The following is a 57,671-nucleotide window of genomic DNA, read 5'->3' as shown; positions in this document are numbered from 1 at the left end:
GGCGACCGTCTTCTGGCTCCGTCGATGCTTCACATCATGGGAACGGATGATTACGGGAAGGACGTGTGGACGAGGCTGATATACGGGGCCAGAGTGTCCTTAAAGGTTTCATTTCTGTCCGTAATGCTGGCTCTTTCCATTGGAAGCACCATTGGTTTTGCCTGCGGTTACTTCAGGGGAAAAATGGATTTCTTTGTAGGCAGAATGATGGATATCATGATGGCATTCCCGTCCATGTTGCTTTCGATGATTATCGCCATCTGCTTCGGTTCGACGGAGACCAGAATGTGCCTGGCAATCGGAATTCCGGTTATTCCGGGCTTTTACCGTATTGCGCGGAGCGAGACGCTGTCCATCAGGGAGCGTACCTTCATCATGGCGTCGAAAACAATGGGCGCGGGGAGCGGCTACACGATTTTTAAACACATTATTCCCAATGCCCTGCCTCAGATTTTCATCACCTTATCGGGGACAATCGGCGGCTGTATCATGGCGGAATCCTCCCTTGGATTTCTGGGTCTTGGGATAGCGCCGCCGACGCCGTCCTGGGGAATGATTATCAACGAGGGCAAGGATGTGTTTATCGACGCCCCCTGGGTTGCCATATTCGGCGGTCTGATGATCACGCTGACGACGCTTGCGTTCAATCTTCTGGGAGACGGCCTGAGGGACGTGCTGGATCCGAGACTGAGAAGTAATTAACGGAGGCGGCGTAACGAAGCGAAAAGGAGAGCGGATATGGAGCATTTGCTTGAAATAAAGGATTTAAAAGTGGAATTCCCGTCGAAAGCGGGCAATATCCACGCGGTAAACGGCGTAAACATGTATGTGGATAAGGGAGAAATCCTGGGCGTCGTAGGGGAATCGGGCTGCGGAAAGAGCGTGACGCTGTCCAATATCCTGGGACTTGTGGAGGCGCCGCCCGCAATTATAAGCGGTGAAATTACATTTAACGGTGAAAACATTTTATATAAGAACGACAAGGAATTCCGGAAGATAAGAGGAAAAGAGATCGCCATGATTTTCCAGGATCCGATGAACTGTCTGGATCCGGTCATCCGTATCGGTAAGCAGATCATGGAAATGATTCTGGAACATGAGAAAATGGATAAAAAACAGGCTTATGAGGAGGCTGTAAGCCTTTTAAAGGTCGTAGGAATCCCGGATCCGGAAATTCGGATGAACAGTTATCCCCACCAGCTTTCCGGCGGCATGTGCCAAAGGGTGATGATAGCGATAGCGCTGGCCTGCAAACCGAAGCTTTTACTGGCCGACGAGCCGACAACGGCCCTGGATGTGACGATACAGGCCCAGATTCTGGGGCTTCTCAGGGATATCCGGGATCAGTTCGGAACGAGCATTATCATTGTAACACACGACCTGGGCGTCGTGGCGACGCTGGCACAGCGGATCGCCGTTTTCTACGGCGGCAAGGTTGTGGAGGAGGCGGATACGAGATCGATTTTCAGGAACCCGACCCATCCGTACACAAGAGGCCTGATTGCCTGCGTTCCCAGCCTGGCGGCCGGCGATGAGGATCTGAATGTAATTGAGGGCAATGTCCCCGACTTATCCAACATGCCCGCAGGCTGTCCCTTCCATCCAAGGTGCCAGTCTGCGACGGAGGAGTGTAAGAGCGGGGAAATGGAGCGTTTCAAAGTCTCGGAAGGTCACTATAGTTACTGCTTACTTTGTGCGCAGCAACACGCTTCACAATAGACGGCAGAGTCAGATTTGTGATTTTAAAGGAGAGGTGTTTAACTATGAAAAAGGTTGTTACGGTTACAGGGGAAATCAAGCCGGAAGAGCTCGGCTTTACCGATATGCATGAGCACATCCTGATGAAGGGGCGGGTGTTCCGGGAGCAGTTTGTGGAGGAACATCCGGGATTTAAGGAATCTGTAGGGGAAAACGAGAAGAATACGCTGGAAAATATCGGTATCATCCGCAGAAATAACATGTTTACCTGGGACACCCAGGATCTGGATGACCCGGTGGTCATGGAAAAGGAAGTTGCCGACTTTAAGGCAGCCGGAGGCCGGTCCCTGGTGGAGATGAGCGTCCCCGGAATCCGCAGCGATATCAGGGAAGTGAAAAAGATTGCGGAACATACGGGCGTCAATGTAATCGGTACGACGGGTATTTACATCTACGAATCATGGCCGGAGTGGTGCCACAATGCGGAGATAGAAGATTTCATGGACTTTATGAAGCGTGAGATCGAATATGGAATTGAGGATACCGGCATTAAACCGGGAATGATCAAGGTGGGAATTTCATCCGGCTTCCGTCCAGGGGAAGAACTCTTACTGCGCGCGGCTGCCAGAACAGCCAACGAAACCGGGCTTCCGCTGACGGTCCATCCCTGCTTTACGATGGGAGGAGGCCCTTTGGAAATCGCAAAGATCCTGAAGGAAGAAAACGTGGACATGGAGCGGACCGTGATTGCGCATATGGGTGCGTTTCTCGGAGAGGGCAGTTTAAAGACGCTGATTACCAACCAGAAGAGCTGGGGGATCAGCCTCGACTATCTGCACCGCGTCCTGGATACGGGAATCAACATCTGCATCGAAATCTGCAACACCTCGGACAGGGAGGCCACAGGCTCCACAAGCCTTCCTGGATGGATGCGCCTGGCGGCCGTCTACCAACTCATCCAGGAGGAATATGCAAAGCAGCTCGTCCTTGCGACGGACACGTGCGCGAAACATATGGCCAGATATTACGGCGGCGAGGGCTACGGCCGTCTGACGCGATACGCCATTCCGACGCTCCGCGATATCGTGGGCGTGTCACCCTTTGCCATCGACCAGATCATGGTGAAGAATCCGGCCAGAATCCTGGCGTATTGATGATCGGACGGAGCTTCAGCCCTAAAAAACAATGTTTTACGCCGTGTAATCGCGGTTTACAGGAAAGGCGGAAAAAAGATGCACAAGGCAGATACAATTTTAATCAATGGAGTCATTTGTACAGTCGACCCTGCATTCCGGTTTGTACAGGCTCTTGTGGTTGACGGCGGTAGAATCCTTTACTGCGGAAATACAAGCCAGGCCCTTAAATACCGGGGGGAAGAGACGAAAATCATCGATCTGGAGGGGAAACTGGTGCTTCCGGGAACCTTTGACGCCCATATCCATGCGGCTTTTGCCGGACTGAGCCTGTCACCCGACTTTGTCAAGGTGGAGCCGGAGGATGCATGCAACTTAAAGGAATTTAACGAAAGAATACGGGAAAAGGCGGAAAAACTGCCGGAAGATACATGGATCATCGGCTGGGGATTTAAGACATGGCAGGTGGAGGAGTGGGCAAAAGAAGACCGTCTTCCCACCTGGAAGGATATCGAGGAGGGCTCCATGGGGCATCCCGTCATTTTAAATGACGGCGGCCTCCACACGATGCTCGTGAGCAGACGTGCCCTGGAGCTTGCCGGAATCACGAAAGATACTGTGTTTAAGAAAGAGGAAGGCACCATGTTCCGGTTTGAGGACGGCAGCCCAACGGGGCTGTTCACCGATTTCGGAACCCAGGCGGCGGTAGGACGCGCGGCCCATCATCTTGTGGGAGATGAGATGGACGAGTGCCTGATGCGGATGCAGCGGCAGATGAACAGCTACGGCATTACCTCCCATAACGACATAGTCGGCATAGGCGGAAACGATATGTGTTTCGGAACCTACGGCGAGGAGGCCATCCACGGATACGAGAGGCTGAGAAGGTCGGGAAAACTGACGGCCCGCGTCTTCGTCAATATTCTGGCCGGAAAGGGTGGCGTCCAGAGCTACGATACCATATTTGAAGGAATCGGAGAAATGAGGCTGCCGGAATTCGGCGACAAGGAGTGGGTAAGAGCGGATGCCGTCAAGGTGTTCGGAGACGACGGATGGGAGAGGGATCTGCCTCCCGGACAGAACGGATACTGCATGTTCCCGGGCGAAACGCCGGAGGAACAGGGAAAAGAGCTTGCCAAAACACTCAAAGAACTTCACCACAGGGGCTGGCAGACGGCCACACACCTCACCGGAGGACGTGGAATCGACGTAGCGGTGGATGCCCTCTCGGAGGCGGAGGAGGAAGAGCCGGGACGCGATCTGCGCCACTTTATTCTTCATGCCAGCGGTTCCAGCAGGGAGAACATCAAAAAGTGCGTGAGACATGGGATTGGCTGCGGGGCCCAGGCCGTGGGAGGTTATGAGTTCGGCGGCGAGACGGACTACAAGGTCCTTCTGGACGGAGGAATGCTGGTGGCGGAAGGATCCGATGCCCCGGCGCTTCCGATGAACTGGATGAAGGGACTTCACTTTTTGGTGAGCAGAAAGGCGAAGGACGGGAAGGTTTACCACCCGGAGATGGCCATTGACATCCGTGAGGCCGTCCGGATGTACACGATTTATCCGGCCTGGCAGAACCATGCGGAAGATTTCTGCGGTTCTCTGGAAGTGGGGAAATGCGCCGATCTGCAGGTTCTGGAACGGAATATTTTTGAGATTCCTGCGGATGAGATTGAACACGTGAGGGTTCTGATGACGATGTGCGGGGGAAAAATAGTATATCGGGATTGCATAGATTTATAAAATCATTTATAATTTGATTAGTTATATAAGCTCATAATATGGTTGAGCGTTTCTACCAACTGCCGTAAATAGTTGATTATGACCCATGGTTATAGTCTTCTGTTTACGGCAGTTTTTATTGAGCGGCAATGAAAAGTCCGCGAAGCGTGCTTTTCGTCCTTAATTGCCGCAGGGAATGATAAAATAAAGGAGGATATTATATGAGTTACACGTTTCTGGATATGGATTCCTATAAAAGGAAAAACCATTTTGAGTATTTTAACGGTCTTGGGTTCCCTTACATGGGTACAACGGCCAATGTCGATGTTACACAGTTTGTTGGGGCGGTAAAGCAGAAAAAACTCCCCTTCTTTCTTTCATTCTGCTATTGCGTCGCGAAGGCGGCCAACAGCGTCCCCGAACTGAGACAGCGGATTCGCGGCAATCGGATTATCGAATTTGACAACTGCAAAACCTCCCACACGGTGGCCCAGGAGGACGGGACATACTGTTACTGCACACTCGACAGCAGCATGGCGTTTGAGGATTATCTTCCCTATGCCGTCCGGGCGCAGGAGACGGCCAGGATGCAGAACAGTATTGAGGAGGAGAAAGAAGATACGGATGAGCTTCTTTTTATTTCAACACTGCCGTGGTTTTCGTTTACTTCCCTCATCCAGCCGGTTCCCATGCCTGCCGACAGCAATCCCAGGATTACATGGGGAAAATACTTTGAGGACAATGGAAAATATCTGATGCCCGTATCGCTCCTGTGCCATCACGGATTGGTCGACGGCGCACACCTGGCTTCATTTTACCGGTCGCTGGAAGGCGGAATTCTGATTGACTTTTCCGAAGGCAGGGCATAAAATAAGAATGGAATATAAGTTAGCTGTCTAACAATAAGAGTGATACAGCCCAGGATGTCCCAATTACCGGAAATATGAGGAGAAGAATAAGATGAAAATGTCGTTTTATATGCTGCTCTACCGCGCCTTTCACGCCCAGCGCAAATGCTTAAGGCCCTTTATGGCGGAAATTGGCCTGGCCTCGGGGCAGCCGAAGGTGCTGCTTTATCTGGCGGAGCATGAAGGATGTATGCAGAAGGATGTGGCGGAGCACTGTGATATTGAACCGGCAACCACAAGCCGTGTGCTGGACACGCTGGAAAAAAACGGTTTTATTGTCAGGAAAACAATGGAAGGAAACCGCCGCGCAGGAAGTCTCCATATCACGGAAAAGGGCCTTGAGGCCTCGCATAAATGGGAGGAGCGCTGCCGTGAGGTCGAAGCATCGATGCTGACCGGTTTTACGGCGGAGGAGACGGCGCAGTTCACCAATTTCCTGAGCAGGGCCTATAAGAATATGAGCGGAAAAGAAGCAAGGTAAACAGTAAAAACAGTATAAAGATGAGGGATGAAGAGGATGTTCTGAAAGCAGGTTTCCGGTGGAAACAGACTTTTGGCGTCCTCTTCATTTGACAGGTTGACATTTTGGCAGAGCCGTCATAAAATAATTTAAGACAACAGTTAGTAGTCTAACTGTAAGACGGCTAAATGAATGCACGACAACAACTCAGTGGAGGCATTATTAATGAAAGACATCAGACGTATTTTACAATTTGCAAAGCCATGCAGGCCGGATTTCCTTCTGGCCATCTTTTTCGTTGTGATAGAAACCAGTTTTGAACTGATTATTCCGATGATTATGGCTGGGATTCTGGACGTGGGCGTAGCCGGGAGGGATTTGAACTACATATACTCCAAAGGGGGACTGATGGTGGTATGTTCGCTCATTTCACTGTGCACCGGCCTTTTATATGCCCGTTATTCCGCCAGGGCTGCGGGGGGATTCGGCGCGGGACTGCGGGAGGCGGAGTATGTAAAGCTGCAGGAATACTCCTTTGGAAACCTGGATCACTATGAAACCTCTTCCCTGATTACACGGCTCACCACCGATGTGACCGTAATGCAGAATGCAATCGTGGGGGGAATGAGGCCGATGATCCGCGGGCCTGTCATGATGGTGCTGGGCCTTCTGATGGCCTGTTATCTGAACGCGCGGCTGGCGCTGGTGTTTGCGGTGTGCATGCCGGTTCTGGCGGCTATCCTGATCGGAATCATCTTAAAAGTTGCCCCGATGTACGGCAGACTGCAGAAGGCGGTCGACCATGTGAACGCGGTGGTCCAGGAGAACCTGACGGCAATCCGTGCGGTAAAGGCCTTTGTCAGAGAGGAATACGAGGAAGAAAAATTTGCCGGGGTGAATGATAATCTGAAGAGAAACAGCGAGAGGACCTTTCATTTCGCCGTCCTCAATATGCCCTCATTTCTGCTCACAATGTACGCGGCCATTATCCTGATTCTGTGGTTCGGCGGGCAGATGATCCAGATGGGAGGAATGCAGGTCGGTGAACTGACGGGATTTTTAAGCTATGTCATGCAGATCATGAATTCCCTGATGATGATATCCAACGTATTCCTGATGCTGACCCGTTCCCTGGCCAGTGCACGGCGAATCGGGGAAGTATTCGACGAGCCCCTGGATCTGATGGACGGCAGTGAGAAGGAGGCGCGGATCGAACACGGCACAATCGATTTTGAACATGTATCCTTTAAATATAAGAAGGAAGCGAAACGCAGAGTTTTGACGGATATCAATATTCATATAGAAGAAGGACAGACGGTGGGTATTATCGGAGGAACGGGATCTGCGAAGAGCACCCTTGTATCGCTGATACCGCGTCTCTATGATGTCACGGAGGGCAGCGTGAAGGTGGACGGGAGAGACGTCCGTGAGTATTCTCTGATTCATCTGCGCGATGCTATCGGCATTGTGCTTCAGAAAAACGTGCTCTTTTCCGGTACAATACGTGAAAACCTGCTGTGGGGAAAACGTGACGCGGATGAGGAAGAGATTGAATGGGCCTGCCGTGCCGCCTGCGTCGATGAGTTCATCGGGCGTTTCCCGGACGGGTATGATACGGATCTGGGGCAGGGGGGCGTTAATGTGTCGGGCGGACAGAAGCAGAGGCTCTGTATTGCCAGGGTGCTTCTAAAGAGGCCCAAAGTGCTGATTTTTGATGATTCCACCAGCGCCGTGGATACGGCCACCGACGCGAAGATAAGAAAACAGCTCCGTGAGCTGACCGATACGACAAAGCTCATCATTGCGCAGAGAATTACATCGGTCATGGACGCCGACCAGATTATCATCCTGGAGGACGGAAAGATCCATGCCACGGGAACCCATGAGAGCCTTCTGGCGTCGGATCCCATTTACCAGGAGCTTTACAATTCCCAGCAGAAAGGAGCGGATGAAAATGGCAAGACAGCTTAGCGCAAAACGGCCCGAGAACCTGAAGGGGACGATAAAGAAGCTCCTGGGATATATGGGAAACCACAAGTTCCTGTTTCTGCTCGTCGCCATACTCACGACAATCAGCGCCCTTTCGGGCCTGTTCGGCACCTATATGCTGAAACCAATCGTCAATAACTATATTGTTCCGGGTAATATGAAAGGCCTTTTTTATGCGGTCCTGTTTATGGGCGCCGTCTATCTGGCCGGTGTTTTATCGTCGTTCGGCTATACGCAGCTCATGGTGAGGGCGGCCCAGAAGATTACGGCCGAGATCAGGGAGGATTTATTCCGGCATATCCAGAAGCTGCCGCTGAAATATTTTGACACGAGGACCCACGGCGATATTATGAGCCGGTTTACCAACGATGTCGACACGGTTTCGGATGCCTTAAACAACAGTTTTGCAATGGTCATCCAGAGCTTTATCCAAATCGTGGGGACGCTCACCCTGATTTTTATCCTCAACTGGCGCCTTTCGCTGATCGTGTTCGCCTGCTATATCCTGATGTTCGCCTACATCCGTTATAGCGGGAAGAAGAGCAAATACTATTTCAATTACCAGCAGAAATACCTGGGGGAACTGAACGGATATATTGAGGAGATGACGGCGGGCCAGAAAGTGGTAAAGGTATTTAACCACGAAGGGGAAAACATCGAACAGTTCCGGCAGAAAAACGGCAAGCTGAAGCGGGCGGCCATCAGCGCCCTGACTTACTCCGGCACCATGATACCGATGGTGGTCAGTATTTCCTATATCAATTATACGATTGTCACCATGATCGGGGCGTTTATGGCTCTGAGGGGGTGGACCGATATCGGAAGTCTTGCAAGCTACCTCGTTTTTGTAAGACAGACCGCAATGCCAATCAACCAGTTTACCATGCAGTCCAATTTCCTTCTGGCGGCTCTTGCCGGAGCGGAACGTGTCTTTGAGACGATGGAGGAGGAGCCGGAGACCGACAAGGGAAAGGTGACTCTTGTCTATGCGGAGGAGACGGAAGACGGCTCTTTAAGGGAATGCGGCCGAAAGACGGGAATCTGGGCCTGGAAAGCGGAGGACGGGGCGTTAACCCGGCTCCGGGGTGACGTACAGTTTAAGGATGTGGATTTTGGATATAACCGGGATCACCTGATCCTTAAGAAAATCAGCCTTTATGCAAAACCGGGGCAGAAGATTGCCTTTGTCGGTTCCACCGGCGCCGGGAAGACGACGATCACTAACCTGATTAACCGTTTTTACGACATTGACGGGGGAAGTCTTACCTATGACGGGATCGATGTGAGAAATATCAAAAAGGATGCTCTGCGCTCCTCCCTGGGAATGGTTCTTCAGGATACCCACCTGTTTACCGGCACAATCGCGGACAATATCCGCTATGGCAGGCTGGACGCCACGATGGAGGAGGTGGTGGAGGCCGCAAAGCTGGCCAATGCCGATTCCTTTATCAGCCGTCTGCCGAAGGGCTATGACACGATGGTGACGGCGGATGGAAGCAACCTGTCCCAGGGACAGCGGCAGCTTCTGGCCATCGCCAGGGCGGCCGTGGCCGACCCGCCCGTCCTCATCCTGGATGAGGCGACCAGCTCGATTGATACGAGAACGGAACGTCTGATCGAAAAGGGCATGGACCGCCTCATGGAGGGCAGGACCGTATTCGTGATTGCCCACCGCCTGTCCACGGTCCGCAATTCCAATGCAATTATGGTACTGGAACAGGGAAAGATTATCGAGAGAGGCGACCATGAGGACCTGATCGGGCAAAGAGGCATTTATTACCAGCTGTATAATGGAATGTTTGAGCTGGCATAAACGGGGGTGCGGTGAGAGGAGCCAATTTTAGCACTACAACAGTGCAATTTAACACGTATTGGTAAAATCCTTAAAGAGATTTGTATAGACTGACAGAAAAACCAGCCATTAATATTTTTGTGGTTGGTTTTTTTTTGTAAAATAGAAATTTGATGAACCAATAAGAATAACTGAAGGAGATGCAAAAATTTGCCGAGTCGGCCGGAGAGAGAAGTCTCTGCCGGAAAACTCTTTGTAAAATAAGAGATTAGAAGGATTTCCGTAAGGAAATTGTCAGGAACGTCTATTGAAAGAAGGCGGCTCCTGTATTATAATATCAATATACGATATCGACTATCGATATTGAGCGGCGATATTGGATTTGACAGATTTGACAGATTCACGGATGAGAGAAATTCAGCCGGATTTAAATGTTTCGTGGATTGGCCGGTTTAGTGGATTTGCAGGAAAAGAAGGTGCATGCATTATGGCGAAGAAAACGCTTGAAATATTGACGGAATCCATGTTTTACGTACTGATGTCTTTTATCGGAAAAGAGATGTGCGGTATAGAGATAGCCGAATTTGTGGAGAAGAAGACGGGAGGCCGGTTAAAAATCGGACCGGGAACTCTTTACACAATCCTGGGCAAGTTTGAGGAAGAGAAGTTCATTGAAGAGATTCAGGTGGAGGGCAGAAAGAGAACCTACCGGATCACGGAGAAGGGGCTGCAGGCCTACCGGGAAGAAGTGCTGCGGCTGAGACAGTGTATTGCCGATGCGGAAAGCGAGGGATATCTATGAAAAAGGAGATTATGAAGCGGCTTCCATTTACAGAGATCAATATACCGGGGATTGAAACCTGGCTGGATCAGATGGCGCTGGAGGGATATTTCTTAATCGATACGGCCGGGACGTCATGGTATTTTGTAGAGGGGGAACCGAAAAATATCCGTTACAGGCTGGATGCCGTCACGGAGAAGGGGGCAATGCCGTCCCCCGAAAAGAGGGAGGACTATCAGGCAATGGGATGGAACTATGTGCTTACCCATCGGAGGATGTACCATATCTTTCGGGCGGATGACCCCGAGGCTGCGGAACTTCACTCGGACGGCCTCGTCGAGAGCCTGTCCCTGAAACAGCTTGAGAAATCCTTACTCGTGGATTTGATTATCGTTGCGCTTGCCGCGTCTTTCTGGTTTCTCCTCTATGTGAGATTGGGTCATGATCTTTTCAACTACCCGGTGCTCACCTTGATGACGCCCGATTTACGGTTTATTTTCATGATGTTCTGGACGGCCGGATGTATCTGGAACGGATATGCCTCCTATCAGGGAGTAAAGAAGATGCGGGTCTGCATTGCAGAGGGAAGAACCGGGGAACTGCAGACAAAACCCCTTGCGGCCTATCCAAACGAGAAGTTCAGGCGGTTTTATATGCCGGTCTGCTTTCTGGTATATATTGCGCTCAGTTTCCTGTTCCGTCCGTACAGAGTCGGGCTCGATGAAGTCCTCCTGACGGAAAAACTACCCGTCCTTGAAACGCTTGAGACAGGGGAAGTAAGGAAAATGGAGTTCTGGTTTTCAGAAGGTGACGTGAATTACTACAGAAAACGCAGAAATCTGCTGATGGACGACAATTATGAGCTGCATGAGACACGGGAGGTACTGGAAACAGGAGGCGGGGAAGGGAAAGAAACTTCCCTGTCCGGTTACTATTTTGAACCAAGGTTTGCTTTCTTTACAGAGGCCATGTACCGCGATGCGGTGAAAAAATATGCGGGCATCTACGGGGAGGAGCTGGAAAATCATCTGATAGCCGATACGGGCTTCGATTCCTGCGCTTTTACAGAGAGAGACGGAAAGCAGGTGCTGGCGGTTCTGGACGGAAAGAAAATACTGGTTCTCGAATATGAGGGACAGAGCGATCTCAGGGAAAAGACAGAGGTAATAAAGGACGTCCTGGAAAGCGGGGAATGAGGTGCGGACAATGAAGACGGAACGTTATAAATATCCTCCCGTCAGTACGTTTGATATCAAAGAGATAGAAAACTGGCTGGAAGAAATGGCTGCAGAGGGATGGTTCCTGAAAGAAGCGGGGCCCTATGCCTGGCTCTTTGAAGCCGGGGAGCCGGAGAATGTCCGCTACCGCATCGATCCGGCAACGGAGAAAAAGGGAAAGCTGGACGAAGAAAAAAGGTTGGATTATGAGGCAATGGGCTGGCGCTATGCGGCAACCCATCGGGATTTCTACCATATATTTATGTCCGATGATCCGGAGGCGGAAGAACTGCATACCGATGAGATGGTGGAGAGCTTTTCCGCCAGGATGCTGGAAAAGAGGCTCAGAAATGAGCTGGTGGGAGGAGTACTGGTAGTGGCGCTGATGGCGCTCAACGGTTTCTCCGTGCTGAAGGCTCTGGTTCAATATCCGGTGCTGACTTTAATTGAAATGAGGCCGGCTATGGTATTTTATCAGATATTCTATATTATCTGGTTTGTGGGCTGGATCAGTGTTTGTGTAAAAATATACAGACGGAGAAAATGCCTGGCAGCAGGTATCATGCCGGATGGCGAAACCATACATACAAAACGGGAGAGCAAAAGGAAAAGACTCTGGCACTCCGCGGAGAGGCTCAGTGTAATTCTGCTGATTGCCGGGCTGATCCTGTCCCAGTTTCCGGATAAGAGCGGACAGGCGGTTTCCATGGAGGAACACGTCAGGACCGTGCTGACCCTGGAAAAGCTGGAGGGAGACAAAGACGAAATTCAAAAGGGCGGCCGGGAAGAAGAACAAGACATCGATGGGGAAGGCGGTAATATCATGTGGAGGCGGTTCAGCCTGTTCGCCGGGAACAACTATGAAATTTACGATCAGGGAGACGATGCTGCCGTGGAAAGCGGGAAGGAGGGCGGTAATTCCTCTTCCCTCCACGTGATGTACTACCGTCCCTGTTTCAGGATTATGGCGCCTCAATTATACTCGGAGCTGCAGAAAAAGTATCTGGCCGGCTGTGTCACGGAGACACAAAAGCTGCGGGGCGTGGCGGGAGAGTTTTACATTGTGACAGGGACCTGCGAAGACGGGACCCAGGTTGCGGCAGCGATGCTGGATGGGCGGCTGCTTCTGGCAGAGTATTCCGGAAGCATTAAATTAAAGGATAAGATATCGCTGATAGAAGAAGTTCTGGTTTCGGAGAGGAGGCGGGGATTTTAAACGTAAAACATTCAAATGGGCAGCATCTGGAAAAACTGCCGGTCAACGAATTGGATTTAAGAGCGGTCGAAGACTGGCTCGGACAGATGGCCGGGAAGGGATACTTCCTGGATGAGACCGCCTGGTCATGGTGGTATTTTAACATCGGTGAGCCGGCCAATGTCCGTTATCGCATCGAACCGGTCGATGAAAAGAACGGGAAACTGGATCCTCAGAAAAAAGAGGATTATGAGATGATGGGATGGAAGTATGTGACAAGCCACAAGGGCATGTATCACATATTTTTAGCAGAATCGGAGGAAACCGAAGAATTCCACACGGATCCCCTTGTCAGGAATCTTGCGCTGAAGGGATACGAAAAGAAACTCCGGAGCCTGGGGATTTCAAGCATTGTCGCTTTTTGCTGTTTCTTTGTCACCTGTTACAATACGATATCCAGGGAAGCAAGAGGAATCGGACTTGTCCTTGCAAATCCATTTTTTCTGTACTATGTACTCGGTATCCTGCTGCTTATTATTCTGGGTTATCAGAATATATCGGCATTCAGAAAGATAAAAAAGTGGCGTGAGAAACTGGGCTCAGGCGAAGATGAGGAACTGCCCGTGGAGATGGGGACGAAGAAATGCTACAGCTCCCTGGCCAACCATATTGTTACCATATTAATTGTGGCGGTTTTCGCTTCGCTGTTTCTGACGATAGGGACAGGCGGACCGATCCATCAGGAGATACAGGGCAGACCCCTCCCGGTGCTCCAGGTTCTGGAAACGGGAACCGTGGAAGAGAATGCGGATAAGGACAGTAATGTGATCTATTACTTCAGCCTGCTGCTGAATGAGAGATACGAAATCAGACAGCAGGCCTCCGTAAGAGAGAGGGGAGCCGGGGAAAGCCGTCTTTCCTCCCTGAAAGTTGATCTGTACGGCGCGCGCTTTAACTGGCTGGCCGAGCTTCTGTACAGTAACCTGGAACGGGAGCACCTCTCTAAGTACGGAGAAGCATACAGCCGTCTTTCCAAAGAGGGGTATGAACACTTTTCTCTCCTGGAAGACGGAGAAAACCAGATTCTCGTGGCAAAGACGGGAAAGAAGGTTCTGGTTATTTATTATCAGGGTAAGGAAAGGCTTGAGGAAAAAGCCGGGATTTTGGAGCGCGTCGTTACTGATGGGACGAAAATGGAAACCCGGTTGTAAAATTTGACGATTTTTGGAAAGAGACAATTTAAGAAAATGAAAAAATAAGAGAAGAGACTGCCACAGAATGCAGGCTTCCAACAGGATAACGTCCGGAATACACCGTACGGCGTCAAATTCCTGCCGGAAAACGCATTGTGCGGCCGTCTTTTTTTAATCTTAGGAAGGTGACAGGGCAGAGACATAAAAAGTGCACAGTATTATGCATGAAATTGAATGGTTTATTACATTTATGCATAATAAAAAGAAATATACACAATATATACAATATATTTTAATAAAAATTCAAAAAAAGTATTGCATAATTATTCTAGTGGAGGTATAATTATGCCAATTTCACAGCGGGACTGTCGAAGGGACCGTAGCTATTTTATAGAATAGCAGAAAAGAAAAATAAAACAGTAAAGCAAATGGAGGAAAATAATTATGGAAAAGAAATACAACAAAATCGTACTGGCATATTCAGGAGGCCTTGACACATCTGTCTTAATTCCGTGGTTAAAAGAAAATTACGGCTGTGAAGTCATCGCAGTTTCAGCCGATGTGGGCCAGGGTGCAGAGCTGGACGGACTGGAGGAGAAAGCGTTAAAGACGGGAGCCTCCAAATTATACATAGAAGATTTGAAAAAAGAATTTGTAGACGAATACATTATCCCGACGATGAAAGCGGGAGCCGCCTATGAGCATTACCTGCTGGGAACTTCCTTCGCACGTCCAATCATCGCAAAACGGATCGTGGAGATTGCCAAAAAAGAAGGAGCCGACGCCATCTGTCACGGATGTACGGGAAAAGGCAACGACCAGGTACGTTTTGAGCTGGCAATCAAGGCATTTGCGCCTCAGATGGATGTGATCGCGCCATGGCGTTTCTGGGAACTGAATTCCCGTGAAAAAGAGATTGAATATGCAGAGCAGCACAACATCCCGCTGAAGATTACAAAAGAAACAAATTATTCCAAAGACAAAAATCTGTGGCATCTTTCCCACGAGGGACTGGATCTGGAAGACCCGGCCAATGAGGCTCCCATCAGCAAACCGGGATTCTTAGAGCTCGGCGTTTCACCGGAGCAGGCGCCGGATACCCCAACCTATGTGGAAATCCATTTTGAAAAAGGTATTCCGACTTCTGTAAACGGCGAGGAGATGGACTGTGAGAAGGTCATCGAAGTCCTGAACAAGCTGGGCGGAGAGAACGGCTGCGGCATTCTCGATCTGGTGGAGAACCGTCTGGTAGGAATGAAGAGCCGCGGCGTCTATGAGACACCGGGCGGAACGATTCTTTATAAGGCGCATGAGAAGCTGGAGGAGATCACATTAGATAAAGAAACACAGCACTACAAACAGCAGCTGGCCCTGAAATTTGCAGACCTGGTATACAACGGCCAGTGGTACACACCGCTCCGCAAGGCCATGAGCGCTTTTGTGGATTCCACACAGGAGACGGTGACGGGAGATGTGAAGTTAAAGCTCTATAAAGGAAATATTATTCCGGCTTCCGTAACCTCACCTTATACACTCTATTCCGCTGATATGGCGACCTTTGATGAGGATGACTGCTACAACCAGGCAGATTCCGCCGGATTTATCAACCTCTTCGGACTTCCCATCAAGGTGCGGGCGCTGAACGATCAGGCTCTGGCCGCAAAGACAGGAAAACATTTTCCGGATGTAGAGTAAAAAGATACAGAGTAAAAAATCATTGGCTGCCGTCTGAGGCGCAGCAGTTTCCGCTGAAGCTTAAGACGGCATCAATTCGATGAAGGGAGTCCAATATACAATGGCAAAGTTATGGGCAGGGCGTTTCGGGAAAGAGACGGATCTGGAAGTAAATGATTTTAATTCCTCCATTTCCTTTGACTGCCGTCTTTATAAAGAAGACATCACCGGCTCCATGGCCCATGCGGCCATGCTGGGAAAGCAGGGAATTATTGAAAAAGAGGAATCCGACAAAATAATAGAAGGTTTAAAAGGAATTTTAAAAGATATCGAGGCGGGAAAAATTCAGTTCACGGCCGAATATGAAGATATCCATATGGCGATGGAACAGATTTTAACGGAGCGGATCGGGGATGCGGGAAAACGTCTCCACACCGCCCGTTCCCGGAACGATCAGGTGGCGCTCGACATGCGTCTCTACGTAAAAAAAGAGATCGGCGAGATAAAGAAGCTGATTCTGAATTTTATGGAAGCGCTCTGCGACAGTTCCAAAAAGAACCTGGACACGGTAATGCCGGGATACACCCATCTCCAAAGGGCGCAGCCGGTGACATTCGGCCACTATATGATGGCTTACGCCAATATGATGAAGCGCGATATCATCCGCCTGGAAAACTGCCTGGAAGGAATGGACGACATGCCCCTTGGTTCCGGGGCGCTGGCCTCCACAACCTACCCTATCGACCGAGATTTTGTGCGGGAACAGCTGGGATTTGCCGGAGTGACGGATAACTCCCTGGACGGCGTGTCCGACCGCGATTACTGTGTGGAGCTTTGTTCTGCACTTTCTATACTCATGATGCATCTGTCCCGGTTTTCGGAGGAGATTATCGCATGGTGCTCCTGGGAATTCAAATTTGTGGAGCTGGATGATGCGTTCTCCACAGGCTCCTCGATTATGCCGCAAAAGAAGAATCCCGATGTCTGCGAACTGGTAAGGGGCAAGACAGGCCGCGTTTACGGTTCCCTTATGACACTCCTTACGGTGTTAAAGGGAATTCCCTTGGCATACAACAAAGACATGCAGGAAGACAAGGAGGCCGTGTTTGACGCCATCGACACCGTGAAACAGTGCCTGCGAGTCCTGACCCCGATGTTTGCGACGATGGAACTCTGTAAAGATAATATGAAGAAAGCGGCCCTCCGGGGATTTATCAATGCCACGGACTGCGCCGATTACCTGACGAAGAAGGGAATGCCGTTTCGGGATGCCTACAAGACGGTCGGCTGCCTGGTGGCGGAATGCGTGAAACAGGAGAAGTCACTGATGGATTTGACCCTGGAGGAATACAGGGAGCATTCGGAACTGTTTGATGAAGATATCTATACGGCCATCGATCTGAAAACGTGCGTGAAAGGCAGAAATGTGACGGGAGGGCCTTCACCGGAGGAAGTGTCGCGCCAGATTGCGGTGATTGAGCGTTTTATCACAGAGCGGGAAAACTGACGGGCTCTTTAAGGCCCGCAGGCATAAAAGCCCGCGAAAAGCCCGCGTTCCGCATGAACCCGGAAAACAGAGTACTGGTGTGAGGAAGGAAAAAGGATTTATGTGTAAGCCAAAAGTATATATAGACGGAAAAGAAGGAACGACAGGCCTTCAGATTTATGACCGCCTGGCGGATCGCGATGATATTGAACTTCTTCTGATAGATGAGGAGAAGAGGAAAGATACGGAAGAGAGAAAAAAGCTGATTAACCGGGCCGACATCGTTTTCCTGTGTCTGCCGGATGCGGCTGCGGTGCAGGCGGTGGAACTGGCCGACAGTCCGGATACCCGTATTATCGACGCTTCCACTGCCCACAGGACGGCGGACGGATGGGCCTACGGCCTGCCGGAACTTTCACCGGGGCATCGGAAACTGGTGGAAGCTTCAAAACGGGTTGCCAACCCCGGCTGCCATGCGACGGGTTTTATTACGGCGGTCTACCCTCTGACGGCCATGGGAATCATCCCGGCCGGTTATCCTCTGACCGCGTTTTCCCTGACCGGATACTCCGGCGGCGGAAAGAAGATGATAGCGGAGTATGAGTCACCCGGGAAACCGGAGCTTTACAAAACCCCAAGAGTATACGGCCTGAACCTGAAACATAAACATCTGCCGGAGATGCAGAAACTATGTGGACTTGACAGTCCCCCGGTATTCTGTCCCGTCGTTGATGATTACTATAAGGGAATGGCTGTGACCGTGATGCTTCAGAATGGGATGTTGAACGGGAAGGTGACGGCGGAGGAGATCCATGCGGCGCTTTCCACCCACTATGCAGGGCAGAAGATGATAAAAGTGCATCCCTTCGGATACGACGGCATGATTGCAGCCGGAACGATGGCGGGGTTTGACAGCCTGGAACTGATTGTGAACGGCCACGACGGCCAGACGATCATCACGGCCCTGTTCGACAACCTGGGAAAGGGAGCCTCGGGAGCGGCCGTGCAGAACATGAACCTGATGCTTGGATTCGAAGAGACAAGAGGGCTGAACCTGAAACAGCCGGATTGATTAACTTTTTTTAGTGTTATGAGGAGGAGCTTAGAATATGAAAATCATAGATGGCGGCGTTTGCGCGGCAAAGGGATTTAAAGCGGGGGCAATGCGCTGCGGAATCAGAAAATCCCAGACCAAGAAGGACCTGGCGATGATTCTTTCCGACTGCGAATGCAGCGCCGCGGCGGTATATACGACAAACCGTGTCAAAGCGGCCCCGATTCTTCTGACAATGGAGCATCTTAAAAACGGAAAAGCCAGGGCGGTGATTGTCAATTCCGGCAATGCCAACGCCTGTGCACCGTTCGGAATCGAGAATGCCAGAAGAGAGGCAATGGCCGCGGCTAGAGCGCTCAATGTTCCGTTAGAGGACGTCATTGTGGCATCCACCGGTGTAATCGGCCAGACGTTGAATGTGGAATGCATTGAAGAAAATGCCGGAAATATGGAAATGAAATACGACAATTCCCTGGCCGCCGCAGAGGCGATCATGACGACGGACACCAAGGTGAAAACCGCCTCGGTGGAATTTGAGATAGAGGGGACGGTCTGCCGTATCGGCGGAATCTGCAAGGGTTCCGGCATGATCCATCCGAATATGGGGACCATGCTGTCCTTCATCACAACCGACTGCGCCATTTCACCGGAGATGATACAGAAAGCGCTGAAGGCGGATGTGAAGAAGACATTTAACCGCGTCACGGTTGACGGAGATACCTCCACCAACGATATGTGCACCGTTCTGGCAAACGGAATGGCGGGCAATGAAACAATCACACAGGAGGGCAAAAACTTCGATGCATTCTGTGAGGCCCTCCATGCGGTTACGGAAGACCTGGCCCGCAAGATTGCGGGGGACGGAGAGGGCGCCAGCAAACTGATGACCTGTACCGTTGCCGGGGCTTTAGATGAAGAAACGGCGGAACTGCTCAGCAAAGCCATCTGTTCTTCCTCACTGGTGAAGGCCGCAATGTTCGGTTCCGACGCCAACTGGGGCCGTGTGCTCTGCGCCATGGGCTACTCGGGCGCACCGTTTAACACCGAAGAGGTGACGGTGGAATTTGCCTCCAAAGCGGGCAGCATTGCGGTCTGTGAAAAAGGCAGAGGGCTTGATTTCAGCGAAGAGACGGCGAAGAAGATACTGAGTGAAGAGGAAGTGGAAATTAATGTGACGCTGAAGGAAGGCGACGGCAAGGTAACATGCTGGGGCTGCGACCTGACTTATGACTATGTGAAAATAAACGGAGATTATCGGACATGATGAATTTAACCCCTGAAACAAGAGCCGGAATCCTGGTGGAAGCGCTGCCGTATATCCAGGAATATGCCGGTCAGATCATTGTGGTAAAATACGGCGGCAATGCGATGATCAATGAAGAGCTGAAGGAAGCGGTGATCCAGGATATCGTCCTTTTAAATCTGGTGGGAATCAAGGTGGTTCTCGTCCACGGCGGAGGCCCGGAGATATCCGATATGCTGAAGAAAATCGGCAAAGAGTCTAAATTCGTCAAAGGACTCCGTTATACGGACGGGGAGACGATGGATATCGTCCAGATGATCCTCTGCGGCAAGGTCAATAAAAACCTTGTATCCCTGCTTGAAAAAGCGGGCGGCAAAGGCGTCGGTCTCGGAGGAATGGACGGCGGCCTGTTTAAGGCGGTGCGTCTGCAGGATCCCGACGGCACGGAATACGGATATGTCGGCGAGATAACCGAGGTGAATGAGAAACTGGTTCTCGACATGCTGTCGGAAGGATATATCCCCGTTGTCTCATCGGTGGCGGCCGGAGTCGACGAGGAAACCAATTACAATATTAACGCGGATACGGCGGCGGAGAAGCTGGCCGTGGCGCTGAAAGCGAAAAAACTGATTCTGCTGACCGATGTGAGGGGACTGATGAGGGAGCCGGGGGATGACACCACGTTAATTCCCAAACTCAAGGTATCGGAGGTACCGGCACTTGTTAAATCGGGCATTATATCGGGAGGCATGATCCCCAAGGTGGATTGCTGCGTCGAGGCGGTGCGTCAGGGAGTTGAGAGAGCCAATATCCAGGACGGACGTGTCCCGCATTCGATTCTCATCGAGCTGCTCAGCAAAGACGGCGTTGGAACCATGTTCTCATAGGACGGGGAAGGCAGGAAAAGGCAGGAGGAAGAACAGATTATGACATATCAGGAACTAAAAGACGAGGAACAGCTCTATTTAATGCATACATACGGACGTTTTCCGGTTGCACTTGACCATGGAAAAGGAGCCACTCTCTGGGATACCGAAGGAAAAAAATACATCGACATGACATCCGGAATCGGTGTCAACAGCCTGGGCCATGACAACGCGGCGCTGGTGGATGCATTGACCGTCCAGGCGCATAAGCTGATGCACGCCTCCAACCTTTATCTGACGGAACCGATGGTACAGGTGGCGAAAGAACTTGTTACCTCCTGTGAAATGGGAAAAATATTCTTTTCCAACTCCGGGGCGGAGGCCAACGAAGGAATGATCAAACTTGCCAGGAAATATTCCTTTGATAAATACGGGGAGGGAAGAAACAAGATTATCACACTCAAACAGTCCTTCCACGGGCGTACCGTGACAACGCTCAAGGCAACCGGCCAGGAAAAATTCCATCAGTATTTCTTCCCTTTTACCGAAGGGTTTGATTACGCCGCGGCCAACGACATAGAGGATTTAAAGTCAAAAATCGATGATTCCGTCTGTGCCGTTATGATGGAAATGATTCAGGGAGAGGGTGGAGTCCTGCCCCTGGATCGGGAATATGTGCAGCAGGCGGCAGCTATCTGTAAGGAAAAAGACATTCTCTTCTTAATCGATGAGGTCCAGACCGGTATCGGCCGTACCGGCAGCCTGTTCTGTTATGAGCAGTACGGGATCAAACCGGATGCGGTGAGTATGGCAAAGGGACTCGGCGGCGGCGTGCCGGTCGGCGCGGTTATGGCGTCGGAGAAATGTGCGGATGTACTGGGCGCAGGCACCCACGGAACGACATTCGGAGGCAACCCGTTCTGCTGTACAGCGGCACAGACGGTGCTTTCCATCGTAAATAAACCGGAATTTTTGAAAGAGGTACGGGAAAAAGGCGAATATCTGAAAAATTCCATCCAGTCACTCGGCTCTTCAAAGGTAAAGACGGTCAGAGGCATGGGGCTGATGCTCGGAATCGTTGTGGATAAAGAAATACGCGCTTCTCTGGTCAACCAGCTGCTTGAAAAGGGCGTGCTGGCGCTCACGGCCGGCGAGGAGGCAATCCGCCTTCTTCCGCCTCTCGTTATCAGCTATGAGGAGATGGACAGCGCAGTTGCAGTTATGAAGGAGGTATTCGGAGCATGAACCATTTATTAAAACTGCTGGACTTACAGCCGGAGGAGATTACTTCCATTCTCGATCTGGCGGATCAGCTTAAATATGAAAGAAAACACAATATCACCCACCGTCTTCTGGAGGGAAAATCAATCGGCCTGATTTTTCAGAAATCCTCCACAAGAACCAGGGTTTCCTTTGAAACGGGAATCTTCCAGCTGGGCGGCCAGGCGTTGTTTTTATCTTCCAGAGATCTGCAGATTGGCCGCGGCGAACCGGTCCAGGACACGGCCCGCGTCCTGTCGAGATACCTGGACGGAATCATGATCCGCACCTATGAACAGAAAGAGGTGGAGGATCTTGCAAGATATGGTTCCATCCCGATTATCAACGGCCTGACCGATTTCTGCCATCCCTGCCAGGTACTGGCCGATCTGATGACCATCCGCGAAAAGTACGGTGTGCTGGAAGGTTTGAAACTCTGTTATATCGGTGACGGTAACAATATGGCAAACTCCCTGATCGTGGGAGGGCTAAAGATGAAGATGAACGTCTCCATCGCAACGCCGGAAGGCTACAGACCGGATCAGCAGGTTCTGGAATTTGCAAACGGCTGCGGCGATGCATTTACATTGACCGATGATCCGGTGAAGGCCGTGGAAAATGCCGATATTGTGATTACGGACACCTGGGCCTCCATGGGACAGGAGGAAGAGAAGGAAGTGCGCATGAAGGCCTTCCAGGGATATCAGCTGAATGATAAACTGATGGCCGCCGCAAAACCGGGAGCCATGGTACAGCACTGCCTGCCCGCTTACCGCGGCCAGGAGATAACGGATCAGATATTTGAGGAACATGCGGATGAAATCTTTGAGGAGGCCGAGAACCGGCTCCATGCGCAGAAGGCGGTTATGGTTACGCTGATGAGATAAGGAATATTGTTTAATAGAAAGAGGGCAGTCCGGCCGATATGGCCTGATCTGCTCTCTTCATTCGGGGAAAAATTACGATTCAAAATAAAATAACTCTTCAAATTTCTTATCTAATGCAATACAAAGCAGGGGGGCAAGCTTTGCAGTGAGATTAAACTGGCCGGTTTCAATATAGCTGATTGCCTGCCTGGAAACACCGACCTGAGCTGCCAGTTCTCCCTGAGAAATTCCTGTTTCACTTCGTGCTTCTTTCAGCCTGCTTTTTAATATAAGTTCATTATCCATATTCTGTCTTCTGAACAAGCTGTTCCATTTCATCCGGCTTATTCCTTTCTGAACTTGTGCTTTTCGCAAACACAATTCTGTCGGCAGGAAGGATACGGCAGAGTTCTCTAAAGTTTCTGAAGGCGTTAGAGACAAGCTGTGATGGCATCTGACATAAATTTCCACACAATTTGTATAAAATACACAGAACATGCGATTGAAAATCAAAAAAAGTGTGGAAAATAGATAAAAAACACTTGATTGCGAGTTAAAAAAGTGATAGAATTAATTTATTAGAAGACAGGCAACTAAATATTCTGCAAATGAGAGATGAGCAATGCAGCTTCGGGACAGTCTACACAGAGGTAGGGACTGTTATGAAGGAGCTGCATTTTATTATGCAAAAAAGGAGGCGAAACCGATGGCTTAAAGTATCCCTGTCTTTGAAAAACGGAGTTTCAGGGTTCCCTGAATTTAATCAAATATCTCAAGGAGGTTGTTATGAAAAAAGCAATTGCGATACTTCTCGCATCTACAATGGCGCTTTCGCTGAGCGCATGCGGCGGCAGTGGAAAACAGGCGGCCAGTACACCAACTACAGGAGGAGCGGAGGCTGAGGCTGAGACCCCAAAAGCGGAAGTTTCGGATGAAGAAGCCGATGATTATCAGATTACAATTAAGTTTTCAAACGTGTTCCAGCCGGCAGAGTGGAACTACAAGGCCAGCGAGTACCTCGCCGAGATAGTAAAGGAGCGGACAGAAGGCCACATTGTCCTTGAATATTACGGACAGAACCAGCTCGACTGCTATGGAGAATCCGTAGAGCAGGCACATAACGGAGCAATCTGGATGGGCCTTGAGGAACCGTCATACTTTGCCGATTACATAGGTGACTTTAATGTACTTGTAGGACCGATGCTTTACACATCCAACAAAGAGTATAATGCTGTTATGGAAACAGATATTGTAAAAGATTTAAATGACCGTCTTGCCAAAGAGTTCAACATCCACGTGCTGGATACCCATTACTCCTTTGGTTTCAGAAGTGTTTGTACGAACAAGGTTGTTGAAAAACCGGCAGATTTGAATGGCCTGATTCTTCGATCCACCGAGTCCCCTCTGTTTATCCAGACGATTACCGCTCTGGGAGCAACACCTTCCCCTATGAGCTTTACCGAGTGTATCTCCGCTATGTCCAGCGGCGTTGTTAACGGCTTTGAGGGTTCCATTTCTACTCTGAAAGATACGGGCGCATATGAGTACACAAAGAATGTAGCCAATACAAACCACTTTATCGCTACACGCTGGCTGTTTATGGCAGAAGATGTTTATCAGTCCATTCCTAAAAAATGGAGAGATATTCTGGATGAGTGCTGCGTAGAGGCCGGTATCTGGGAGCAGGAGCATGCAGAGGAAGATGAAGCCGATATGATTACGTTCCTGGAGCAGCAGGGCGTTAAATGGAATGATGTTGACATAGACGCTTTTACAGAAGCATGTACGCCTGTTTACGATTGGATCGTAGAAGAGTATAAGGCAGATCCGGAACTGCACGGAAAGCTTGTTGAGTTCCTTACCGACTATCGTTCAAAGAATAAGTAAGTGTACTGGTGATTGTACGGAATTGTATAATTACCGCTCAAGCAGACTGCCCGATTCTTCGGGCAGTCTCTGTTAAACGGCAGGGCCGGAATACACAGGGAACATTTTGTTTTCCTGATACAGAATAAAGTGGAGGTAGGTATGGAAGAAAAATCGAAAAAGTATTCTTTTAAATCAATAATGAAGAATCTTGATGCGATTGTTACCGGCACGAGCCTGGTTATGTGTACTCTATTGGTTAACATCAACGTTCTTATGCGTTATATCATGAGAAGTCCGCTGTTTTGGTGTGAGGAGGTCGTGACGGGGCTTTTTGTCTGGACTGTTTTTATCGGTAGTGCGTATGCTTACCGTACGCACGCTCATCTGGGCGTAGATATTTTAGTCAATATGATGCCGGCAAAAATGAGAAAAGTTGTAACCGTAATTGTTCAGATTCTGGAGCTGGGCGTCCTGATTATGCTGACCAATATCAGCGTGCAGTACGTTGTCAATACATGGGGCAAACTGACCAACACACTTCGTGTGCCGAGCTGGTACATTTCAATCGCCGTACCCGTTGGTTTTGGATTATCTCTGATTTACTGCATTTACTTTATAGTTAAAGATTTAATGAAATTTGCAATGGCAGGGAAAGGAGGAAAAACTGCATGATTAGCATAGTTCAATTGATCCCTGTTTTCCTTGTATTTATTTTCTACTTTTTAGGTATGCCCATTGTTTACGCCTTATTCGGCGCTACATTTTTCTACTTTACGTTTATTGATACGACCTCACAGAGCTGGCTGATTCTGCAGACGGTTATGAAGTCTACACAGTCCTTCTCCATGCTGGCTATCCCATTCTTTATCATGTCCGGTTCCGTCATGAACTATGGTGGAATCAGTGAGAAGATGATGGACTTTGCCGAGATGGTGACCGGCCATATGAAAGGCGGGCTTGCCCAGGTTAACGTACTGCTCAGTATGCTGATGGGCGGCTGTTCCGGTTCAGCCAATGCGGACTGCGCGATGCAGAGTAAGATGCTGGTTCCCGAGATGGAACGGCGCGGCTATTCCAAAGCCTTCTCGGCTGCGATCACGGCGGCCTCTTCAGCTGCCACCCCTGTAATTCCTCCGGGAGTCAACCTGATTGTATTTACGTTGATTGCCCAGATTTCACTGGGGCGGACCTTTGCGGCCGGATATGTTCCCGGTATTCTCATGGCTGTTTCCATGATGATCACCGTGGCTATTATTGCAAAAAAGAGAAATTACCCGAAAACCCGTGACAAACGTCCGGCTGCAAAAGAGATCCTGAAGCAGGCGTTCATTTCCTTCTGGGGACTTTTCTTCCCATTTGGAATCATCATCGGTATGCGTCTTGGTATGTTTACTCCGTCCGAGGGCGGCGCCGTTGCCGTGCTTTACTGCTTCATTATCGGCGGGCTGGTATATAAACGGCTCTCCCTGAGAAAGCATCTGATTCCTATTGTGCTTGATACGATTGCGGGTACCTCCAGCGTTGTCCTGATCATGGTGGCGGCGAAGGTATTCGGTTACTATATGACATGGATTAATCTGCCGAAAATCGTGGCAGGGGGAATGCTGGGACTGACCGATAATAAATATGTTTTTCTCCTGCTCTGTAACCTGATTCTTCTGGTTATGGGTATGTTCCTGGAAGGCGGAGCGGCGCTGATGATTATCACTCCGTTACTGCTGCCCGTATCGAGACAGCTTGGAATCAACGATTATCATTTCGGACTGGTTGCAATTGTAAATATCATGATTGGCGGGATTACGCCTCCGTTTGGTTCCATGATGTTCACCACCTGCGGTATAACGAAGTGTCCAATCGGAGATTTCCTAAAGGAGGTATGGCCGTTTATCCTATGCCTCTTCATTGTTTTACTGCTGCTTACCTTTTGTCCGTTCCTTATCACCTGTGTACCGGATCTGCTTTACGGCACGGCGCCGGGCTGATATGGCTCTGGGGAGGAGTGGCGGCTGATTCCAGTTTGAAACGGAGAAATTTATGGCTTCTTTTTACGAGATTGAAATGCAGCATTCGGAGGAGAGCTTCAAGGCTCTCGCCCATATGCAGTATGATATGTTCTGCAAAAGCAACCGCATGTGGCGGACCGCTTTCAGTCTGATGCTGATGATGACCGGCGTGGTCTGCTTCTCTGAATGGTGGGGGATCCTGCTGGTGGCATATGGCGGTTATCTGGCCACCAGCACCTATGTCTCCAGCAACCGGACCGCGCATAAACTGTCGGAACAGCTCAGGAAAGCGGGCAGGCCGTTCCCTTCATCACGCTATGTATTCCGTGAAAAGGAAATGGATATTTACTGCCTGCCGGAGGGCAATAAAGACGGTTCCGAGTTATATTCCGATGTGCGCGGGATAGCGGAGGATGGAAGCTATTTCTATATTTTTCGCGATGAATACGGTGGATATATGATACCCAAGGCAGCTTTAGGTGATAGTACAGATGCCTTTCGAGATTTTCTGGAAGAAAGGACCCAACAGACAATCCGACGAAGCAGCATTCCTATTGTGCGTTTTATCAACTGGCTTTGGAGAAGAAAAAAATGAGTATGAAAACGAGGGATTTACTGGAACGCTCTCCTGTGATAGCGGCTGTTAAAGAGGAGGGTACCCTGGAAGAGGCTCTGGAGACGGATTGCGCGATTATTTTCATCCTGTACGGAACGGTCTGCAATATTGCGAAAATCGTAGAACGGATCAAGCGGAGAAATAAACTGGCCATCGTCCATCTCGATTTGGTAGTGGGGTTAAGCTCCAGGGAAGTTTCTGTGGATTTTGTGAAAAAGAACACGGAGGCCGACGGGATTATCAGCACCAGGCCCGTCCTGGTCAAGCATGCAATGGACAACGGCCTTTACGGTGTTTTCAGGACTTTTATGATTGATTCCATTGCGCTCAGCAACATGAAAAAGCAGCTGGAAACATTCCGGCCGGATTTCGTGGAAGTAATGCCCGGGATTATGCCCCGCGTAATGAAGGAAATACGCAGTTATACCGATATGCCGATTATTGCGGGCGGCCTTTTGAGAAGTAAGGGGGATATTTTAGAGGCCATTAACGCCGGAGCGGATGCAATCTCAACGACGAATTCGGAACTGTGGAAACTTTGATGCGGTTGGTATCGTGTTGAGAAGATGCGGCGGGTGTGGCGCCATTGATTGCCAGTTAATCGTTTTTCTTGAAAAGAGAGTATCAGACCTGATATGAATCTGTTTGGATTTCATGTTATAGTCGGATACTCTCTTTCGGTTTTATTGGGTGGCAATGAAAAGTTTGCGAAGCGTGCTTTTCGTTGGTTCATTTGAAAATTGAAATCCCATTGCGGCATTTACATGGAACGGAATGGAGTGGGTAGCCTTGTTCCGGGGCGATAAGCGGCAAAGACATCTTTTATAAACTTGAATTTATTGAATTGAAAACGATTGACCTTCACGGAACGTCATAGATTATAGTTGAGTTATCAAAGACAGGAGGTCAAAAGAATATGATGACAGTAAAGGAAATTGCAGAAATCACAAATATCAGTGCGCGCACGCTTCACTACTATGACGAAATTGGGTTATTGAAGCCCACAGCAAAAAGTGAGGCCGGATATCGGCTTTATGACGATAAAGCTTTGGAAACATTACAACAGATACTGTTTTTTCGTGAATTTGATATTCCTTTAAAAGAAATTAAATCTATCATAGCTTCTCCTACTTTTGACAGAAACAAGATTTTGCAGATGCAGAGAAAAATGCTCGCAGCAAACAAAGAACGTATAGAGCGCCTGATTGCCAGCATTGATGATACTCTGGAAGGAGAAAATAAAATGGATTTTTCAGTTTTTAGTAAGAAGGAAATGGAAGAAATGTTTCATGTTATGTTTGAACATATGCCCGAAAACATAAAAGAACTTTCAATTAAAGAATTTGGAAGTGCAGAGGAATGGAAGCAACATTATTTAGACATTGTATCCTCAAAAGAAATGCAGGAACGATACGCAAAAGTAGTTGAATGGTATGGTAGTAAAGAGGCATTTTTATCTTTTACAAATAATCCAATAAGCGAAGAGGTAGCAGAAAGTTTTAACAAACGAATCGATTTGATTTTAAGAAAGTTGCTTGAAAGAAAGGAACTTCCGATGGATTCTTTTGAATTCAAAGAGGTAATAGCTGAATATGGGTTTGTTATGAAGATGCTCTATCAGATAAAAGATGAAAAACAACTTATGTTATCTGTTGCAGAATCATACAGAAATGAACTTGTGCGGAATAAAACCGATGAAACATATGGCGCCGGGGCATCGGATTTTTTTGCAATGGCTATTGAGTCGTTTTACGAGTAAAGATGTTTATAACGCTGAACATGCCGAATCTTATGTTCCGGGGACAAATTGTGAAATAGGTGAAAAAACGTTGGCCTTAGCTCAGTTTGATTGGAATTCCCAAACCCGCAGAATGCTGCGCCATCGTTGACAAGCCTGTTTATCTCTGTGTGTATAACGGTTAATTAAGTGCACTGAATAACATATAATATGATATAATTATCAGTAGATTGCTTATGAAAATATTGCAGGCCCAAAGGAGGAGAATAATGAAAACCAAAAAGACAATTGCCGCATTGCTGATCTATGCAGGATTTCTGTTTCTTTCCATAAATGTGGCTCTGGGACATGACATCTGGGATCGTCTGAATAAATGGCGGGAACGATAAGAAGTGAGGTGGGAAAGTGTTAGGAAAACAAGCGGCGATCGGCTGTTTGAGAAGCCGCAGCAATGCTACGGATGATAGAGGGGATAGGATAAGGAGGCAGAAGAATAAAAATGATCAGAGAAATACGTTTATTGGGGGATCCTGATCTATATTCGGTAAGCACACAGGTTCAGATGGAGGAGCTTTCGGAGCTTGACGGCTTACAGCAGGATTTACACGACACGATGATGGAGTTTCGCCGGGTATACCACGCAGGAAGAGCGATTGCGGCCCCTCAGATTGGGGTGGCAAAAAGAGTGATTTACATGAATACGGGAGAACCGGTTCTGTTCATCAATCCGATCCTCGAATTTCCGGATGACAGCAAAATGGATGTAATGGACGACTGTATGTCGTTTCCCGGCCTGTATGTGATGGTGGAGCGCTATAAGAGATGTACGGTCCATTACAGGAATATCCGGTGGGAAGAGTGCAGAATGGAGCTGGAGGGAGACTTGTCGGAATTAATCCAGCATGAATATGACCATCTGGATGGAATATTGGCTACGATGAGAGCGAAAGATAATAAGTCGTTTTTTATGAGGAAATAGAGGATTTGTATATTTATAAATGCCGGTGCGAATTGGAAGCTGACATGAAATTACAAGAGGATTCGCACCGGGGATTGGTGAAGTTATTGTTAGGTTGGAGGGGAGAATTGTATTATTAATGGGAGATGGGTGTGAAGAGTGGGTGAGGGTGATAAGGATTTATTAAGATAGGGTGAATATTGTTTAGACTTTTTTGCAGCCACAGCCTGCGGGACTTAAAACGGATTCTCATCCAAAATCATTTACGCTATCACTGTCATCGCCTCATAGAGGTACATTCAAAATTAATCACAATCCTTTGTCCCCATCAAAACGTTCCACCATTTCAGGCATAAACAAATCATAAATGCAAATGCTAAAAAGAAAACCCATTTCCTATCAAATACCAGCATGTGCAAAATATAATGATTCAGCCCTGAAGGAGCCAAAACTATGAAAAAAAGCCAAGATCACATCCCCAATGAAACAGAAGCAATCAACATCCCCAATTCCCCCCAATCCGGTGAGGCCGTCATCTCAAATTCACCGGGAACAATCAATCCGGCCTGTCCATGCAAGAGAAAATGTGTCCGCCATGGAAACTGTATTGAGTGCCGGGCCACCCATGAGGCGGAGGGGAAGTATCCGACCTGCTGCCAGCGAATCGAGAATAGAAAACGAAAGAAGAAAGGGAGTGTATAGAGTGGATTTTGGTCAAGTTGCAGAATTTGTGGAGGCGCTGAAAACGAAAGATGAGACAAGAGCCTACCAGAGTTTTAAGACACTGGAAAAAGAATCTGCGGATACGGACAATGTCTATCCATTTTTAGACTTTTTCGCAGAAATGATGGATCATGATAACTCCTACATCAGGACAAGAGGCCTGCTTTTGATAGCGGCCAACGCCAGGTGGGATACGGAAAATAAGATAGACGGGCTGATTGACCGCTACCTTAAGCATATTGAGGACGAAAAGCCCATTACATCCAGACAATGCATCAAAGCCCTGCCGTCCATAGCTAAATGGAAACCGGAGCTGCGGGAAGATATCTGCGAAGCCCTTAGAAAAGCGAACCCGGGAATTTATAAAGAAAGCATGAGTCCGCTTGTTGCCCGGGATATTAAAGAGGCGCTGGAAACGATACAGGGGTGAGAGGCTTGTACATGATGCCGGGTCCGGAATGTACTGAAAACTTCCTTAGGAACCGGGCGAAACAGCAATCCGTTTCACACTGTACAAAAAGTAGACAGAATAAGGAGACATGAATATGATATTAGAGACCGACCGGCTGGTTCTGCGCAAGATGAATCAGGGGGATTTTGATGCGCTGTGCAGGATACTGCAGGATGAAGAGGCCATGTACGCATATGAAGGCGCTTTCAGCGACGGGGAAGTGCAGGAATGGCTGGACAGACAGATAGGACGATATGAAAATGACGGTTTCGGTCTGTGGGCCGTGCTTTTGAAGGAAAATGGCCGTATCATTGGGCAGTGCGGTCTTACAATGCAGGATTGCGGCGATAGGCGCGTACTCGAAGTGGGATATCTTTTTGAAAGGGCGTACTGGCATCAGGGCTACGCATTGGAAGCCGCCGCTGCATGCCGCGATTACGCTTTCAGGGAATTGGGCGCGGAGGAAGTCTTTTCGATTATCAGAGATAACAATATCCCGTCCCAAAAGGTTGCGAGAAGAAATGGTATGGAGTACAGGGAAACGATTATCAAACATTATAGAGGTGTCGTAATGCCGCATCTTGTCTTTTCGGTCAAGAGGATAAAAGATCCGGTCAGCCCGTGCGGTGTAGTCTGTCCGGAGTGCGGGTATTACGGAACGGAAGACGGCTGCGGCGGCTGCCGTGAAATCCAGGGAAAACCATTCTGGCTTACCTTTACTGGTGGGAATAGCTGTGAAATTTATGATTGCTGTACATACACAAAACAATTTCATCACTGCGGAAAATGCAGTGAACTGCCCTGTCCCTTATATGACAGCACGGATCCTACCAGATCGGAAGCCGAGAACCGGGCAACATTGGAAAAACAGATGGAGCAGTTAAAGAGGATGCCGTAGAGCGGCGGATAAGCATAAAACAGCAGTTTATAAAATAGTACCAGCCTGTAAAAAGTTGTAAAAGCACTTAAGGCTCTCAAAGCGCATAAGATAGATTAACGTAGCTTTGAGGTGGCTTTCTTTGAAAACATTTCCAAAACCATTGACGGCCAGTGAAGAACGTGAGTATCTAAAACGCTGCAAAGAGGGAGACGAAGAAGCCAAGGCCGTCCTGATTGAACGCAACTTAAGGCTGGTGGCCCATGTCATAAAAAAGTACCAGTATACCGATTATGAAATGGAAGATCTTCTGTCGGTTGGGACAATCGGACTGATCAAAGCCGTAAATACGTTCAAGATGGACCGCGGTTCCCGCCTGGCTACCTATGCAGCGAAATGTGTGGAAAACGAGATTCTGATGCTGTTTCGCGCCGGTAAAAAGCATTCCAAAGATGTCTCCTTATATGACCCGATTGGTGTTGATAAGGACGGAGAGACCGTTAACCTGATCGATGTGATCGAGGCGGAGGATAAGGCCGCCCTGGAGACAATCATATTGGAGCAGGATGTCTCAGAGCTTTATGAGGCTTACAAGAAATGCCTTAAAAATACGGAGCAGGAAGTACTGAGCATGCGGTACGGGCTTTTTGGGGAACAGGAACGCACCCAGCGGGAAATAGCAGGGAAGATGGGAATCTCACGTTCTTATGTCAGCCGGATTGAGAAGAAGGCCCTGGAAAAACTAAGGCTGGAGTTTGAGAAAAACGGATGAGCCGGGAACGGGTTTATCCCGGGTGTATGGCTGCCTGGAAAAACAGTGTCGGAGACGGGGCAGTATTCTCTGTCAGCATACCGGTTTCTGCTAACCATGCAGAAGGCCGGATGCCGATCCGGCAGCCAAGCTGAGAAAATAGCATAAATTCGATAATTTATCGCAATATTTCTGATTGTATTATAAATGTCCTGCGTTTATAATTAAGGCTGAACATGCAGTTTTGATTAGAAGGAGGATGTTTATTATGGCAATTTTAGTTACAGGCGGTGCAGGATACATAGGAAGCCATACGTGCGTGGAGCTTCTGAACGCGGGATATGAGGTTGTGGTAGTGGATAATCTCATTAATTCCAGCGAGGAGTCCTTAAGGCGTGTGGAAAAAATCACAGGCAGGCAGGTGACATTTTACAAGGCCGATTTATTGGATAAGCCTGCTATTGACGCAGTTTTTGAGAAAGAAAAGATTGATTCCGTTATCCATTTTGCCGGGCTTAAGGCAGTGGGAGAATCTGTTGCAAAGCCTTTGGAATATTATCATAATAACATTACCGGAACTCTGCTTCTCTGCGATGTGATGAGGAATCACTGTGTTAAGAATATTATTTTCAGCTCATCGGCGACTGTCTACGGCGATCCGGCATTTGTGCCGATTACGGAGGAATGCCCGAAGGGCAAGATTACGAACCCATACGGACAGACAAAGAGTATGCTGGAGCAGATTCTGACCGACCTCCATGTGGCGGATCCGGAGTGGAATGTGGTTCTTCTCCGCTACTTTAACCCGATTGGCGCACACAAGAGCGGCCTGATTGGCGAAGACCCGAAGGGAATCCCCAATAATCTGATTCCGTATATTGCGCAGGTGGCGGTAGGCAAGCTTGAATGCCTCGGCGTTTTCGGCGACGACTATCCGACCCATGACGGTACGGGAGTCCGTGACTACATCCATGTGGTAGACCTGGCTGTGGGACATGTAAAGGCACTGAAAAAGATAGAAGAGAAAGCGGGTGTTACCATCTATAACCTGGGTACAGGCAACGGCTACAGCGTACTCGATGTGGTAAAAGCTTATGCAAAGGCAAGCGGCAAAGAGATCAAATATGAGATCAAGCCAAGACGTGCAGGTGATATTGCAACATGCTACGCCGATGCGTCCAAAGCAAAAGCAGAGCTCGGCTGGGAGGCGGAGCGCGGCATCGAAGAAATGTGCGAGGATTCCTGGAGATGGCAGTCTTCAAATCCGGACGGCTATAGAAGCTAAGGCGAGTATCTGAAATGCAGAATTTAAGTACCGCAGTATGGGGCTTATAATATAAACATAGTAATATAAGTACAGTAATACAAGTACAGCAATACAAGTACTATACACGAGTACTTCAATTATAAACGCAGCAACTGAAAGATTTCAGGTTGTAACATACAGGCAAGCCGGTGGTGATTCGGTTTGCCTGTATTAATTTGCTATAAATATACATATTTTGACACGGTTGTTACTATTATTTAGTCAATTTGCTGTTGTAATTAGTCCTTAAACTTGCTATAATTGTTGGCTGGACTATCAAATGTCCAGAAAAGGATAGGGAGGTTTTTTGTTGTGAAAAAGTTATTAGCTTTTTTAGGAAGCCTGGGCCTGATGCTTGTTTGCAATCCGGTTACAGCCTTGGCTGCGGAGCAGACGGCCGGTGGTGAGAGTGTGTCAGTTCCAATCTGGCTGTGTATTCCTTTTGCGGGACTTCTTCTATGCATTGCGGTTCTGCCGTTAATTAAAGCAGAGTGGTGGGAGGGACACCAGCCCCATGCGGTGATTTTCTGGTCGCTGCTCTTTATTATTCCGTTTGCTCTTACTTTCAGTGCAGGCACGGCGTTTGAGACGGTGCTGGAATGCATTGTGAATGATTATCTGACATTTATTATCCTGCTGTTCGGACTGTTCTGTGTTTCGGGTAACATTACGATGTCCGGGGATCTGGCAGGTTCTCCGAGAATCAATGTAGGGCTTTTGGCGCTTGGAACCTTGCTTTCTAGCTGGATTGGCACGACCGGCGCCAGCATGCTGATGGTCCGTCCGGTCATTAAGATGAATTCATGGAGAAAAAGAAAACGCCATATTATTGTGTTTTTTATTTTCCTGGTTTCCAATATTGGCGGCTGTCTTACTCCTATCGGGGATCCGCCTCTGTTGATGGGATTTATGAGAGGAATTCCTTTCTTCTGGAGCCTGAAGCTGTTGCCGCTTCTTCTCGTCAATATGGCGGTCCTTCTCTTCCTGTTTTACTGGATCGACAGGCGCGCCTACCGAAAAGATATTGCACTGGGCCTCAAACCGGATATCAGCAAGCCGGGTACGGAGGTTAAAATCAGGGGAATCCACAATCTCATTTTCCTGGTCATGATAGTGGGGGCCGTTATTTTAAGCGGAACGCTGCCGGGACACTCTGCATTCCAGGATGCAGCGGGAAATGTACGCGGAATCCATATTTTTGGAGAAGTGCAGCTTGGGTATCCGGCTTTAATTGAGATTGTAATCATTCTTATTGCGGCGTTTCTCTCTTTCAAGACGACTAATGTGGAAATCAGAAGAGAGAACCATTTTACCTGGAGTGCAATCCGTGAGGTTGCGGTACTGTTTATCGGTATTTTCATTACCATGCAGCCGGCTCTTATGCTTTTGAAGGCCAATGGAGGAAAGCTGGGAATCACAGAGCCGTTCCAGATGTTCTGGTCCACGGGAATGTTATCCAGTTTCCTGGACAACACGCCGACTTACCTGGTTTTCCTGACCACGGCAGGGGCGCTCGGATTCAAGGAGGGGATGGCTACCACGCTAGGAACGGTGCCGATACAGATGCTGATGGCTATCTCAGCCGGCGCAGTATTTATGGGAGCCAATACATATATCGGAAACGCCCCCAACTTTATGGTTAAGTCAATAGCGGACGAGAACGGTGTGCGCATGCCGTCTTTCTTCGGCTATCTTCTCTGGTCACTGGCAATCCTGGTTCCGGTCTTTGTGCTGGATATGTTACTGTTCTTTTTATAGGGAGGAGGGGACAAGATGTTAAACAACGAAGAAAAAATCCGTGAAGAACGAATCCGTGAACTGGCAGAACGGATTTATGATCTGGATGCAGAAGTTTATGCACAGCTAGGTTCCTCCCTGGGCCGCGTATTTAACAGAGACCGGGAACGGTGTGTAGATGAGCTGGTGAATACGATGCTGACCCGTCCTCAGGGGCACCTGATGCGGAGCGAACTGGCACTGATTGCCAATATGGCCCGCACCATCAAGGATAAGGCGGAGCGGAAGCTCGTAATGACCGAGTACAACCTGATTCTTCAGGAGGTGATGAGCCTGCCCACCAGTTTTGTCAGCGGGGATATTATTGATCCGGAGATGGCGAAACTGAACACCTTTAATCTTCAGAACCGTTTCTCAAACGAGGATCACCTGATTATCTGCATCAGCTGGACTTATGGATGCGGTGGAATTGATGTCGGTTTTAAACTGGCCGACAAATTAAAGATTAATTACTATGATGCTGAGATATTTGAGGCCGTGCTTAAGAGGCTGGAGGCGGAGAGGGATTCGGTACGTGATTCCATCGGCTATTCCGACGATCCGGATGCCAAACAAAACCTGGCCAGCGCGTTTGAAGAGGCAAAACGGCTGACGATCCGCCAGCATATGAGGGAATTCAGCCGGTACCATGGCCTTTCCAAACGGGATGCCGTATTTTTTAACCAGAGTGATCTGCTTTGTGATATGGCAAAAAAGGAAGATTTCATTATTATGGGACGTTGTGGCGATGCAATTATGACCAACAACGGCATTCCTCATATCAGTATCTACATTACCGCGCCGTTTGAACAGCGTGTGCACCATACGATGGAGATACACAACGGGATGAGTGAGAAGAAGGCGAGACGTTTCCTGAAGCGCATCGACCGTCAGCATGCTCATTACTATAACTTTTACACCAGCCGCAGGTGGGGAAATGCAAATAATTACGATCTCTGCATCAACAGCGCCAGCTATGGTATAGACGGAACTGTGGATTTCATCCTCAGGATGATTGACCGCGGCACGAAGGACCGGAAAGCGGTGAAATCCGCTGAGGCGGCGGAGGCCGTCAGCGGTAATTCACAAAATTAAATTAAGGAAGATTAGAAAGAGGGTTATCCCCTCAAATTCCTGATACAGGGAAAATATAGTTTGTATACAGTCGGACCGGAAGAAGGAAATACCTTCTTCCGGTTTTTTACGTTAAAGATAAATTTACGTTAGGACAGCCATGTTAAAATACGAAGAACACTCAGGCGAAGTCCGTCCGCGTGACGCGGTATTATTAATAAGAAGAAATAAGATAAACGGGGGCGTCCTGTTTCTTTTTATATTTTAAAATTGCGCAGGAGAATGTAAAACTGATAAAGATAAGAGCTAATTCCCTGATTTGGATACGACTTATGAAACCGTTATTCTGTACTATAAAACCGTTATTCTGGATTAAAAGGGAAAATCTGGAATAGAACAAATGTTCGAAAAAAACTCTTGAAAAAGATGGTATCTTATGATAGAATCAAGATAGAACATTTGTTCTGGTTATGCATTTCAGATAAGGAACATGAAAATTGGTGTGAAAAACAGCGTGAATAGCTGAACATACAAAGAAGCAGAACTTATTTCAGAAGCAGGATATAATTCGCTATGTGTCCGATTTTATTCTATTTTGTAACAGACTCGTGGGAATGGAGAAGCAATATGCTGATACAGGAGAATCTATCGATTGAAGAAAAACTCAAAATTTTAACAGACGCCGCCAAATACGATGTGGCCTGTACTTCCAGCGGCGTTGAGAGGAAGGGAAAGGACGGCTGCATCGGAAGTGCAAGTGAGGCGGGACTCTGTCACAGCTTTGCGGCAGACGGAAGATGCATTTCTCTTTTAAAAATTCTGTTTACGAATCAGTGTATCTATGACTGCCGCTATTGTGTGAACAGAAGAACCAACGATACGATCCGTACAGCGTTCACGCCGGAGGAAGTATGCAGGCTGACGATGGAATTCTATCGGAGGAATTATATAGAGGGGCTGTTTCTCAGCTCTGGGATTCTGGATACTCCCGACCACACGATGGAGCAGATATACCGGACTCTGTATCTGCTGCGCAATGAACATCAGTTTAACGGTTATATTCATGTGAAAGCGATACCGGGAGCCGATCCGGCTTTGATAGAGATGACCGGTTTTCTGGCAGACAGGATGAGTGTGAATCTGGAGCTGCCCACGGCGGACGGCCTGAGAAAGCTGGCGCCCGGTAAGACAAGGGATAAGATCCTGAAACCGATGCGTCAGATCCAGAGGGGGATTGTACAGCAGATGGCCCGGGAGGGACTTCTGGAAAAGAAGGGAATCATACTCCCCCCGGGATTCCTTACGGACGGGACCCGGGCTTTGCCATCCGAAGAAGGAGAGAAGTCAGCGCTCTCCCAGGCCCTTCCGGCCGCTCAATCGGACAGAGCGAAGCAGACTGCCGTTATGACCGGTGGAGGAGTATCCGCGTCCGGTACCATACCGTCCCCTCCGCCGGTTTCTCCGCCCGGGAACAGCGCGGAGCCCGAACGGCCGCGGGTGATCCCGGGAAAGTCTGTCTATGGCAATTACGGCGTGGGACGCGTATCCAATAAGAAGCCGTACTTTGTGCCTGCCGGGCAGAGCACGCAGATGATTGTGGGGGCGACGCCGGAGAGCGACTTTCAGCTGATGGCTGTGACCGAGGCTCTCTATCAGAATTTTGGTCTAAAGAGAGTATTCTATTCGGCTTTCGTGCCGGTCAATCACGACAGCATGCTTCCATCCCTGCCTGGAGGCCCTCCCCTTTTAAGGGAACACAGGCTTTATCAGGCAGACTGGCTGCTTCGGTACTACGGTTTCCACGCTTCGGAGCTTTTGTCGGAATCAAAGCCCAACTTTAATGTTTTTCTGGATCCCAAGTGCGACTGGGCGCTGAGAAATCTGGGGAATTTTCCGGTGGAGGTGAACCGGGCGCCGTATGCCTCTCTGCTCCGGGTGCCCGGGATTGGAACGAAGTCGGCTATGCGCATCGTGGCCGCAAGAAAGCAGGCGGTACTGAGATTCGAGGATTTGAAAAAAATGGGGGTTGTACTTAAAAGAGCGGTATATTTTATTACCTGTTCCGGTAAAATGATGTATCCGGTAAAACTGTCGGAGGACGCCATAGCCGGCCAGATAATAGGAGAAGAGAAGAGACGCCACTGGGAACTGGAACAAAGGGGACTGTACCGGCAGATGTCGCTCTTCGACGACTTTCATATGGAGGTAAAGCCGCCTGCCGAGGAAGCCCGCTCCGTCATGACAGGGGAGATGTGACATGGTTATATTTTTGTGCAGGGATGATTTTGATTCCATCCTATGCGGTGTTTACGACGCCTGGATGAGCCGTCTGGGACATGACAACGTCAAGCTGCAGCTTTATGGCGCCTATAATATGGAACTGTTTGCGGAATACCGCGATGTGGAAGTGAGTGGGGAAAAGATCGTCAAGGTGATAAATTCCATTGTAAGTAAGATATCCAGGGAAGCTTACAGCTGGGTTTATAACGCATCTTTAAGCTTTGAGGAGGAGAAGGCGGATCGAATTTACCGTTTTCTGATTTACGGTTTTCATATCGGCAGGCAGATTACCGATAACCTCCAGATACCGGCTGTCCATGAGATTTTCAGAATGAACCGCAATTTACTGAACGAAGCGCACAATATGAAGCAGTTCCTGCGGTTTTCAGAGCTTAGGAACCGGGTTATGTTTTCAAAGATCGGGCCTAAGAACGATGTCCTTCCGATGCTGGCCCTGCATTTTTCCGATCGGCTGAGGCCGGAACGGTTTATAATCTATGACGAGCACAGGGAGAGGGCGGTAATCTATGCACCGGATACCGGCTGGTATATTCTGGCAGGAGATTCTGCAAAAAGACTGGGGGAGCTCTCGGAAAAAACCGATCAGAAAGAGTATGAAACACTTTGGAAAATCTTTTTTGACAGCATTGCAATCAAAGAAAGAGAGAATTATGTCTGTCAGAGAGGTCATCTGGCTCTGAGATACCGTCCGTACATGACAGAATTTCAATAAAATAATTAAGAATTTGGAAGGCGGAAACACTGATAGACTCAGTGTGTTAAGAAAATATTCTTACGAATTCTTTCTTTTTTATAAAAAATAAGGAGATAATTTTATGATTCATTAATAAAATGGTCACAATTTTGACACAATTTCTCTTTATCATTACTGGCGTACCACGAATTAAGGTAATTGATTCAAAAAAAGAGGAGATGTTTATTATGAAAAAAAATTTTGTAAAACCAGCAGCAGTAATGATGATGAGTGCAATGTTAGCAGCTTCAGTTCTGACAGCATGTGGCGGAAGCGGAGCAAGCAGCACAACAGCAGCAGCCGTAACAGAGGCTGAAACAACAGAAGCTCCTGAAACAGAAGCAGCAGACGAGACAACAGAAGCTGTTGATGAGACAATGGAAGAGAACACAGAAGCAGCTGATGCAGCTGAGACTGTAGCAGAAGCAGAGGATACAGAGGCAGCAGACGGCGAAGCAGCTAACGACGATGCAGCTCTGGTTGAGGAATCTACAGCAAACTAATTAAAGTTTTGCAAATGCCTCCGATACATAGCTTTATCATGTTAAGAAAAAAGTAAGGAGCGGCCGCTTGACAGTGAGCGGCTCCTTTTGTATACTGAGTGTATTAAAAGAATTAATACACTTAATTCAAATGACACAGGAAAGGAGGAGCGTATGATTCTGATTGACTATAAAGATCGGCGTCCCATCTATGAGCAGGTTGTCGAAAAAATGTCTGAGCTGATGGTGCGCGGGATCCTGGAGCAGAACAGCCAGCTTCCGTCCGTCCGGAGCCTTGCGACGGAGCTGTCCATCAATCCGAATACAATCCAGAGAGCTTATGCGGAACTCGAGCGCCAGGGATATATTTATTCGGTAAAGGGCAGAGGCAGTTTTGTGGCTGAAAACCATCAGATCCGTGAGCAAAAGAAGAGAGAAATTTTTATAAGGCTCGGAAAACTGGTGGAGGAAGCAAAGGGGGCGGAGATCACGATGCTGCAGTTTCAGGAGCAGGTGATTCAGCTTTATGGCAATAATGACCGGAAACCGCGCGTATTTGCGGCGGCATCGGCCGCAGAAAAATCGGCGGAAACGGCAGGGCCGGACGGCCGTACACTGGCCGTGAAAGAGGCTGTAACGGCCCTAAGGGAGGAAAAAGGAGGAGAAACGGATGATTGAAGCAATCAACCTGACAAAACGATTTGACGATATCACGGCCGTTGATCATATTGATGCAGAAATCAGGGATGGAAGTGTGTTCGGGCTGATCGGCACCAACGGAGCCGGAAAAAGTACATTCCTCAGAATGGCAGCCGGAATTCTGAAACCGGATGAGGGCAGAGTTACGATCGACGGAGAAGATATTTTTGAGAATGACAGAGTAAAGTCAAGGTTTTTCTATATTTCAGATGACCAGTATTTTTTAAACAACGCAACGCCCGAAGAGATGATGAAGTTTTACAGAAACGTATACAAGAATTTCGATGAGAAGCGGTTTTACGGCCTCCTGCAGAACTTCGATTTGAGCGCGAAACGGAAGGTAAATACCTTTTCCAAGGGCATGAAAAAGCAGCTTTCCGTACTATTGGGAATCTGCGCCAACACTGATTACATCTTTTGCGATGAGACCTTCGACGGTCTGGATCCGGTGATGCGCCAGACGGTAAAAAGCCTCTTTGCCAACGATATGGAGGAGCGCAACCTGACTCCAATCATTGCCTCCCATAACCTGAGGGAGCTGGAGGATATCTGTGATCATGTAGGTCTGCTCCATAAAGGAGGAATTCTGCTGTCCAAGGATTTGGACGATATGAAGCTGAATATCCACAAGGTTCAGTGTGTCTTGCTGCCGGGGACGGAACCGGAGGAGTTGAACGGAGTTGACATCATCAGGACAGAGCGCAGAGGAAGTCTCCTGACTCTGACGGTGAGAGGGAAGAAGGAAGAGATTGAGGCGGTCATGCAGACATTCCATCCTGTATTTTTCGAAATGATTCCTCTCTCCCTGGAAGAAATATTTATCAGTGAAACGGAGGTGGCTGGTTATGACATCAAAAAACTTATTTTTTAATCTGATGAAAGAAAATACGAAACAGCGCCTTTGGACGGTTGCGCTGATATCGCTCATCCTCTTTTTTGCCTTTCCGGTCCAGACAGCTCTGCTGATCAGCAGCTATCTCTCACAGGAACGCATCGATATGGTGTGGGAGAGGGAAGCACAGGGCGTGGATATAATCAAACAGCAGCTCCAGGAGAGATTCCTGGGATGGACGTCCGTCAATAATGGGATGATGGTATTCCTGATCCTTGTGTTTGCCGTTGTCTGCGGCATATCGGGATTTTCCTACCTGCACTCCAGAAAGAAAACAGATTTCTTTCACAGCGTGCCGGTAAAACGTGAGAAACTGTTTGCCATTGTATATTTAAATGGTTTTCTTTATACTGCAGTACCGTATTTTATTTTCCTGCTCATATCAAGCATTATGATTCAGGTAAAAGCGGGGCAGGTATTCCCGTGGTTCGATGTGATAAAGGCTTATTGCATCCAGATGTCATTTTACCTTTTAATCTATTCGGTAGTGGTTGCTGCGGTTATGATGACCGGCAACACGATTGTAAGTATTCTGGGAACCGCAGTATTCTTCTTCTGGGGACCGGGAAGCACCCTGCTGCTTACAGGCTATTACAGCAGCTATTACATAACGTTCTATGAGAATACGGATACATTTGTAAAATTAGCGCAGCGTTCTTCACCAGTGGCCTGGTACATCAGCGCGGCCTCAATGCCGGAAAAGACGGCTGGGATGGCTTTAGGGGCCTTAGCAGCGGCGGCCCTGATTACCGCACTCTGTGTTTTCCTTTATAAAAAGAGGCCGTCCGAGGCGGCGGGACGCGCCATGGCATTCAAGAAGAGCCAGCCGGTTATCAAACTCCTCCTTGTAGTTCCGATAGGGCTGCTTGGAAGCCTGCTTTTTAAGGAAATGATGGGGAGCGATGGATGGAGTGTCTTCGGGCTTATCTGTGGCCTTGTTATCAGCTACTGTACGATTGAAATTATTTATAATTTTGATTTCAGAAGGCTTTTTGCCCATAAAAGACAGTTTGCACTTTGTGCGGTCTGCGCCACAGCGATTCTCGCATTCTTCCGGTTTGATTTGTCCGGCTATGATTCCTATGTCCCATCGGAGGCGAAGATGGAGTCGGCCGGTATTTACTGCCGGAGAATGGATGCGGATTTCCTCTCTGATTACATGGTGGAGCCGGAGATGGGAGAAAATGCGGGGGGAAGCTATCAGTATGTGAAATGGAACTACGTATCCCCATCGGAACTGCTTAATAAGATGAGGCTGACCGATGTGGCGGCCGCAGCCGAGATAGGGCGAAGCGGTGTAAACGACGCAGCGGAGGCGAAGCGGAAGAACCGTGGAAACAGGTCACAGAGCCGATATTCATACTGGTCGTCGGAAGACGGCAACATGATCGACGAGGTGATTGTCGCTTATCATCTGAAAGGTGGAAAGACGGTTCTGCGCAGCTATTATATGAATTTGTCCGCAGTAAGAGATACTTTGGACAGAGTCTATGACAGCAATGAATATAAGGAGACGGTTTATCCGGTTCTTACTTATGAAGCATCCGATATCGCGGGAATTAACTATCAGGAGTACAGCGATTTCAGCCATGTGAACCTGAAAAATGAGGAAATGAAGGCCCAGCTTCTGGAAACATACCAGAAAGAACTGAAGGCACTGACGTCGGAAACAAGAAGAAAAGAAAGCCCGATCGCAGCAATCCAGTTTAAAACCGTTAAAATGCAGGATATCATCAATACGCTGAAAGCCAAGGGGAATGACTACAGTGAATTCAACAGGAAATTTTATTACCCGATTTACCCGTCCTTTACAGAGACAATCAGCCTGCTGAAGAACTGCGGGATTGATGCCGGAGAATTCCTTACGGCCGACAACGTGGATAAAATTGTGATGGAGAGCTATATAACAGAGGCGGATCTTGCCAGGGCGGAGGCGGATGTCTCAGAGGATGTCGTTTATGTGAAAGAACGCGGAAGCAGAGTGGCCACAGTGACCGACAAAGAAAAAATCCGTGAGATTCTTAACAGCTCCGTACCGGGTGAGCTTAACTGCACAAACTATTTAAATGAACTTTATTCGGGCGTGAGACTTACCGCTTATGTGTCGGTGAAAGAGAGCCAGACAGAGGATGGATTCGACGCCTCCATAGAGGCGGAAGAAGTCTATACGGTGGACCGGTATAATAATGACTCCCAGAACGAACCGGAATACCGGAAATACAGTCTTAATTTTGACTACGATAAAGTCCCTTCATTCGTAAAAGAAACGTTTAAATTAACAGAAGAAAACATGAAAAACGACGTTTCTAAGGGGTATTAAGGACGTGGGCCCTGGGACACTCTTTACTTTTGATTGACTTTCTCTCCTTTACAGGATAAAATAAGTGAGGAAAAATATCCTGTAGAGGAGGAAAATGAATGGCGTTTTTAGATGAACTTGGTAAGGTAATCAGTGATAAAAGCAAGGAAGCGGCCAATAAGGTGAAGGATATCACCGGCGTGATCCAGCTTAAATCAAAATTGTCATCGGAAAAGGAAAAAGTAAATAAAGCATATATCAGCCTTGGTAAGGCATACTATGACAGACATGAAGCTTCACTGGAAGATGAGTATGCCGACGAATTCAAGATTATCCAGGCGGGAATTATTAAAATAGCAGTTCTGGAAGATGAGATTGCGGAACTGGAAGGAACCAGGGTCTGTGCGGAATGCGGAGCCAAAGTTGAGAAAGATGCCCTGTACTGCAGCAAATGCGGCGCTCCGATGGAAGAGAAAACGGCCGGTGCAGAGGAAGAGGACAGCGAAGGGCCGGAAGTAGAGTTTACGGTCCATGGAGAGCCTGATGAGTCCATCTTCGCAGAGGAAGACAGCGAAAACGAGGAATAGGAGACAGAATGGACGCATTAGTACAATGGTTTACCGCGAATCTTTCGGAATTTATTTCCAAAGAAGCAGTTATATTTATTATCTCTATGGTTCCGATCCTGGAACTCAGGGGAGGCCTTTTAGCGGCGTCGCCAGCGCTTTTGAATGTGCCAATTTTACGGGCAATACCGATTTGCATTATCGGCAATATTCTGCCGATTCCTTTTATACTGCTGCTGATCAGAAAGATTCTGGAGTGGATGAAGCTGGTGAAGATGTTCCGACCAATTGCGTTATGGCTTGAAAATAAAGCAATGAGCAAAAAAGATCAGATAGAGAAATTTGGTTTCTGGGGCCTGGTTCTCTTTGTCGGGATACCCCTCCCTGGTACAGGAGCCTGGACGGGCTCTCTGATCGCGGCGCTTCTGAGGGTGCGTTTCAAGACGGCATTTGCCGCAATTTTAATCGGAATTGTCATAGCGACAGTGATTATGTCTATCCTGTCTTATGGCGTTTTGGGAGTTCTTTTCGGATAATCGAATAATGGATTTTAACGACTGCGGTATAGGCGGAACTGTGACTGGTTCTTCCTGCCGCAGTTTTTTTTGTGTTTATGCGGGATGTCAGGATGGTCCAAGCTTGTTTTCAGGAACAAGCTTTTAGGAACAAGCGGGTATATTTTTGATATAGTATGGAGAAGCTGACTAATAATTGAATTACAGATAAATACAGGCAAACACAGCCAATAGAAGATTAATTAAGACAGAATCGGGTGAAAAACCGTTCGGGTACCACCTTTTATAAGCGGTATCATAATTTATCATTACGGTTCAGAAGCGGAAGGATACGAAAATGTTATAAATCGCGGTATAGCGCGGAATCTCCCGTCCTTTGATTATGAGCATATTAAAATACCACGAACAATATATAAAAGCCATATCACATCAAAACAGACTCAAAACAGACAATACACCGCTCAAGCAAAAGAATAATTTTACTTGACACAAAGGAAAAAGTGTTTTAATATAAATATACCTATACGGGGTATATGTACATGGAGAAAGGATGAAAAATATGAAAACAGAAATATACAACATAGACGGAATGACCTGTGCGGCCTGCAGCAGCGCGGTAGAACGTGTTACACGGCGTCTGGAAGGGGTGCAGGAGAGCAACGTCAACCTGACAACATCGAAGATGACGATCACCTATGACGAAGCTTTGGTAAACCCGGAAGTGATTGCCGAAAAGGTAGATAAGGCCGGATTTAAGGCAATGCTGGTGCCGGCTGAATCGGATCGCATGGCTGAGGAGGAAGAGACATTTATCAGGCAGGAGGAAGCGCTTCATGCCAGCAGGAAAAGACTGATTGTAGCGATCATTTTTGCACTCCCGCTTCTCTATATTTCAATGGGCCACATGGTGCCGTTCCCGCTTCCGGTGCCCGACATCATTGATATGCATACCCATCCGCTCAATTTTGCTCTGGCTCAGATGATTCTGACCATTCCGGTTCTGGTTTGTGGAAAGAAGTTTTATCTGGTGGGACTGCGGGCACTTTTTAAAGGCAATCCAAACATGGATTCGCTGGTGGCTATCGGAACGGGAAGCGCGTTTCTCTATAGCCTTGTCATGACATTCCTGGCAATTAATGACCCTATGGCAGTCCATTCCCTCTATTATGAATCGGCTGCAGTCGTTGTGACACTGGTTATGCTGGGCAAGTATATGGAGGGAAGAAGTAAGGGAAAGACCTCCGAAGCCATCAGAAAACTGATGGAGCTTGCGCCGGATACGGCGATAGTGTACGAGAACGGGGAGGAGCGTGAGGTGGAAACCTCGTCCGTTCAGACGGGAGACCACATTCTGATTAAGCCGGGCAGCCGGATCCCCCTGGACTGTATTATTGTAAAAGGAAACAGCAGCGTGGATGAGTCCATGCTGACCGGTGAGAGTATCCCGGTGGAAAAGGGTGAAGGCGATAACCTGATTGGCGGAAGCATGAACTATAACGGTGCAATGGAAGCACAGGTAACCCATGTGGGCGGCGATACCACTCTGGCAAGGATTGTAAAGATGATGGAGGACGCCCAGGGAAGAAAAGCTCCCATTTCGAAACTGGCGGACCGGGTAGCGGGTGTGTTTGTCCCGGCGGTTATGGGAATTGCCATTGTAGCAGCCCTCTTATGGCTGTTTGTGGGAGGAATGGACGCCTCCTTTGTATTAACTATTTTTGTGGCCGTGCTCGTCATTGCCTGCCCCTGTGCGCTGGGTCTTGCAACTCCAACCGCGATTATGGTGGGAACCGGTGTGGGCGCCAGCCACGGAATTCTGATCAAGAGCGGAGAAGCGCTTGAGATTGGCCATAAAGTGGACACGGTAGTCCTGGATAAGACCGGCACCATCACGGAAGGAAAACCCAAAGTGACTGATATTATCCCGGAAAAAGGCTGGAATGCGGAAGAACTGCTGCGTATTGCGGCAAGCTGCGAGCAGATGTCGGAACACCCCTTGGGAGAGGCAATTGTGGCGGATGCGAAAGAAAAAGGTATCGCCCTTGCCAGGCCGGAAGAGTTTGACAGTATTACAGGCTCCGGAATCAAGGCGATGCTTAAAGGCCGTGAAATCAGAATCGGCAACGTCAGGATGCTGGAAGCTCTTGCGGCGTCCGGCGAAACGGGAAACGCTGTTTCATCCGGTATTTCCGAACAAATGGAAAAGGCCGGTTTTTATGCAGAGCAGGGAAAAACCCCGATGTTCGTCCTGGCAGACGGAAAGATGGCCGGTATTATCTGTGTGGCGGATACAATTAAAGAGAGCAGCATCCATGCCATCGACAGGCTGAAAAACCTTGGCCTGGAAATTTATATGCTCACGGGAGATAATAAAAAAACCGCTGAATATATCGCACATGAAGCCCATATAGACAACGTCATTGCGGAAGTGCTGCCCGGTGATAAAGCCGGTACCGTTGCAGACTTGCAAAGTCGGGGAAAAACCGTTATGATGGTAGGAGACGGCGTCAATGATGCTCCTGCGCTGGTACAGGCAGATGTTGGAACGGCGATTGGTTCAGGCAGTGATATCGCATTGGAGTCGGGAGACATCGTGCTGATGAAATCCGATTTAATGGATGTGTACAGAGCGGTGAAACTGAGCCGGGCTACGATACGCAACATCAAGCAGAACCTTTTCTGGGCATTCTTTTACAACACATTGGGAATCCCGGTGGCAGCAGGACTGCTTTACCTGTTCGGAGGCCCGCTTTTAAGCCCGATGCTGGGCGGTTTCGCAATGTCGTTAAGTTCTGTTTGCGTTGTGGGCAATGCTCTGCGGCTGAAGGGGTTGAAGCTTAATTAAGGTATCGCTTGTTTCAGGTTGAGTGAGAGGGCAGGAACCAGGGAAGAGTGACGGCGGTAAATTCCGATAAAGAAAATTGAACCGGGAAAAGAGAAATTTGCAATAAAATAATAGGGTATTCAAAAATAGAGACCGACTATAAAAGGGGGATTCGCTATGAGCTGCTGCGATAACGAGGAGAGACATAAACACAGGAATCTAACGGAAGAAAAAGACTTATTGAAACGGCTGAACAGAATAGAGGGACAGGTACGCGGCATTAAAGCCATGGTGGAGGACGAACGCTACTGTGTTGACATCCTGAACCAGGTATCAGCCATCCAGGCGGCTTTAAACAGCTTTTCCAGGGTCCTGCTGTCCAATCATATTAAAACATGCGTTTTAGACGAGATCGAAGCCGGAAACGGCGAGGAGACGGTGGAGGAGCTTTGTAAAACGATTCAGAAGCTGATGAAGTGATGAGACTTTTGACTAAAGTATGAAGTAAGTTTATAGGAGAAAAAATATGAAGAAATTTAAATGTGAAGAAATTATGTGTGAAGGCTGCGTATCCAGAATTGATAAGGCGCTGACGGCTGCTGAAATTGAGCATCAGATAGATTTAAATTCCAAAACTGTGACAATTGAAGGGTGCGGGCATTGTGAAAAGAAGGCGGTGGAGATCCTGGATGATTTAGGATATTCTGCAGTCGAGATGTAAGGGGGAAGTAATACAATGGTTTTAACCTATGTTTAACAATTTTCAGGAATTTCTGCAAAAGCTTGGAAAACCTTGCAACTTCAAGGCTTTTCAGGAGTTCCGGAGAATTGTACTAATTGAGTGAAAAAATTTATAATATTTTTCTTCAGAAATGGTTGACATTTCCTGATATTTATATTATACTACCAAAGGTATCGAGGCGTGGCTCAGTTTGGTAGAGCGCTGCGTTCGGGACGCAGAGGTCGCGTGTTCGAATCACGTCGCCTCGATTACACCTGAAATATGGCCTGTTGGTCAAGCGGTCAAGACGACGCCCTCTCACGGCGTAAACCCGGGTTCGATTCCCGGACAGGTCATTTTAGAATTTGCTTTGGAGCTAATCCAGGGCATTTTTTAAACGCTTCCGTGGCTCAGTCGGTAGAGCGACGCATTCGTAATGCGTAGGTCGCCGGTTCGAATCCGGCCGGGAGCTGTATGGAAAGAAGTCGAAATTCCTTGTAGTAGCAAGGAGGTTCGGCTTTTTTTGATGTATGATGGAAAATGTAGGAGGACTGATAGGATGCAAGAATGCAAAAGCGGGAATGATTTGATTTTGGCCGAATACAATACATTACGACAAGAATTATTGAACAATATTGATGCCATGAACCAGCTGTATATGTTTGCTTTTACCACAGTAAGTGCAATTTATCTTCTTGCATACTATAACACGAAGCCCGATTTCTATTTGACTGCTTATGTGATTTTGATATTAACCCGTTGCAGGATATTGTATTACCATGAGATGACGTTGAGAATTTCAGAATACATTATTGTCTTTATAGAAAAGGAACACTTAGAACTGAGCTGGGAAACTATGGCGAGTAAAAAATATAAGTTAACGCCGAGAACGTCTCTTGCCTCTGTTTTAGCAGAGGTACAATATTTTTCATTTACGATCATAGCAGTTATGACGTTTTTAATGTACTGGTACATAAGCGGACAGAATTTAAGTTTGAATATACAGAATACGCTATCAATACTGGCGATAATTATTGTTGGGGCGTTAGATTGCAAAATGAGATTCGGGGAGTCAAAGAGACGGAGGATTTATAAAAGACAATGGAATGAATCGAAATATTTATCAAGAAAGAATAGAAGCATTCATTAAGAGGCAACCGTCAATGGGCAGGCGCTTTTAATATATTTAAACAAACGATTGAGAATGGGTAAATTCTATAGGTTTTCTAAGGCATAGAATATGGAAAAATTTTTATCAAGAAGAAGAGCAGCATAAAGATAGTTTAAATAATATGGAAATTTCAAGAATTAGAGCTCCAAAGCATAGAGAATTATGCGGATGGGAAAGCAATGGAAACAATAACGTATTCAAGGGATAGAGGTTAATGTTGTTCATAAGTCTGTCCTGGTTAAAGGTGGAATAGGGCTGCGGGCAGGTATCCCACCGGGGAGTTGGGCGTAAAGTCACCAGCCGGAGCGTGTTCCCGGGATAATTGACGTGAGACCGGACACCTCCGATACGGGCTGAACCGCATTCTTCCCAGAACTGGTGACAAAGAAATTATAGATCTTGCGGTATGTTTTGACAAGAAGGGTAAGGTGTCAAAAAGGGTTCGGACAACAAAAAATGGAGACAGCAGGACTCGAACCTGCGACCCTCTACACGTCAAGCAGATGCTCTCCCAGCTGAGCTATGTCTCCATATCACAATTATAAATGATAAAGCAGGATTTATCAAGAAGGAGTGAGGGGGACATATCGACACCTGTGATAGGAGGCGAATCTTTTGAAGAAGATATGGAAACGGGATATGAAGCTAAGCGATTATAATGTCTCCCGTGTAAAATATAAGAATTGAAATATTTCGGCATAGAAAAGCGGCAGTTGTCCTTTTAATGGCAGTCATTTAACTAACTTATACCTCCATCATAATTCCACCGTATTCCACCCTTACTTCCTCTTCAAGTTAATTTGCCAGCCCACGCCAAACTGGTCGACGACACTTCCATATAATTCACTCCAGAAAGTAGCTTCCAAAGGCATTTCGACTTTGCCGTTTTCACTGAGTTTTTGAAACCATTGAGTGAGTGTATCCGGATCCTCTCCGTTTAGGGTGAGGGTAATGTTATTGCCAGGGCAAAAGGGCATTTCAGGCGGAACATCAGAGAACATCAGCTCATTGCCGTCCAGAGTAATCGATGCATGAAGCACTTGATTTTTCAGTTCATCAGAAACTGGAAATTCAGGGCTATGGGGCATTTCTCCATAAGTCATTATTTGAGCGGGAGTATCAAATACTCTGCTGTAAAAGTCTACGGCCTGACGGCAGTTGCCTTGAAAGTTAATATAGCATTGAATTGTCATGGAAAAGTTCTCCTTCTTCTTTAATACGGAATAGTCTGTCCAGGTTTGTCTTTTCCGATTCAGAAGACGGAAATTGAAGCTGAGAAGGCGGTGGTTAAAAAATAGCCTCTCATATGGTTAAACGTATAAGAGGCTATGGTTCTTAACCCTTTTTCCAGGCTCATTAATTAAGGAGTGTTAATTTGGCCGATACCGGCGGCGTAGCAGTAGTCCGATTATGTACCCGTATCGATGAATATAGAGCTTTATAAGTTCGCGGTCTGCCGGAATCAGGCGCTTGTAATAACAATTGTCCAAATCATTCCAGGCTTGTGTAACAGAGTAACCGAGAATATTCCTTGCAATTTTTTTCGCTTCCTTATTTTTCATATAATGCCCCCTTTGATTTGCGCTATGGTTACGGGCTTCCAGCCTAAAATTCAAGCACAGGCGGCCGGGAGAGTATAGAGCCTGGGAAATAAGGGAGTAGAATTAAGTGTTCTGTTAGCTGGTTATAGCAATTTCAGAGAGGCAGGATAACAGATAGACTGTTTCTGTATAGTTTGGTTTAAAATGTTTTGTTTCCCTGTAATTAAAGGATATCATGTAGTTACCAGAATTTTACTGGAAATAATTGGTATTTATTTGCTTGCGCTAAAAACATGCCATGATGATATTTCATATGTGACAAAACAGCCATACTATTTTTAATAAAACAGCCTGAAAAAGCAGAATAGAATCACAGTTAACAAGAAAAATATCCCATAAGCCGTCTTTTTAAATCGTCCAATTGGAGCTATAATAAAAGAAACGGTTTCAGGAGGCGGATATGGAAAATACGAATGAATATATAGCGCTCAGAAATGAAGTTATAAGTTCTTCTAATTATCAAAAAGGATACATAAGCCTGCTTTATACTGTAGCAGCGGCGATATTCGCATTTGCCTTTACACAGGAAGAACCCCTGATATTTTTAGTACCAATCGTTGTAATAATTCCAATTTATCTTTTGAACATGAGGGAATGTGTGGGAATGCTGAAATTAGGCTGTTATTTACTTGTATTTTACGAAGAGGACAAGCCGGGGTGGGAAACAAGACTTAAAAATTATCATGAAAAGTTTAAAGATATTAAGGCAGATATTGATCCATACGTTTTTCTCAGCTTTTGTGGACCAGTAATCTGTGGATGGAAACTATGTTATGGTGGCCTTCACAATGTAGAAACTATCTTGAAATTGATTTTCGCATTCATTTGCCTGGTGACTTGTCTCTACATTATTAAAAAATATAATATAGATTACATTAATGCAAGAGAAAAGTATGTAAATGAATGGAAAATAATAAAGCAGGAAGAAAACAAAAATAGTATTGAATGAAAAGCACATATCCTATCTTTGCAGAATAAAAACAATTATTCCATCCGTATATATTATCATTTGTTTCCAATAATAGATGATAAGACTCCCCCCCCTGCGCCTCAGGAAGTAATAGATAGGAGGAATATACGATGTGCGGCAGATATAGTTTATATACGGATGAGGAAAATCAGGAAATTATCAAAATTATAAGGGCGTTAGACCAAAAGTATCCGGGAAACGAAATGAAAACAGGCGAGATTTATCCGACCAATACGGTTCCAATCCTTTATGCAATGGATGGAGAGATTAAACCCGAATTGAGCACATGGGGGTTCCCGCGTTTTGGATCTTCAAAAGGTGTTATTATAAACGCCAGATCTGAAACGGCAGAAGAGCGCCCGATGTTCAGAACAAGCTTACACAACCGCAGATGTGCGGTGCCCAGTACCGGATTTTTTGAGTGGACTCAAAATGGTGAAAAGAAAAAGTACAAGTTTAATTTACCGGAAAATAATATCTTATATATGGCGGGAATTTATAATGAATTTAGAGGAGAAAACAGATTCACGATTCTGACGGCCGTTGCAAATAACTCAATTGCAGATGTGCATAACCGTATGCCGGTAATACTTCCAGGAACGCTGTCGGAGGAATGGATTTTATCAGAGAAATTTGCCCTATCTTATATTCACTCCAATATGCCGGTTTTAAGAAGAGAACTCTCAATTTAGCAGGAATTAAAAATAAAGGTGAAAAGTTCATTCAATGAGCTTTTCACCTTTACTAATAAAGCCTAAGATTAATTGAGACGACTCCGTTTCTCCGCCGGTGCAGGAGAAATGAAAGTCTTGCCAAATAACGAAACCTGCTTTTACAAAACCGGTATTAGTTACTAGAAATCAAATCAGTTTATTGATAGTTCCCATTCCAACCATAATTAAGGATTCCTATTAGAATTGATTAAAACAGTTCCTCCTGCAGTTCCTGAGTTCTGGGCTGCGGCCTTGGAGGCGGTTGCGGCTGAGGAGGTCTCGGCGGCTGCGGAGGCCTTGGTGGCCTTGGCGGCTGAGGAGGTCTTGGCGGCTGAGGCGGCCATGGTGGCTGCGGGGGCCTGGGTGGCCTTGGCGGCTGAGGAGGTCTTGGCGGCCATGGTGGCTGCGGAGGCCTTGGCGGCTGAGGTGGCCTGGGTGGTCTTGGCGGCTGCGGAGGCCTGGGTGGTCTTGGAGGTCTTGGCGGCTGAGGTGGCCTGGGTGGTAAAGGCGGCCATGGAAACCAGGGCGGCGTTGGCAGTGTTGTTCTTTGAATTGTTACCAGGAAGGCATTAGCCTGAGGCGGGATGCTCCTTGTCATACGGGATGAGAATACAACATTCACCCACATTCCCCTCTGAATGCAGCATAAGCATATGCTTTGACCGAATGAGTTCAAGACCACGGTTCCACTATTAAGATTTAACCTGATAGTCTGTATGGAAGTAATATTATTGATTTCTGGTACGGAGTAAGATACTAAAATAGATGCGCTTAAGTTATTGAAGCAGGTAACGTCTTCTACGAATGCATTGTTAATTCGCATTACGTTTCCTTGTTGAAACATAGTTCCACGGGGATCGATAGCCATACGGTTCTTTCCAAACAGTTTTAATACATTATATGTCAGTTATATTGAAATGTGAGTTCATTTCCGATTATGGAAGGGGGACAAACGGTATCAAACGGCCAGGCGAAAGCTGCCGGCTATGAATCAGCCTGCAGCTTTTTTCTTTTCTCCTGACAGATACGTTCCCACACGTCAGCCACTGTGATGAAGCTGTCAAAATCAGATTCGTTGATGTCTATCCCAAAACAGTCCTCGATTTCCGTCAGAAAATATACAATTAAGAAGGAGTCCAGGCCGAGGTCGTTAATGAGCTCCGAAGACCCGGTAACCGGAACATCCGTGTATTCCTCTAATATTGCCTTAATCTTATCCATATGTTTCATCCCCCGGATTATGTATCTTTTTTAGTTCTTATTATAATAACATATCACCGAAAAAATTGATAGCTTAAGGCATTCCCGCCGCACGACTGCAAAAGCGTCCCCGGTCTTTCTATTCGTTTGATTCCCCTGAAAAAGGGGGAGCCGGCCAGGATTGCTCCCGCCGGCATGAGTATGAAAAAGTCTATATAAAAGGTTTGCTTCCTGTTTGATTTATACTATACAGGAAAATTGTGACAAAAGTTTGACCGGACAATAAAGAAAAAATAAAAATAATAAAGACTTTCTATACAGAACCCTCTATACCGGTTCCTGAAACAGGAGTTCTTCGTCAAACAGGGTTTCTCCGTCAAACAGGATTTCTCCATCGAACAGCAGCTCGCCGTCGTATTCGATACGGAGCGGCTCATAATATTTTTGGCCGGTTTCATATAAAATCTTTACCGTCACCGCTTTCGTTTCCCCGGAACTGTCTCTTACCCTGGTCTGGATCGTGATCACCGAGCCATTTTCAGATATATTCCAGTCACCGGATGATTTTGAATAAGTCAGATCTGTAAGAAAACGGCTCAGTTCCTGTTTGACGATGGAGGAGTATTTTTCAATATCAGGCGCGGATTCGGTTTCGTCCGCCGTGTTGTCTGCCCGGGCTTTACCGGTTTCGCCCGTTTTCAAAATATCCAGCACTCCGGGCGTTCCATCATTGCCGACAATATCCTGAACCCCCTTATAAAAGAGGGGAGTCCCGTGTATAGCAAGACTTTGAATGGATAGAATGAGCAGTACCATGCAGATGGAACAAAGGCCGGTTATCACCGTTCTGGCTGCTTTGTTAAATTTCCGGTATTTCCACATCAGGAACAGTCCGAGAGGAAAACAAAGAAACAATGTGGCCGCTGTAAAACCGGAGGATTGGTACAGACTCCGTTTTTCCGTTACCCGTGTTTGTTTCGATGATACATAATCATTGGAGGCCGGCTTCAGCGGGGCCGCTTCTTTTTTGACGGCTTCTCCACAGACAGGACAGTAATTTCCCTCAAAAGTTTCCCCGCATCTTCTGCATTTCACAGTACCGCCTCCTTCCACAATGAATTTATTAAAAACAGAGGAAATCCGCCCCTCAGCTCATGCGGTTCATTCAGTTGTTTTCTAAATTATAGCATATAAAGCGTCGGTTGTATATTATGGCGGGGACGGTACTCGGTTTGCGAAGTTTGTATTACTTAACAGCAAACGAACGGCAAACTAACGCCGCCAAATCATAAATCAGTTGAACTTTTTCCGAAAATCATGGATAATAGAAAGATAGGGACAGGATGATTATGGGGAGGAGTAGTATATGAATTTACAGTGGCTGTATTATTTTAATACAATCGCAGAACTGGAACATTATACCAGGGCGGCGGAACAGCTTCATGTCAGCCAGTCCAATTTGAGCCATGCCATTAAAGAGCTGGAGGAGGAACTGGGAGCGGAGCTGTTTGAGCGGAAGGGCCGCAATATTAAGCTGACAAAATACGGAGAAATCTTTCTTCCTTATGTTCAGCAGACAATCAATTCGCTGGAAGCGGGTATCACGACACTGAAGGAGTATATTGATCCGAATGTGGGAACGATTGTCCTGGCCGGGTTTCAGTCAATTGCCCAGTTTGCCACCGATCTTATGGTGCGGTATCAGTCCGAGACAAACCGCCTGGAGGTGCAGTTCCAGTACAGCCAGGAAATCTGGAAGGGAATACAGGGAAAACTTCTGGATGGTTCGGTGGATCTGATCCTTGGGACCAGGCTGAGTTATCCGCAGATAGACGCGGCCTATATCGGCACGCATCAGCTGGTTGTCCTGGTTCCGGAAGGCCATGAACTGGCCGGGGAAGAGAAAGTGGATTTGAAAAAGCTGGATGGCGAGAATTTTATTGCCTTTGATAACCATGCGCAGCTTCGCGGCCAGCTTGAGAAACTGTTTGACGAGATGGGGATAAACCCCAATGTAGTTTCCGAGACGCCGAACGATCAGATTATTTATGGTCTGGTGGCGGCCAGGCGGGGAGTATCGATTGTGCCCTATCCTCTGGCCGGAGCTCCTTATAATACAAGGATTCTTCCCATTGCCAACGATATACCGCAGCGCAGACTCTATCTGCAGTGGAATAAGGAGCGCTATATCCCTCCGGCTGCAAAATATTTCAGGGATTATATTATTCGCAGCGGAGAGGTGTTTGATCAGTATCTGGAGCATCATGGGATGCTGATACGTTAAAAAAGAATACAATGAAAGAATACAATACAGGCAGCCGCCAGGGAGGACGTTCGGTATGGGCGTCCTCTTTAGATACCTGTGGCCGGCATTGAAAAAATGGACAGGAGGAATAGCCGATGCAGCGGATTTTTCTGGTTGAGGACGATCAAGAAATTGCTAAAAATCTCATACTTTTGCTCCGTGCAGAGGGATATACGGTCATCCATGCCTCTACGCGCGGGGAAGCTTCCGCCGCCGCGGCCGGGAATAAATTCGACCTGGCGCTCATCGACATTGCCCTGCCCGACGGGAATGGTTTTACCGTATATACGGTAATTAAAGAGGCGCAGGATATTCCGGTAATCTTTCTGACGGCCTCCGGTGATGAGGCGAGCGTGGTTACCGGGCTGAACATGGGCGCGGACGATTATATTACCAAGCCCTTTCGGCCGCGGGAATTAATTGCGCGGATTGGCACCGCCCTGAGAAAAGGGGGACGTAGCGGCTCGGTATTTGAAATCTGCGGTCTGTATGTCGACACGGCAAACGGCATTGTAAAAAAGGACGGCAGCGAGATTTATCTTTCAGCTTTGGAATACCGCCTGCTGCTGGTGTTTATCAACAATCCCCGAAGTATCATAACGAGGGGGAGGCTGCTTGACGAACTGTGGGATGCGGCCGGAGAGTTTGTCAATGACAATACATTAACCGTATACATCAAACGCCTGCGGGAGAAAACGGAGGATGATCCGGCAAACCCGCGTATTATTCTGACGGTCCGGGGAACGGGATATAGATTGGGGGATGGGAATGCTTAGAAACAGGGAATTCCGGAGATTTGCCATCGTATATGTCCTGATGGCGGCTGCCGTTACGGTACTCGGCTTTCTGATGAATACGGCGGCCGGGTTGCTTGCCGCTTTTTCCGCGGCCGCCTTTGGCGCTTCCTTTTGCTTGTTTACCAAAGCCAGATATAACAGCATCGCCCGGCTTTCCAATCAGATCGATCTGGTGCTTCACAATGCCGAGCGGCTGGAGATTG

Annotated in this window: 55 protein-coding genes, 4 tRNA genes, 2 pseudogenes and 1 riboswitch (2 of these 62 cut by a window edge); of the genes and pseudogenes, 55 read left to right on the top strand and 6 right to left on the bottom strand. The window is 47.6% G+C overall.

The window, feature by feature from the left end:
• The 19 genes from V3C10_14025 to argF all read left to right on the top strand — a co-directional run.
• On the top strand, positions 1–702 hold the 3' portion of the coding sequence (locus V3C10_14025; GenBank protein ID WVP60426.1) for an ABC transporter permease. Its footprint begins 123 nt before the window's first position; 702 of the gene's 825 nt are visible here — the last part of the coding sequence; its start codon lies beyond the left edge, outside the window; the stop codon is at positions 700–702.
• Positions 703–738: 36 nt separating this feature from the next.
• Positions 739–1,719: an ABC transporter ATP-binding protein gene (locus V3C10_14020; GenBank protein ID WVP60425.1), complete on the top strand. Its 981-nt coding sequence runs from the start codon at positions 739–741 to the stop codon at positions 1,717–1,719.
• 44 nt (positions 1,720–1,763) lie between these two features.
• The gene (locus V3C10_14015) at positions 1,764–2,852 is read left to right on the top strand and encodes a TatD family hydrolase (protein ID WVP60424.1); all 1,089 of its coding nucleotides are present in this window, start codon (positions 1,764–1,766) and stop codon (positions 2,850–2,852) included.
• 78 nt (positions 2,853–2,930) lie between these two features.
• Positions 2,931–4,574: an amidohydrolase gene (locus V3C10_14010; protein ID WVP60423.1), complete on the top strand. Its 1,644-nt coding sequence runs from the start codon at positions 2,931–2,933 to the stop codon at positions 4,572–4,574.
• Between the two features lies 1 nt (position 4,575).
• Positions 4,576–4,673, top strand: a riboswitch (purine riboswitch).
• Positions 4,674–4,774: 101 nt separating this feature from the next.
• A complete protein-coding gene (locus tag V3C10_14005) occupies positions 4,775–5,422 on the top strand; it encodes a CatA-like O-acetyltransferase (protein WVP60422.1) in 648 nt (215 codons plus the stop codon).
• A gap of 91 nt (positions 5,423–5,513) precedes the next feature.
• Entirely contained in the window at positions 5,514–5,942 is a 429-nt protein-coding gene (locus V3C10_14000; protein WVP60421.1) for a MarR family transcriptional regulator, read from the top strand.
• A gap of 204 nt (positions 5,943–6,146) precedes the next feature.
• A complete protein-coding gene (locus tag V3C10_13995; protein WVP60420.1) occupies positions 6,147–7,892 on the top strand; it encodes an ABC transporter ATP-binding protein in 1,746 nt (581 codons plus the stop codon).
• The gene (locus V3C10_13990) at positions 7,876–9,723 is read left to right on the top strand and encodes an ABC transporter ATP-binding protein (GenBank protein WVP60419.1); all 1,848 of its coding nucleotides are present in this window, start codon (positions 7,876–7,878) and stop codon (positions 9,721–9,723) included. Before V3C10_13995 ends, V3C10_13990 begins: the two co-directional genes overlap by 17 nt.
• Before the next feature lie 385 nt (positions 9,724–10,108).
• A complete protein-coding gene (locus V3C10_13985) occupies positions 10,109–10,504 on the top strand; it encodes a PadR family transcriptional regulator (GenBank protein ID WVP60418.1) in 396 nt (131 codons plus the stop codon).
• The gene (locus V3C10_13980) at positions 10,501–11,679 is read left to right on the top strand and encodes a DUF2812 domain-containing protein (GenBank protein ID WVP60417.1); all 1,179 of its coding nucleotides are present in this window, start codon (positions 10,501–10,503) and stop codon (positions 11,677–11,679) included. Before V3C10_13985 ends, V3C10_13980 begins: the two co-directional genes overlap by 4 nt.
• A 10-nt stretch (positions 11,680–11,689) precedes the next feature.
• A complete protein-coding gene (locus V3C10_13975; protein WVP60416.1) occupies positions 11,690–12,916 on the top strand; it encodes a DUF2812 domain-containing protein in 1,227 nt (408 codons plus the stop codon).
• 50 nt (positions 12,917–12,966) lie between these two features.
• Positions 12,967–14,106, top strand: a complete 1,140-nt coding sequence (locus V3C10_13970) for a DUF2812 domain-containing protein (GenBank protein WVP60415.1) — start codon at positions 12,967–12,969, stop codon at positions 14,104–14,106.
• Between the two features lie 426 nt (positions 14,107–14,532).
• Positions 14,533–15,783 (top strand): argininosuccinate synthase, encoded by a 1,251-nt coding sequence (locus V3C10_13965; GenBank protein ID WVP60414.1) that lies wholly within the window; start codon positions 14,533–14,535, stop codon positions 15,781–15,783.
• 100 nt (positions 15,784–15,883) lie between these two features.
• Complete coding sequence (gene argH, locus V3C10_13960; GenBank protein ID WVP60413.1) at positions 15,884–17,269, top strand: argininosuccinate lyase; 1,386 nt, start codon at positions 15,884–15,886, stop codon at positions 17,267–17,269.
• A gap of 100 nt (positions 17,270–17,369) precedes the next feature.
• Positions 17,370–18,320 carry an N-acetyl-gamma-glutamyl-phosphate reductase gene (argC, locus tag V3C10_13955; protein ID WVP60412.1) on the top strand — a complete coding sequence of 317 codons (951 nt, stop codon included), beginning with the start codon at positions 17,370–17,372 and terminating at the stop codon, positions 18,318–18,320.
• Positions 18,321–18,357: 37 nt separating this feature from the next.
• Positions 18,358–19,566 (top strand): bifunctional glutamate N-acetyltransferase/amino-acid acetyltransferase ArgJ, encoded by a 1,209-nt coding sequence (argJ, locus tag V3C10_13950; protein WVP60411.1) that lies wholly within the window; start codon positions 18,358–18,360, stop codon positions 19,564–19,566.
• Positions 19,563–20,432: an acetylglutamate kinase gene (gene argB, locus V3C10_13945; GenBank protein ID WVP60410.1), complete on the top strand. Its 870-nt coding sequence runs from the start codon at positions 19,563–19,565 to the stop codon at positions 20,430–20,432. The genes argJ and argB overlap by 4 nt, the downstream gene beginning before the upstream one ends.
• 39 nt (positions 20,433–20,471) lie before the next feature.
• Complete coding sequence (locus V3C10_13940) at positions 20,472–21,656, top strand: aspartate aminotransferase family protein (GenBank protein WVP60409.1); 1,185 nt, start codon at positions 20,472–20,474, stop codon at positions 21,654–21,656.
• Positions 21,653–22,558, top strand: coding sequence for an ornithine carbamoyltransferase (gene argF, locus V3C10_13935; GenBank protein WVP60408.1), 906 nt, complete (start codon positions 21,653–21,655; stop codon positions 22,556–22,558). The genes V3C10_13940 and argF overlap by 4 nt, the downstream gene beginning before the upstream one ends.
• A gap of 72 nt (positions 22,559–22,630) precedes the next feature.
• On the opposite strand, the gene V3C10_13930 is transcribed toward argF, so the two are convergent.
• On the bottom strand, positions 22,631–22,843 hold the full coding sequence (locus tag V3C10_13930) for a helix-turn-helix transcriptional regulator (protein ID WVP60407.1): 213 nt from the start codon (positions 22,841–22,843) through the stop codon (positions 22,631–22,633).
• Between the two features lie 480 nt (positions 22,844–23,323).
• Here V3C10_13930 and dctP point away from each other — a divergent pair, with 480 nt between their 5' ends.
• The 30 genes and pseudogenes from dctP to V3C10_13780 all read left to right on the top strand — a co-directional run bounded on the left by dctP (position 23,324) and on the right by V3C10_13780 (position 49,861).
• Positions 23,324–24,424, top strand: a complete 1,101-nt coding sequence (dctP, locus tag V3C10_13925; GenBank protein ID WVP60406.1) for a TRAP transporter substrate-binding protein DctP — start codon at positions 23,324–23,326, stop codon at positions 24,422–24,424.
• A gap of 141 nt (positions 24,425–24,565) precedes the next feature.
• Complete coding sequence (locus tag V3C10_13920; GenBank protein WVP60405.1) at positions 24,566–25,078, top strand: TRAP transporter small permease; 513 nt, start codon at positions 24,566–24,568, stop codon at positions 25,076–25,078.
• On the top strand, positions 25,075–26,388 hold the full coding sequence (locus tag V3C10_13915; GenBank protein ID WVP60404.1) for a TRAP transporter large permease: 1,314 nt from the start codon (positions 25,075–25,077) through the stop codon (positions 26,386–26,388). Before V3C10_13920 ends, V3C10_13915 begins: the two co-directional genes overlap by 4 nt.
• Before the next feature lie 52 nt (positions 26,389–26,440).
• Positions 26,441–27,004: a YcxB family protein gene (locus V3C10_13910; protein ID WVP60403.1), complete on the top strand. Its 564-nt coding sequence runs from the start codon at positions 26,441–26,443 to the stop codon at positions 27,002–27,004.
• A complete protein-coding gene (locus tag V3C10_13905; GenBank protein ID WVP60402.1) occupies positions 27,001–27,567 on the top strand; it encodes a glycerol-3-phosphate responsive antiterminator in 567 nt (188 codons plus the stop codon). Before V3C10_13910 ends, V3C10_13905 begins: the two co-directional genes overlap by 4 nt.
• 374 nt (positions 27,568–27,941) lie before the next feature.
• The gene (locus V3C10_13900) at positions 27,942–28,784 is read left to right on the top strand and encodes a MerR family transcriptional regulator (GenBank protein WVP60401.1); all 843 of its coding nucleotides are present in this window, start codon (positions 27,942–27,944) and stop codon (positions 28,782–28,784) included.
• A gap of 478 nt (positions 28,785–29,262) precedes the next feature.
• The gene (locus V3C10_13895; protein ID WVP60400.1) at positions 29,263–29,742 is read left to right on the top strand and encodes a peptide deformylase; all 480 of its coding nucleotides are present in this window, start codon (positions 29,263–29,265) and stop codon (positions 29,740–29,742) included.
• A 432-nt stretch (positions 29,743–30,174) separates the two neighbouring features.
• A complete protein-coding gene (locus V3C10_13890) occupies positions 30,175–30,423 on the top strand; it encodes a hypothetical protein (GenBank protein ID WVP60399.1) in 249 nt (82 codons plus the stop codon).
• 1 nt (position 30,424) lies between these two features.
• Positions 30,425–30,874, top strand: a complete 450-nt coding sequence (locus V3C10_13885; GenBank protein ID WVP60398.1) for a SufBD protein — start codon at positions 30,425–30,427, stop codon at positions 30,872–30,874.
• A 115-nt stretch (positions 30,875–30,989) separates the two neighbouring features.
• Positions 30,990–31,493: pseudogene (locus tag V3C10_13880) on the top strand (GNAT family N-acetyltransferase).
• On the top strand, positions 31,467–31,793 hold the full coding sequence (locus V3C10_13875) for a DUF3795 domain-containing protein (protein ID WVP64632.1): 327 nt from the start codon (positions 31,467–31,469) through the stop codon (positions 31,791–31,793). Before V3C10_13880 ends, V3C10_13875 begins: the two are co-directional and overlap by 27 nt.
• 121 nt (positions 31,794–31,914) lie before the next feature.
• The gene (gene sigK, locus V3C10_13870) at positions 31,915–32,544 is read left to right on the top strand and encodes an RNA polymerase sporulation sigma factor SigK (protein ID WVP60397.1); all 630 of its coding nucleotides are present in this window, start codon (positions 31,915–31,917) and stop codon (positions 32,542–32,544) included.
• A gap of 247 nt (positions 32,545–32,791) precedes the next feature.
• The gene (gene galE, locus V3C10_13865) at positions 32,792–33,808 is read left to right on the top strand and encodes a UDP-glucose 4-epimerase GalE (protein ID WVP60396.1); all 1,017 of its coding nucleotides are present in this window, start codon (positions 32,792–32,794) and stop codon (positions 33,806–33,808) included.
• Between the two features lie 333 nt (positions 33,809–34,141).
• Positions 34,142–35,587 (top strand): sodium:proton antiporter, encoded by a 1,446-nt coding sequence (locus tag V3C10_13860; protein ID WVP60395.1) that lies wholly within the window; start codon positions 34,142–34,144, stop codon positions 35,585–35,587.
• Between the two features lie 15 nt (positions 35,588–35,602).
• On the top strand, positions 35,603–36,700 hold the full coding sequence (locus tag V3C10_13855) for a cytidylate kinase-like family protein (GenBank protein ID WVP60394.1): 1,098 nt from the start codon (positions 35,603–35,605) through the stop codon (positions 36,698–36,700).
• A 606-nt stretch (positions 36,701–37,306) separates the two neighbouring features.
• Positions 37,307–38,935 carry a putative DNA modification/repair radical SAM protein gene (locus V3C10_13850; protein WVP60393.1) on the top strand — a complete coding sequence of 543 codons (1,629 nt, stop codon included), beginning with the start codon at positions 37,307–37,309 and terminating at the stop codon, positions 38,933–38,935.
• A gap of 1 nt (position 38,936) precedes the next feature.
• A complete protein-coding gene (locus tag V3C10_13845) occupies positions 38,937–39,692 on the top strand; it encodes a TIGR03915 family putative DNA repair protein (protein WVP60392.1) in 756 nt (251 codons plus the stop codon).
• A 209-nt stretch (positions 39,693–39,901) separates the two neighbouring features.
• On the top strand, positions 39,902–40,216 hold the full coding sequence (locus tag V3C10_13840; GenBank protein WVP60391.1) for a hypothetical protein: 315 nt from the start codon (positions 39,902–39,904) through the stop codon (positions 40,214–40,216).
• Positions 40,217–40,369: 153 nt separating this feature from the next.
• A pseudogene (locus V3C10_13835) lies at positions 40,370–40,699 on the top strand (GntR family transcriptional regulator).
• Between the two features lie 166 nt (positions 40,700–40,865).
• Positions 40,866–41,765 carry an ABC transporter ATP-binding protein gene (locus V3C10_13830; protein ID WVP60390.1) on the top strand — a complete coding sequence of 300 codons (900 nt, stop codon included), beginning with the start codon at positions 40,866–40,868 and terminating at the stop codon, positions 41,763–41,765.
• Entirely contained in the window at positions 41,740–44,106 is a 2,367-nt protein-coding gene (locus tag V3C10_13825; GenBank protein WVP60389.1) for a DUF6449 domain-containing protein, read from the top strand. Before V3C10_13830 ends, V3C10_13825 begins: the two co-directional genes overlap by 26 nt.
• A 98-nt stretch (positions 44,107–44,204) precedes the next feature.
• On the top strand, positions 44,205–44,672 hold the full coding sequence (locus V3C10_13820; GenBank protein WVP60388.1) for a zinc ribbon domain-containing protein: 468 nt from the start codon (positions 44,205–44,207) through the stop codon (positions 44,670–44,672).
• A gap of 8 nt (positions 44,673–44,680) precedes the next feature.
• Positions 44,681–45,187: a small multi-drug export protein gene (locus tag V3C10_13815; protein ID WVP60387.1), complete on the top strand. Its 507-nt coding sequence runs from the start codon at positions 44,681–44,683 to the stop codon at positions 45,185–45,187.
• Between the two features lie 538 nt (positions 45,188–45,725).
• A complete protein-coding gene (locus V3C10_13810; GenBank protein ID WVP60386.1) occupies positions 45,726–48,011 on the top strand; it encodes a heavy metal translocating P-type ATPase in 2,286 nt (761 codons plus the stop codon).
• 156 nt (positions 48,012–48,167) lie between these two features.
• Positions 48,168–48,470, top strand: a complete 303-nt coding sequence (locus tag V3C10_13805) for a metal-sensing transcriptional repressor (GenBank protein WVP60385.1) — start codon at positions 48,168–48,170, stop codon at positions 48,468–48,470.
• A 46-nt stretch (positions 48,471–48,516) separates the two neighbouring features.
• Positions 48,517–48,711, top strand: coding sequence for a metal-binding protein (locus V3C10_13800; protein ID WVP60384.1), 195 nt, complete (start codon positions 48,517–48,519; stop codon positions 48,709–48,711).
• A gap of 195 nt (positions 48,712–48,906) precedes the next feature.
• A tRNA-Pro gene (locus V3C10_13795) sits at positions 48,907–48,980 on the top strand.
• Between the two features lie 15 nt (positions 48,981–48,995).
• Positions 48,996–49,067 (top strand) — tRNA-Glu (locus V3C10_13790).
• A 43-nt stretch (positions 49,068–49,110) separates the two neighbouring features.
• Positions 49,111–49,183, top strand: a tRNA-Thr gene (locus V3C10_13785).
• Between the two features lie 51 nt (positions 49,184–49,234).
• Positions 49,235–49,861, top strand: coding sequence for a hypothetical protein (locus V3C10_13780; protein WVP60383.1), 627 nt, complete (start codon positions 49,235–49,237; stop codon positions 49,859–49,861).
• A gap of 478 nt (positions 49,862–50,339) precedes the next feature.
• On the opposite strand, the gene V3C10_13775 is transcribed toward V3C10_13780, so the two are convergent.
• From V3C10_13775 to V3C10_13765, 3 genes are all read right to left on the bottom strand, one after another.
• Positions 50,340–50,412: transfer RNA gene (locus tag V3C10_13775), tRNA-Val, on the bottom strand.
• Positions 50,413–50,661: 249 nt separating this feature from the next.
• Positions 50,662–51,075, bottom strand: a complete 414-nt coding sequence (locus V3C10_13770) for a VOC family protein (GenBank protein WVP60382.1) — start codon at positions 51,073–51,075, stop codon at positions 50,662–50,664.
• A 177-nt stretch (positions 51,076–51,252) separates the two neighbouring features.
• Positions 51,253–51,444, bottom strand: coding sequence for a hypothetical protein (locus V3C10_13765; protein ID WVP60381.1), 192 nt, complete (start codon positions 51,442–51,444; stop codon positions 51,253–51,255).
• Positions 51,445–51,883: 439 nt separating this feature from the next.
• Between V3C10_13765 and V3C10_13760 the strand changes: the two genes are divergently transcribed.
• The 3 genes from V3C10_13760 to V3C10_13750 all read left to right on the top strand — a co-directional run bounded on the left by V3C10_13760 (position 51,884) and on the right by V3C10_13750 (position 53,739).
• Positions 51,884–52,432 carry a hypothetical protein gene (locus V3C10_13760; protein WVP60380.1) on the top strand — a complete coding sequence of 183 codons (549 nt, stop codon included), beginning with the start codon at positions 51,884–51,886 and terminating at the stop codon, positions 52,430–52,432.
• 131 nt (positions 52,433–52,563) lie between these two features.
• Entirely contained in the window at positions 52,564–53,145 is a 582-nt protein-coding gene (locus V3C10_13755) for an SOS response-associated peptidase (protein WVP60379.1), read from the top strand.
• A gap of 225 nt (positions 53,146–53,370) precedes the next feature.
• On the top strand, positions 53,371–53,739 hold the full coding sequence (locus V3C10_13750) for a hypothetical protein (protein ID WVP60378.1): 369 nt from the start codon (positions 53,371–53,373) through the stop codon (positions 53,737–53,739).
• A 411-nt stretch (positions 53,740–54,150) separates the two neighbouring features.
• On the opposite strand, the gene V3C10_13745 is transcribed toward V3C10_13750, so the two are convergent.
• Together V3C10_13745 and V3C10_13740 are read right to left on the bottom strand one after the other, a co-directional pair.
• Positions 54,151–54,387 (bottom strand): acyl carrier protein, encoded by a 237-nt coding sequence (locus V3C10_13745; GenBank protein WVP60377.1) that lies wholly within the window; start codon positions 54,385–54,387, stop codon positions 54,151–54,153.
• A 306-nt stretch (positions 54,388–54,693) separates the two neighbouring features.
• A complete protein-coding gene (locus V3C10_13740; GenBank protein WVP60376.1) occupies positions 54,694–55,461 on the bottom strand; it encodes a hypothetical protein in 768 nt (255 codons plus the stop codon).
• Positions 55,462–55,732: 271 nt separating this feature from the next.
• Between V3C10_13740 and V3C10_13735 the strand changes: the two genes are divergently transcribed.
• The 3 genes from V3C10_13735 to V3C10_13725 all read left to right on the top strand — a co-directional run.
• On the top strand, positions 55,733–56,650 hold the full coding sequence (locus tag V3C10_13735; GenBank protein ID WVP60375.1) for a LysR family transcriptional regulator: 918 nt from the start codon (positions 55,733–55,735) through the stop codon (positions 56,648–56,650).
• A 116-nt stretch (positions 56,651–56,766) separates the two neighbouring features.
• On the top strand, positions 56,767–57,447 hold the full coding sequence (locus V3C10_13730) for a response regulator transcription factor (protein WVP60374.1): 681 nt from the start codon (positions 56,767–56,769) through the stop codon (positions 57,445–57,447).
• Positions 57,440–57,671: the start of a HAMP domain-containing sensor histidine kinase gene (locus V3C10_13725; protein WVP60373.1), read on the top strand. It continues 761 nt past the right edge of the window; 232 of the gene's 993 nt are visible here — the first part of the coding sequence; the start codon lies at positions 57,440–57,442; its stop codon lies off the right edge, out of view. The genes V3C10_13730 and V3C10_13725 overlap by 8 nt, the downstream gene beginning before the upstream one ends.

Source organism: [Clostridium] symbiosum, assembly GCA_036419695.1.
Classification (GTDB): domain Bacteria; phylum Bacillota; class Clostridia; order Lachnospirales; family Lachnospiraceae; genus Otoolea; species Otoolea symbiosa_A.
Note: the sequence above shows the minus strand (reverse complement) of the source record. Positions and strands in the feature narration are given on the sequence as shown.

Coding starts and splice junctions, on each gene's coding strand:
- V3C10_14020 (WVP60425.1), top strand. CDS start 739: ATGGAGCATTTGCTTGAAATAAAGGATTTAAAAGTGGAATTCCCGTCG.
- V3C10_14015 (WVP60424.1), top strand. CDS start 1,764: ATGAAAAAGGTTGTTACGGTTACAGGGGAAATCAAGCCGGAAGAGCTC.
- V3C10_14010 (WVP60423.1), top strand. CDS start 2,931: ATGCACAAGGCAGATACAATTTTAATCAATGGAGTCATTTGTACAGTC.
- V3C10_14005 (WVP60422.1), top strand. CDS start 4,775: ATGAGTTACACGTTTCTGGATATGGATTCCTATAAAAGGAAAAACCAT.
- V3C10_14000 (WVP60421.1), top strand. CDS start 5,514: ATGAAAATGTCGTTTTATATGCTGCTCTACCGCGCCTTTCACGCCCAG.
- V3C10_13995 (WVP60420.1), top strand. CDS start 6,147: ATGAAAGACATCAGACGTATTTTACAATTTGCAAAGCCATGCAGGCCG.
- V3C10_13990 (WVP60419.1), top strand. CDS start 7,876: ATGGCAAGACAGCTTAGCGCAAAACGGCCCGAGAACCTGAAGGGGACG.
- V3C10_13985 (WVP60418.1), top strand. CDS start 10,109: ATGAGAGAAATTCAGCCGGATTTAAATGTTTCGTGGATTGGCCGGTTT.
- V3C10_13980 (WVP60417.1), top strand. CDS start 10,501: ATGAAAAAGGAGATTATGAAGCGGCTTCCATTTACAGAGATCAATATA.
- V3C10_13975 (WVP60416.1), top strand. CDS start 11,690: ATGAAGACGGAACGTTATAAATATCCTCCCGTCAGTACGTTTGATATC.
- V3C10_13965 (WVP60414.1), top strand. CDS start 14,533: ATGGAAAAGAAATACAACAAAATCGTACTGGCATATTCAGGAGGCCTT.
- argH (WVP60413.1), top strand. CDS start 15,884: ATGGCAAAGTTATGGGCAGGGCGTTTCGGGAAAGAGACGGATCTGGAA.
- argC (WVP60412.1), top strand. CDS start 17,370: ATGTGTAAGCCAAAAGTATATATAGACGGAAAAGAAGGAACGACAGGC.
- argJ (WVP60411.1), top strand. CDS start 18,358: ATGAAAATCATAGATGGCGGCGTTTGCGCGGCAAAGGGATTTAAAGCG.
- argB (WVP60410.1), top strand. CDS start 19,563: ATGATGAATTTAACCCCTGAAACAAGAGCCGGAATCCTGGTGGAAGCG.
- V3C10_13940 (WVP60409.1), top strand. CDS start 20,472: ATGACATATCAGGAACTAAAAGACGAGGAACAGCTCTATTTAATGCAT.
- argF (WVP60408.1), top strand. CDS start 21,653: ATGAACCATTTATTAAAACTGCTGGACTTACAGCCGGAGGAGATTACT.
- V3C10_13930 (WVP60407.1), bottom strand. CDS start 22,843: ATGGATAATGAACTTATATTAAAAAGCAGGCTGAAAGAAGCACGAAGT.
- dctP (WVP60406.1), top strand. CDS start 23,324: ATGAAAAAAGCAATTGCGATACTTCTCGCATCTACAATGGCGCTTTCG.
- V3C10_13920 (WVP60405.1), top strand. CDS start 24,566: ATGGAAGAAAAATCGAAAAAGTATTCTTTTAAATCAATAATGAAGAAT.
- V3C10_13915 (WVP60404.1), top strand. CDS start 25,075: ATGATTAGCATAGTTCAATTGATCCCTGTTTTCCTTGTATTTATTTTC.
- V3C10_13910 (WVP60403.1), top strand. CDS start 26,441: ATGGCTTCTTTTTACGAGATTGAAATGCAGCATTCGGAGGAGAGCTTC.
- V3C10_13905 (WVP60402.1), top strand. CDS start 27,001: ATGAGTATGAAAACGAGGGATTTACTGGAACGCTCTCCTGTGATAGCG.
- V3C10_13900 (WVP60401.1), top strand. CDS start 27,942: ATGATGACAGTAAAGGAAATTGCAGAAATCACAAATATCAGTGCGCGC.
- V3C10_13895 (WVP60400.1), top strand. CDS start 29,263: ATGATCAGAGAAATACGTTTATTGGGGGATCCTGATCTATATTCGGTA.
- V3C10_13890 (WVP60399.1), top strand. CDS start 30,175: ATGAAAAAAAGCCAAGATCACATCCCCAATGAAACAGAAGCAATCAAC.
- V3C10_13875 (WVP64632.1), top strand. CDS start 31,467: ATGCCGCATCTTGTCTTTTCGGTCAAGAGGATAAAAGATCCGGTCAGC.
- galE (WVP60396.1), top strand. CDS start 32,792: ATGGCAATTTTAGTTACAGGCGGTGCAGGATACATAGGAAGCCATACG.
- V3C10_13855 (WVP60394.1), top strand. CDS start 35,603: ATGTTAAACAACGAAGAAAAAATCCGTGAAGAACGAATCCGTGAACTG.
- V3C10_13850 (WVP60393.1), top strand. CDS start 37,307: ATGCTGATACAGGAGAATCTATCGATTGAAGAAAAACTCAAAATTTTA.
- V3C10_13845 (WVP60392.1), top strand. CDS start 38,937: ATGGTTATATTTTTGTGCAGGGATGATTTTGATTCCATCCTATGCGGT.
- V3C10_13840 (WVP60391.1), top strand. CDS start 39,902: ATGAAAAAAAATTTTGTAAAACCAGCAGCAGTAATGATGATGAGTGCA.
- V3C10_13830 (WVP60390.1), top strand. CDS start 40,866: ATGATTGAAGCAATCAACCTGACAAAACGATTTGACGATATCACGGCC.
- V3C10_13825 (WVP60389.1), top strand. CDS start 41,740: ATGACATCAAAAAACTTATTTTTTAATCTGATGAAAGAAAATACGAAA.
- V3C10_13820 (WVP60388.1), top strand. CDS start 44,205: ATGGCGTTTTTAGATGAACTTGGTAAGGTAATCAGTGATAAAAGCAAG.
- V3C10_13815 (WVP60387.1), top strand. CDS start 44,681: ATGGACGCATTAGTACAATGGTTTACCGCGAATCTTTCGGAATTTATT.
- V3C10_13810 (WVP60386.1), top strand. CDS start 45,726: ATGAAAACAGAAATATACAACATAGACGGAATGACCTGTGCGGCCTGC.
- V3C10_13805 (WVP60385.1), top strand. CDS start 48,168: ATGAGCTGCTGCGATAACGAGGAGAGACATAAACACAGGAATCTAACG.
- V3C10_13800 (WVP60384.1), top strand. CDS start 48,517: ATGAAGAAATTTAAATGTGAAGAAATTATGTGTGAAGGCTGCGTATCC.
- V3C10_13770 (WVP60382.1), bottom strand. CDS start 51,075: ATGACAATTCAATGCTATATTAACTTTCAAGGCAACTGCCGTCAGGCC.
- V3C10_13765 (WVP60381.1), bottom strand. CDS start 51,444: ATGAAAAATAAGGAAGCGAAAAAAATTGCAAGGAATATTCTCGGTTAC.
- V3C10_13760 (WVP60380.1), top strand. CDS start 51,884: ATGGAAAATACGAATGAATATATAGCGCTCAGAAATGAAGTTATAAGT.
- V3C10_13755 (WVP60379.1), top strand. CDS start 52,564: ATGTGCGGCAGATATAGTTTATATACGGATGAGGAAAATCAGGAAATT.
- V3C10_13745 (WVP60377.1), bottom strand. CDS start 54,387: ATGGATAAGATTAAGGCAATATTAGAGGAATACACGGATGTTCCGGTT.
- V3C10_13735 (WVP60375.1), top strand. CDS start 55,733: ATGAATTTACAGTGGCTGTATTATTTTAATACAATCGCAGAACTGGAA.
- V3C10_13730 (WVP60374.1), top strand. CDS start 56,767: ATGCAGCGGATTTTTCTGGTTGAGGACGATCAAGAAATTGCTAAAAAT.